Here is a 55,639-nt window from a genome sequence, read left to right as displayed (position 1 = left end):
CGATGCCACTGATCCTGCTGGGCGGCATCAACCGGATGGACACCGTGACCGCGGCGCTCGAGGACGGCTTCGCGTTCGTCGCGATGGCCCGGGCACTGTTGCGAGAACCCGACCTGATCAACAGATTTCGCGAGGGGACGGCCACCGAGGGTCTGTGTGTGCACTGCCAGAAGTGCATGCCGACCGTCTACAGCGGAACTCACTGCGTGGTGCGCAGCGGCGAACCGGTGAACTTGTCCGGGTTGGCGATGTCGTAGACCGCCACCACCCGCCCGTCGCGCACCGTCAACGCCTGGATCCGGGGTGCGATCGCGGGCCCGTGCGCATCCCCGTCGTCACCCCGGGAGAAGACGCCCAGCTCGCCGTTGACCAACCCGAGCTCGCCGCTGGTGAACAGCCGCGCCCCATAGCGGCGCGCCAGCCCGAGCAGGAACCGCGCCACCTTGTCCCTGCCGCGGATGACCTGCGGGGCCGTCGGCGCCCGCCGGTTCGCGTCGCCGGTGAACGTGACGTCGGGATGCAGCAGCGCCACCACCGCCTCCAGATCGCCGGCCGCCATCGCCGCCATCAACGCACCGACCACCTCGTCGTGCTCAGCGGCCGGCGGCGGCGCCGCAGAGACGGCGCGCCGCGCCCGCGACGCGAGCTGCCTCGCCGCGGCGGGCGTCGCACCGAGCACGTCGGCGATCTCGTCGAAGGGCACCGCGAATCCGTCGTGCAGCACGAACGCCACCCGCTGGTCGGGCGTCAGATTCTCCAGCACCACCATCGCCGCGAAGCGGGCGTCCTCCCCGGCCACCACGGCGGCCAGCGGATCGTCGCCGTCGAGCGTCGTCACCACCGGCTCGGGCAGCCAGGTGCCGGCGTACGTCTCACGCCGGCGGGCCGCCGACCGGAGCCGGTCGAGCGCCAACCGGCTGACCACCGTCGTGAGCCAGGCCCGCAGATCGACGATCGCGGTATCAGCCCGGGTGGCACGGTGCGCCGACCAGCGCAGCCACGCGTCCTGCACGACGTCCTCGGCGTCGGCGAACGTGCCGGTGAGGCGATAGCCCACGGCGAGCAGGTAGGGGCGCAGTTCTTCGAACTCCTCGACCCGCGCGGTCATGACATCGAGCGTAGTACCCACCGAACGCAACGAAATCCGAAGCTGTGAGGTTGCTGAATCGACGGAATCAGTCAATAGTGATCGGGTTCACAACCGATTCCGACTGATTTCGACCGAGGAGGGCCCCGTGGTCAAGCACGAAGTGATTCACGGCGAGGGGACCGTGGAGAGCAAGGGACTCAAGGGCGGCGCCCTCGGCCTGGTCTCCAGCATCGTGGTGGGGATGGCCTCGACGGCGCCGGCCTACAGCCTGGCCGCCACGCTCGGCCTGATCATCGCCAGCGGTGGCGCGCTGCTGTCCGGGGTGAAGGCGCCTGCCATCGTGCTGATCTCCTTCATCCCGATGTACCTGATCGCGGTCGCCTACCAGGAACTCAACAAGGCCGAACCGGACTGCGGCACGACCTTCACCTGGGCGTCGCGCGCCTTCGGCCCGGTCGTCGGCTGGCTGGGCGGCTGGGGCATCATCGCCGCCGACGTCATCGTGATGGCCAACCTCGCGCAGATCGCCGGGGCGTACTCCTTCACCTTCGCCGGGGACCTCGGCTGGGACTCGGCGGCCACGCTGTCTGACAGCACGTTCTGGTCCACCGTCGCCGGTGTCATCTGGATCGCGGTGATGACCTACATCTGCTACCGCGGCATCGAGGTGTCGGCGCGCCTGCAATACGCGCTGCTGGGCATCGAGGTGGTCGTGCTGATCGGACTGTCGATCGTCGCGCTGGTCAAGGTGTACACCCGCACCGCCGAGAGCTACTCGCTGATGCCGTCGCTGTCCTGGTTCTGGCCCGGCGGACTGGACTTCAGCACCGTCATCGCGCCGGCGGTCCTGACCACGATCTTCATCTACTGGGGCTGGGACACCGCCGTCGCGTGCAACGAGGAGTCCGACGACCCCGGCCGCACCCCCGGCAGGGCCGCCGTCATCTCGACCTTCCTGCTGCTGGCCACCTACGCGCTGGTGAGCGTCGCGGCCGTCGCGTTCGCCGGTGTCGGCACCGACGGGATCGGGCTGGGCAACCCGGACAACTCGGCCGACGTGTTCGCCGCGATCGGACCGGATCTGTTCGGCGACAGCGCTCTCGGGCACATCGGGATGCTGCTGCTATCGGCGTCCATCCTGACCTCGGCGTCGGCGTCCACGCAGACCACGATCCTGCCGACCGCACGCACCACGCTGTCGATGGGCGTCTACCGCGCCCTGCCCGAATCGTTCGCCAAGATCCACCGGCGCTACCTGACCCCGACCACGTCGACCATCGCGATGGGCGTGGTGTCGGCGATCTTCTACGTGCTGTTCACCGTGATCAGCACCAACCTGCTGACCGCGCTCATCGGCTCGGTCGGCCTGATGATCGCCTTCTACTACGGGCTGACCGGCTTCGCCTGCGTCTGGTTCTACCGAAAGACGTTGACGCGCAACACCCGTGACCTGGTGATGCGCGGGGTGGTGCCGCTGCTGGGCGGCATCGTGCTCCTCGTGGTCTTCGTCTACGGCCTGCTGCAGTACGCCAAGCCGGACTGGCTCACCGACGACGACGGCAACAACGTGACCATCTTCGGCGTCGGCGCCGTCGCGGTGGTGGGCATCGGCGCGCTTGTCCTGGGCCTGGTGCTGATGGTGGTCTGGCGGTTCATGTCGCCCGACTTCTTCAAGGGCGTCACGCTGCCCCGTCGCAGTCACGACCTCGTGCTGGAGACGGTGCCCGACCAGGAGGCGGCGGTGCCCCGCTTCGGTCTGCCCGACGCCGGCGACGTGCCCACGATCATCGCCAAGGATCTGTCCAACCTGCCGCCCGGCGAGAAGGCGATCGACCCGCTGACCGGCCAGGAGTACACCAAGAGCTGACGGCTCACAGGTTTTTCGCACTGCCCTGCCAGGAGGCTCGCAGGACCGTATATTGCGCGCATGGCAATCACCTCCGAACCGTCGACCCCTGCTGTCGGCAGCAAGGGGCTGCAGGCCGGTGCGCTCGGCCTCGTCGGCAACGTCGTCATCGGTCTGGCGGCGGTGGCGCCGGCCTACAGCCTGGCCGCCACGCTCGGCTACGTCGTTCTGGAGGTCGGCGAGAAGGCGCCGTCGATGTTCGTGCTGGCGTTCATCCCGATGCTGCTGGTGGCGTTCGCCTACAAGGAGCTCTCGCAGGAGACCCCGGACTGCGGCACGACGTTCACCTGGGGCACCAAGGCTTTCGGCCCGTGGATCGGCTGGATCGGTGGCTGGGGGCTGGCCGTGTCGGCCATCATCGTGCTGGCCAACGTCGCCGAGATCGCGGCGATCTACCTGTACAACTTCCTCGGCCTCGACGATCTGGCCGACAACACTTTCGCCACAGTCGGATTGGGATGCTTCTTCATCGTCTCGATGACGCTGGTGTCGGCCCGCGGCATCGTCGTCAGCGAGCGGGTGCAGAACATCCTGATCGCCGTGCAGTTCGGCGTGCTGATCATCGTCAGCGTCATCGCGCTGGTTCGGGTGTTCTCCGGAACCGCTGGCGCGCAGGCGATCAGCCCTCAGCTGTCGTGGCTGTGGCCCAGCGGATTGGACACGTCGTCGATCGCCGCGGCGGTGATCCTGTGCATCTTCATCTACTGGGGCTGGGACGCGTGCCTGGCCGTCGGTGAGGAGACCAAGGATCCCGGCCGGACGCCGGGCATCGCCGCGGTCATCACCACGCTGATCCTGGTGTGCACCTATGTGCTGGTGGCTTACGCACTGCAGTCGTTCGCCGGATTCGGTGAGGTCGGTATCGGGCTGAACAACGCGATGAACTCCGACGACGTGCTCACCGTGCTCGGCGAACCGGTGGCGGGCACGATCGCCGCGTCCGCGCTGCTGCTCACCGTCTCGGTGTCGGCGCTGTCGTCGACGCAGACCACCATCCTGCCCACCGCGCGCGGCACGCTGTCGATGGCCGTCTACGAAGCCATCCCGAAGCGGTTCGCCAACGTGCATCCGCGCTACATGACGCCGGCGTTCGGCACGATCGTGATGGGTCTGGCCGCGCTGTTCTTCTACCTGCTGCTGAAAGTGTTGTCGGAGAACGCCCTCGCCGACTCGGTGGCCTCCCTCGGACTCGCGGTCGCGTTCTACTACGGCATCACCGCGTTCGCCTGCGTCTGGTACTTCCGCCGGACGCTGTTCAGCTCGGTGCGAAACCTCTTCTTCCGCGGCATCTTCCCGCTGCTGGGCGGCCTCGCGATGGCGGCGGCGTTCGTGATCAGCGCCAAGGACATGATCGCGCCGGACTACGGCTACACCGCGTTCGGTCCCATCGGCGGGGTGTTCGTGCTGGGGGTCGGCATGCTGGTGCTCGGCATCCCGCTGATGCTGGCGTGCTTCGCGTTCGGCACGAAACGCTTCTTCCGGGGCGAGACGCTCAACGCATCCACCGAAGTCCAAGTACCCGACGTCTACTGAGGAACCGCCATGCATCTGACCGTCGGCTACCTTGCCACCCCGACCGGCGACGACGGCGTCGCGCTGGCCAGTGCGCTCGCGCGGACCTTCGACGCCAGCGTCGACGTCCTGTTGGTGGTGCGCGAAGAACTGCCCGACGGCCATCCCGGGCGCATGGAATACCAGCGTCTGCTCGTGGAGCGGGGCGAGCAGTGGGTGGCCGGCGCGGTGGCCACGCTGGCGCGCGACGGTGTGCGCGCCGGATCGTCGGTGACCGTCGGAGAGTCGTTCGCGCAGACGCTGATCGGGTTCGCCGAGGAGAAGTCGTCGGACCTCATCGTGGTCGGCGGCGCGCGCGACGGATTCTTCGGCAGGCACACCATCGGCCCGGTCACCGGGGCGCTGCTGCACTCCTCGCCGATCCCGGTGGCGCTGGCCCCGCGCGGCTACGCCGAGGATCCGGACGAGGCGTTCGCGGCGGTGACCGCCGCGGTGCCGACCAAGCCGGGCGACGACAACCCGCTGCCGTTCGCGATCACACTCGCCAGCGCGGCCGGTCTGGGCATCCGCATGCTGTCGCTGGTGTCGGCGGAGAACCTCGCCGAGGCGGGCAGCGCGCGGGAGGTGCGCCAGCTGCAGGTCGCCGCGGCCGAGGAGAACCTCGCCGTCGCGGCGCGCGCGCTGCCCGACTCGCCGGAGATCGAGTCACTGGTCGCCGACGGCATGACGCTGGAGTCGGCGCTGAAGAAGCTCAACTGGGACGACGGCGACCTGCTGGTCGTGGGCTCGTCCCGGTTCGCCGCGCCGCGCCGCATCTTCCTGGGGTCGACGGCCGCGCGCATCCTCGCCGGGGTGGACGTGCCGGTGATCGTGGTGCCGCGCGACTGACGTCCACGAACCGCCGCGGAAGCGCATTCCGGGCTGCGATCCGGCGCGGATCACGACCAGGAATGCTATTCCGCGGGACTCAGCGCTTGGTGAAAATCGTTCGGTGCCAGGGCTTGTCGACCACGCCGGTGATATCGCTCATCACGTGCTTGATCGACAGGTACTCCTCGAGCGAGTACTGGCTCATGTCCTTGCCGAAGCCCGACGCACCGAATCCGCCGTGCGGCATCTCCGAGATGATCGGGATGTGGTCGTTGATCCACACACAGCCGGCGTGGATCTCCCGCGACGCGCGCTGCGCGCGATAGACGTCGCGCGTCCACGCCGAGGCCGCGAGCCCGTAGGCGGTGTCGTTGGCCTGCCGGATCGCGTCGTCGTCGTCGGTGAACGACCGCACGGTCAGCACCGGGCCGAAGATCTCGTCGCGGTACACCTCGGACTGCTCGGACACGTCGGCGATCAGCGTCGGCCGGTAGAACGAACCCGGTCCCTCCGGCGCCACGCCGCCGGTCACGATGCGCCCGCCCTCGCCGGGCGCGCCCGCCACCATGTCGGCCACCTTCGCCCGGTGCGCCAGCGTGATCAACGGGCCGAGATCGGTGTCGGGATCCTGCGGGTCGCCGACGACGATCTTGCCCATCACCTCGGCGACCCCGGCGACGAAGTCGTCGTACACCTCGCGGGCCACGATCGCGCGGGTGGCGGCGGTGCAGTCCTGCCCGGTGTTGATGAGCGACCCGGCGACCGCGCCCTGGATCGCCGCGTCGAGATCGGCGTCGTCGAACACGACGAACGGTGCCTTACCGCCCAATTCGAGCTGGGTGCGGTGCCCGTGCACCGCGGCCGCGGCCATCACCTTGCGCCCGACGGCCGTCGACCCGGTGAACGTCACCATGTCGACGTCGCGATGCCCGGCCAGCGCGGTGCCCACGTCGGCGCCCGCGCCGGTCACCACGTTGAGTACACCGGGCGGCAAACCTGCCTCGCCGGCCAGCCGGGCCAGCGTCAGCGTGGTCAGCGGGGTGATCTCGGCGGGCTTGATCACCACGCTGCAGCCGGCGGCCAGCGCGGGCAACACCTTCCACACCGCCATCTGCAGCGGATAGTTCCACGGGGTGATCGTCGCGACCACGCCGACGGCCTCGCGGCGGATCGACGACGTGTGATCGCCGGAGTACTCCCCCGATGCCTTGCCCTCGAGATGGCGGGCGGCGCCGGCGAAGAAGTCGATGTTGTCGACGCTGCCGGGGACGTCGAATTCGGTGGCCAGCCGGACGGGCTTGCCGGTCTGGCTGACCTCCTCGGCCACAAGTGTGTCGGCGGCCTCGTCGGCGAGCGTGGCCAGCTTCGCCAGCACGGCCGAGCGCTCGGCCGGCGTGGCCCCGGCCCAGCCGGGCAGCGCCGCCCGCGCCGAGCCGACCGCGCGGTCGACGTCGCCGGGCGAGGCCAGCGCCATCTCGGCCACCGGCTCGCCGGTCGCCGGGTTGATCACGGTGTGTGTGGCGCCGCCGGTCCGCACCGGTGCGCCGTCGATCCAGCTGCCGGCCAGATCCCTCGAAGACGAAACCACGGTCATGGCCCACACCGTATCGTCTGATACACGGGAAACGCTACGCATTACCTCAGCTTCGGCGACCTACAACGATTGATTTCATGGTCATGGTTGCTTGAAACGACGGATTCCGTGCACAATCGGAGTCATGGTCAACCCGGGGGTCCCGCACGCCGTCGGCCCCGTCTCGTTCCGTGTCAACCAGTCGCGACCCGGTGCCGCCTTCCAGCTCGACGAGCTCTCCAAGGCGATCATCGAGAAGCTGCAGCAGGACGGCCGCCGTTCCTATGCGGGCATCGGCAAGGCCGTGGGCCTGTCCGAGGCCGCGGTGCGCCAGCGCGTGCAGCGCATGGTCGACGCCGGGGTGATGCAGATCGTCGCGGTCACCGACCCGATGCAGCTCGGCTTCGCCCGGCAGGCCATGATCGGCGTCCGCTGCACCGGTGACACCACCAAGATCGCCGAGAAGCTCGCCGCCCTCGAGTCGGTCGACTACGTGGTGCTGACCGCGGGCTCGTTCGACGCCATCGTCGAGGTCGTGTGCGAGGACGACGACCACCTCCTCCAGCTACTCAACACCCAGATCCGTGCGTTACCGGGAGTGATATCCACAGAGACCCTCGTTTACCTGAAACTCGTTAAGCAGCAATACAATTGGGGAACCCGATGACAATCATTTCCGAAACCGAACAGCAGACCTCGAGCCACCTCGCCGCGACGGCCAAGCGCCATCTGTGGGGGCATTTCGCCCGCCACGGTGCGGACATCACCCCGCCGATGATCACCCGCGGCGAGGGCGTACACATCTACGACGACCAGGGCAAGCAGTACATCGACGGGCTCTCGGGCCTGTTCGTGGTGCAGGTCGGGCACGGCCGCAAGGAGCTCGCCGAGGCGGCGGCCAAGCAGGCCGAGCAGCTGGCGTTCTTCCCGCTGTGGTCCTACGCGACGCCCAGCGCGGTCGAGCTGTCGGAGCGCCTGGCCGGCTACGCGCCGGGCGACCTGAACCGCGTCTTCTTCACCACCGGTGGCGGCGAGGCCGTCGAGAGTGCCTGGAAACTGGCCAAGCAGTACTACAAGCTGACTGGCAGGCCCGGCAAGTACAAGGTGATCTCGCGGTCCATCGCCTATCACGGCACGCCGCAGGGTGCGCTGGCCATCACGGGCATCCCGACGTTCAAGGCGCCGTTCGATCCGCCGACGCCCGGCGGTTTCCGGGTGCCCAACACCAACATCTACCGCGCGCCCGAGCAGTTCAGCAACGACCCCAAGGCGTGGGGACGCTACTGCGCGGACCGCATCGCCGAGGCCATCGAGTTCGAGGGCCCCGACACCGTCGCCGCCGTGTTCCTCGAGCCGGTGCAGAACGCCGGCGGCTGCTTCCCGCCGCCGCCCGGATACTTCGAGCGGGTCCGCGAGATCTGCGACGAGTACGACGTGCTGCTGGTCTCCGACGAGGTGATCTGCGCCTATGGCCGCATCGGGTCGATGTTCGCGTGCAACGACTTCAACTACGTGCCGGACATCATCACCTGCGCGAAGGGGCTGACCTCGGGCTACTCCCCGATCGGCGCGATGATCGCCAGCGACCGGCTGTTCGAGCCGTTCAACGACGGCCACACCGTGTTCGGGCACGGCTACACCTTCGGTGGGCACCCTGTGTCCTCGGCGGTCGCACTGGCCAACCTCGATATCTTCGAGCGCGAGGGCATCAACGCCCACGTCAAGGAGATGGCTCCGGCCTTCCGCGCGACGCTGGAGAAGCTGTACGACCTGCCGATCGTCGGTGACGTCCGCGGCGAGGGCTTCTTCTACGGCATCGAGTTGGTCAAGGACAAGGCCACCAAGGAGACGTTCAACGACGAGGAGTCCGAGCGGCTGCTGCGCGGCTTCCTCACTCCCGCGCTGTGGGAGGCCGGCCTGTACTGCCGCGCCGACGACCGCGGCGACCCAGTCGTGCAGCTGGCTCCCCCGCTGATCAGCGGGCAGAAGGAGTTCGACGCGATCTACGACGTGCTGCACAACGTGCTCGGCGAGGCCAGCCGCCGGATGTAGCTCCCCCTTTTCGCCGAAATTGCATTCCGGCAGCGGAATCTCGAGAGCGCGCATGCTGGAATGCAATTTCGGCGAGACTGGGCGGTGATGAAACCGCCGATCGATCCCGTGCGCTGGCAGGCCCCGCCGGTGCGGTCCCTGCCCCCGTTCCCGAGCGCCGACGTCACGCTGGTTCCTGTGCCGGGCGGCGAGCCCGAGGACGTCGTCACCGACGACGACGGCCGGTTGTGGGTCGGCGCGATGGACGGCAGCATCGTGCGGCTGGAACCCGACGGCACAGCGCCCGTCGTGATCGCCAACACCGGGGGTCGGCCACTGGGTCTGGGCTTCGCGCGCGACGGGCGGCTGCTGATCTGCGACAGCCCCCGCGGGCTGCTGGCCCTGGATCCGGGCACCGGCCGCATCGAGACCCTGGTGGACTCGATCGCGGGCCGAAAGTTGCAATTTTGCTCCAATGTCACCGAGACACCGGACGGCACAATCTATTTCACCGAGTCGACGTCGCATTTCACCGTGGCGAACTATCTCGGCGCGATTCTCGAAGCCCGCCCGCGCGGCGCCCTGCACCGCCTCGACCCCGACGGCACCGTGACGACCGTCGTCGACGGGCTGTACTTCGCCAACGGCGTGACGCCCACCGCGGACGGCACGGCGCTGGTGGTCGCCGAAACCCAGGGCCGACGGCTGTCGACGTACTGGCTGAGCGGGCCGCGGGCGGGTGAGTTCACCCCGCTGGCCGAACATCTGCCCGGGATGCCGGACAACCTGTCGACCGGCCCGGACGGGCGGATCTGGTGCGCGATGGTCACGCCGGCCAACCCGGTCGCCGATCGACTGGCCGCCGGGCCGCCGCCGCTGCGCCAAGCGGTGTGGCGGCTGCCCGCGCGCCTGCAGCCCAAGCCCGTCTCCGTCGTGTGGGTGGTCGCGTTCGATGCCGGCACCGGTGCGGTCGTTGCCGGTATGCAGACCACCCACCCGCACTTCAGCATGGTGACCGGCATGGTGGAACGCGACGGCCGGCTCTGGATGGGCAGCATCGGTGCGCCGTACCTCGGCCGGATCGACGTCGCCGCGACCGCGCTCTGACCCGCTGCGCCGGAGCGGTTCCTGCCAGCGGGCAGCCAATCCCTGCCAGCGGAAATGAACGCGCTGACCTGCTGGTTCTTCAGTGCAGATCACCACGATCGTCACAAGAGAAGAGCAGGACCATGAAGAGCTTCACGATCAGCACCGCCGCCACAGCCGCCCTGGCCGCCGCCGTCCTCGGGCTGGCCGCGCCCGCCCTCGCCGCCCCCACCGGAGGCAACGCCGCCGACACCATCAGCGCGCTCGAAGCCCAGGGCAACCGCGTCATCGTCACCCGCCAGTCCAGCACGCCGCTGGATGAGGCCTCGGTCGTGTCCATCCACCGCGGCCCGATCATGCGCCAGAGCATCCCGATCCCCGATTCCATCGGCAACGGCAGCCGCTCGGTCAGCAGTCAGACCGTCTACGTCACCATCAAGTAGCAGTGACGCGGGGCACCTCCGGACCGGCGGTGCCCCGGCATCACAGTTCGACGCCTCCCAACAGACCCATTCCTGCCAGACACCGTCGAGATCCTGCCAGCGGAAATGAAACTCCGCTGCGGCCGGTTATACCCGGCGGATCGGATGCACACCACGAAATCCGGTCCGGCACATATAACTTCACACAGTCAGAACCGCGCGACTCGTTCCACGGCTCCGACCCGACTTCAGGGGAGAGCACCCATGAAAACCTTCACGATCACCACCGCCGCCGCAGCCGCCCTCACCGCGGGCGTACTCGGACTGGCCGCCCCCGCGCTGGCTGCCCCGTCGGGCGCCGGCAGCGCCGCCGACACGATCAGCGCGCTGGAAGCGCAAGGCAACCGCGTCGTCGTCAACCGGCAGAGCAACGCTCCGCTCGACGAAGCCTCCGTTGTCTCCGTCACCCGGGGTCCGGACGTCCGCCAGTCGGTACCGAACGCCACCTCCAACGGTGACAACAACCGCTCGGTGAGCAACCAGACGGTGTACGTCAACGTGCGCTAGCACGACAGACAGCGTGAAGGGGCACCTCTGGATGGAGGTGCCCCTTTTTGTCGCGTGTCTCAGACTGCGCGCAGCGGCGGCGGGGGGACGGCGGTCCGGGACTGGAAGGACGGGTGCCTGCGCATCGCCTCTTCGATGGCCCGGGCCCGTCGGTCGGCGGCACTGCGGGCCGCATGCGACTTCAGATCGATCACCGTGGCGGTATTCGTCATCATCAACGCCCTTCCGCTGAATGCCTTGGATTTCTTCAGCGTGCCCGGCCCACCTGAGCGTCTTCGTCAGTGTTAGCCGTGAACTTGATGAGAGAAATAACCCAACAGGCCGGGCCGTAAACACTCAGGTGCGTAATGTCAGCACGCTGATGTCCGGCCGCGCGCCCACCCGCAGCGGCGGACCCCAGAACCCCGCCCCGCGGGTGACGTAGAGCTGGGTGTCGCGCACCGTCGACAGTCCGGCCAGGGCCGGCTGCGCCAGCTCGACGGCGTAGTGGAACGGCCACATCTGGCCGCCGTGGGTGTGGCCGGACAGCTGCAGATCCACCTGCCGCTGCACGGCTTCGGCCACCTGAACCGGCTGGTGAGCAAGCAGAACGGTCGCAGTCGCGGGATCGACGCCGCGCAGCGCACGGCCGAAGTCGGGCGGATCGGACCGCGACTCCCCCGCGACGTCGTTGACCCCGGCCAGATCGAACGCCGCCGCCCCGCGCCGGATCCGGGTGTTCTCGTTGCGCAGCACGTGCAGCCCGAGTCGCTCGAGTTCACGCAGCCACGATGCGGTGCCGTCGACGAAGTACTCGTGGTTGCCGGTGACGAAAAACGTGCCCTCCCGGGCGACCAGGTCGGCCAGCGGCGCCGCCGCCGGCCCGAGCTGCTCGACGGTGCCGTCGACCAGGTCGCCCACCACGGCGACCAGGTCGGGCTCGGTCTCGTTGATCATCCGCACGATCCGCTCGGTGTGCGCGCGGCCGAGCAGCGGCCCGAGATGGATGTCGGAGACCACCGCGACCCGGAACCCGTCGAACGCCGGGTCCAGACGCGGCAACCGCACCGGGACCCGCAGCACGTCGGGCGCCCCCATCGCGGTGGTGACGCCGACACCGGTGACACCCACCGCGGCGGCCCCCGCGGCCATCGCACCGGCGCGCGCGAGGAACTGCCGCCGGTCCAACCCGGGCGTCGGCTCTGCCGGTGCCCGGCGCCGCCGCAGCCAGGCCACCAGCCGGACCGGCTCGATGACCAGCAGCGCCAGGAACAGGTAGACCAGGAGGCCGAACCAGACGTAGCCGGGCCAGGCGAACCAGCCCGACTGCTCGATTCCGGTCACCCGCGGCAGCACCAGCGTGAGCACCAGCAGCGCGGTCAGGCCCAGCAGAATCAGCGTGGGGATGCGACGCCACCGGCCCGGTCCGGTGGTGTCCCTGATCGTGCGCAACCAGACGTAGAACGTCATCAGCCCGAGGATCGAGCCGAGAACGAGGATGAACATGGGCGTCCTTTTGCGGGCGGCGCGGGCGGCTCGGGGCGGTCTCCCCAGGGTAGTGATCGCCGCGCCGGCGCTACCCGGAGCAGTCACATTCGAAACACTGGCCACACCCGTCACCCGCGTGGCTCCCGGGCCGGACCCGTTCGATCGCCTAATCTGCAACATCGATGGCGACCTTGACGAAGATCTCGACACGCGCGTCTGCGCTGGTCACGGCCATGATGCTGGCGCTGGCCCCGGTCGCCGCCGCCCAACCCGCGCCGGCACCGGAGGCCAACACCTGCCCCTACAAGGAGTCGACGCCGCCGGCGGTGGACGCGTCCGAGGTCCCCGAGTCGGGTGACCCGCCGGGACCGCTGCCGGTGCCGGCCAAGCCGATGGGTGGCGACGCGCTGTCGGGCTGTGGCGTGATCACCGCGCCGGGTACTCCCCCGCTGCCCAACGACGTGTCTGCCGAAGCCTGGCTGGTGGCCGACCTCGACAGCGGCGACGTCATCGCCGCGCGCGACCCGCACGGCCGCCACCGCCCCGCCAGCATCATCAAGGTGCTGATCGCGATGCAGGCCATCCGCGACCTCCCCCTGCACAAGGTGGTGGCGGGCACGCAGGACGACGCCAACGCCGAGGGCACCAGAGTCGGCGTCGGCGAAGGCGGGTTCTACTCGATCAACGACCTGCTGCACGGGCTGCTCATGCACTCCGGCAACGACGCCGCGCACGCGCTGGCGATGCAGCTCGGCGGCATGGACACCACGCTGACCAAGCTCAACACCCTCGCGAACAAGCTCGGCGCCCGGGACACCCGCGTCGCGACGCCGTCAGGGCTGGACGGTCCCGGCATGAGCACGTCGGCCTACGACATCGGGCTGTTCTACCGCTACGCGTGGAACAACCCCGTGTTCGCGAACATCGTGCACACCCAGGAGTTCCAGTTCCCCGGCCGGGGCGACGGCAGCTATCCGATCGAGAACGACAACAAGCTGCTGGCCAACTATCCGGGCGCGCTGGGCGGCAAGACGGGCTACACCGACGACGCCGGGCAGACGTTCGTCGGCGCCGCCGACCACGACGGCCGGCGCCTGGTCGCGGTCCTGATGCGCGGTACCCGCCAGCCGATCGCGCCGTGGGAACAGGCCGCGCACCTGCTGGATTACGGCTTCGCCACCGCGCCGGGCACCAAGGTGGGCGATCTGGTGGAGGCCGACCCGTCGCTGGCAGAACCGAAGGCCGACCCTGCCGCCGCGGCGACGACGAACAAGGCCAGCGCCACACTGCCCGACGTCGACGCGATGCCGGTGCGGGTCGGCGTGGGCGTCGTCGGCAGCGTCATCGTGTTCAGCCTCATCATGGGGGCGCGGGCACTCAACCGCAGGCCCCAGCACTAGCGCTTGCGCCACCGCGAAAGGCTCAGCGCGCCAAGCGCTCCGGCCGCCGCGGCGGCGCCCGCCTGCCACGGCGCGAGGCCGGGCCGGGTGATGATGCGGTTCCGGATGACCGCCGGGCCCGGCGCCGGGATCGGCGCCTCGGCCAGGTTCTCCGCGGTGGTGGCCGCCCATGCGGTGGAGAACAGGATCAGCCGCGCGGTGATGTAGGCGAACACCATCAGACCGAGCACCGGCCCGAACGTCGCACCCGCAGGACCGGTCAGCACCGACTTCAGGTAGAGCGAGGCCACCAGCTTGAAGATCTCGAAGGCCACGGCGGCGATCAGACCGGCGCGCACGCTGCTGCGGAAGCTGGCCGACTCGCGCGGCAGCCGGGCGATCATCCACGTGAACAGCAGCCACGACACGAGGATCGACACCGCGATGGACGCCACCCGCAGCAGCACGGTCAGCACCGTGGAATCCGGGAAGCCCAGCCAGTTCAGCACGTTCTCCAGGATCGAGGAGTTGCCCAGCGCCGACAGCGCGACGGTGACGACGATCGCGGCGAACGTCGACAGCAGCGCCAGCAGATCCGACAGCTTCGTCTTCAGGAACCCGGGCGGCTCGTCCCGGAACAGCCCCCACATCTGACTGAGCGCCTCGCGCAGGTTCGCCATCCAGCCCAGGCCGGCCCAGGCCGCGGTGGCCAGGCCGATGATGCCGACGGTGCCGCGGGAGTCGATCGCCGAGTCCATCAGGGTCACCAGCTGCTGGCCGAGGTCGCCGCTGACCGCCGAGCGGATCTTCGCCTCGAGCTGGTCGAGCAGCTGCGGCTCGCTGGCCAGCACGAACCCACCGATCGAGAAACCGACCATGAGCAGCGGGAACAGCGCGAAGATCGTGAAGTAGGTGATACCGGCGGCGTAGAAGTCGCCCTTGCTGTCGTTGTAGCGCTGTTGGGCCCGCATCACGTGGTCGAACCACGGCATCCGGGCCCGCAACCGGTCGAGGATGCCGGGCTTCTCGTCGGGCGGTGAGCCTTCCGGCGCGGTCATCGGGGCCTCCTCGGGGCTAGCGCGGTGCCAGGAACCCCAGCCGGTCATATACCCGGCGCACCGTGTGTCCAGACACCTCGCGCGCCCGCTGCGCGCCGGCCGCCAGCACACCTTCCAGTTCGGCGGGGTCGTCGAGCAGCTCGTCGACCCGCGCCTTGATGGGCGTGACGAACTCGACGACGGCGTCGGCGGTCTCCTTCTTCAGGTCGCCGTAGCCGCGGCCGGCGTACCCCTCGACGAGTTTGTCGATGTCGGCCCCGGTGACCGCCGACTGGATGGTCAGCAGGTTCGACACCCCCGGTTTGGCTTCGGGATCGAAGCGGATCTCGCGCTCGCTGTCGGTGACCGCGGACCGGATCTTCTTGGCGGTGCGGGCCGGATCGTCGAGCAGGCTGATCAGCCCGGCGTCGGTGGCCGCGGACTTGCTCATCTTGGCGGTGGGATCGGCCAGGTCGTAGATCTTGGCGGTCGCCTTGGGGATCATCGGTTCGGGGATGACGAACGTGTCGGGGAAGCGAGCGTTGAAGCGTTGCGCGACGTCGCGGGCGAGTTCGAGGTGCTGGCGCTGGTCCTCGCCGACCGGCACCAGCTCGGTGTCGTAGAGCAGCACGTCGGCGGCCATCAGGATCGGATAGGTGAACAACCCCACCGTCTGCGCGTCGGCGCCGTGCTTGGCGGACTTGTCCTTGAACTGCGTCATCCGCGACGCCTGCCCGAACCCGGTGAAACATCCCAGTACCCAAGCCAATTCGGAGTGCTCGGGCACATGGCTCTGGACGAACACCGTCGCCCGGGCGGGGTCCACCCCCAGCGCGAGGTACTGCGCGGCGGTGGCCAGCGTGCGCCGCCGCAGCGTCGCGGGGTCCTGCGCCAACGTGATGGCGTGCAGATCCACCACGCAGAAGTACGCGTCGTGACCGTCCTGGAGGCCCACCCACTGTGCGACCGCGCCCAGCGCGTTGCCCAGGTGCAGAGAGTCGGAGGTGGGTTGCGCGCCGGAGAAGACGACGGGCTTGGCTGCGGTGCTCATGGTGAGGTCCAGTTTTTCATGCGGGCCCGTCGTTTCGGTCGGCGGCCATCCGTCGCAGTGCGCGCAGGAACACCCGCCGCTCCTCGGCGTCGAGCAGACCGAGCCAGCGTTCCTCGCCGCGCTGGATCTGCGCCTGCGCCGCGTCCTTGCTCCGGCGGCCCTGCGCGGTGATGCGCAGCAGCCGCGCGCGTCGGTCCTCCGGGTCGGGCACGCGTTCGATGAGCCCGCTGTGCTGCAGGTCGTCGAGGGTGCGGATGATGCGCGTCTTGTCGGCGTTGATGGCCTCGGCCAACGCGGCCTGCGTGCGCACCTCGCCGCGGTCGAGGGCGCAGAGCACGACGTAGCCCCACATGGTCAGGCCGTGGGCGGCCAGCACCGGTTCCTCGGCGGCCACCAACTCCCGCACGAGGGGTGCCAGCAGCGCAGCCAGATCAGGGCGGCGCGACGCGGAACTCACGGGGAAAGCGTAAGCATTGCCATATCGTATGCAGACGCATACCATATGCACATGCCTACATTCTCCGCTCAGCATCGCACCGCCGTGGAGACCTCGATCGAGGTCGTGTCCGCCGTCCACAGCAGTGATCTCGACCGGCCCACCCCGTGCTCAGGGTGGACGCTGGCCGACCTTCTCGCCCACATGACCGCGCAACACCGCGGGTTCGCCGCCGCCGCGCGCGGCCGCGGCGCCGACCCCGACGTCTGGCGCACCGAACCACTGACCGCGGCGATCGCCGCCGATCCGGTCGGCACCTACACCGCCGCCGCGCGCGACGTCCTCGCGGCGTTCGCGACCCCCGGCACCGACGAGGCGCTGTTCGCGCTGCCCGATTTCGGCGCCGACGTCACCGTCGTCGGCGAGACGGCGATGGGGTTCCACTTCGTGGATTACGTGGTGCACGGCTGGGACGTCGCCGCGGCGCTGGGCACACCGTTCACGCTGCCCGACGACGTCATCGCCGCCGTCACGCCGCTGACGCTGGCCGTTCCCGACGGCGACTTCCGCGATACCGATCCCTCCCCGTTCGCGCGGGCATTGCCACAGACCGACGACGACGCCTTCGCCCGCCTGTTGCGCCACCTCGGACGGTCCCCGGACTGGGACCCGATCCCCGGGTAGTCTTCGCGCGCATGCGGGGGTTGATCGTCGTCGTGGTCGCGCTGATGCTCGCGGCCCTTCTGCATGCCGGTCCTGCGCACGCCGCGCCCGGCCGCGCGGTCGTCATCGTCTCCGGCGGTGACGCGGTCAGCCCGTTCACCACCCCCGACGATGCCTGCCGATCCGGCCTGGCGGCCGGGAACACCGACACCGCGCTGCGGGAGAACCTGCTCGCCGCAGGCCACACCGTCTACACCTCCCCGGCGATGGCGGGCCGCGGCCCGGTGGTCGACCAGAGCGGGTTCGGCGCGTTCGGCGACTGCCCGATCACACTGCCCGACACCATGACCGTCGACTCGACGGCATCGATCGACCTGGCCGGCGAACACCTCGCCCGGTTTCTCACATATCTGCACGACACCCGCGGCGTGGACGTCATCGACGTCGTCGGCCACTCGATGGGTGGGCTGTACTCGCGGGCGGCGTTCCGGGTGCTGCAGAGCCTCGGCTCACCGATCCGGATCCGTTCGCTGACCACGCTGGGCACGCCGTGGGAGGGATCGTTCCTGTCCGACTACGCCAACGGCATCACGACACTGGCGGACTGCGCGGGCGACGCCTACTGCGAGAAGGCGTCCCTGGCGATGGCCGCGGAGGTGACCCGGCTGCAGACCGGGTCGGGCCGGGAGGTCAACCAGGGCTACCTGATGGGCCCGCAGGGCTGGAACGAGTTCCAGGCCGGCGTCCTGGACGAGATTCCGGTCGTCGTCATCGGCGGGGCCCGGTTCACCCGTCCGGCCCCAACCAACCCGATGGTGTGGCCCAACGACGGCATCGTGTCGAATCGCAGCGCCCTGGCCACCGATATCAGCGACCGCGTACTGCCGCACCGGCGCTGCGTGTCCTTCGACGACACCCACAGCATCTACGTCTCCGACGCGGTCGGGCTGCCGTGGGAGACCGGGCTGACATGGGATCCGCGGGTGTTCGACGTGGTGCGCGGCGCGATCGACGGCGCCGACGGCGCGCTGCAGACCCCCACGCGCGTCGGCTGCTGAGCGATTTCGGCGTCATTGGTCGCGCTCAGCGTCACCTACGACGCCGAAATCACGCGTAGGTGACCGTGACGGGGCAGTGATCGGACCAGCGCAGCGCGTATGCGGCGGGCCGCTCGGTGTTCACCGCGGCCACCCGCGCGGCCAGCCCCGGCGTCGCGAGCTGGTAGTCGATGCGCCATCCCGCGTCGTTGTCGAACGCCTTGCCGCGCCACGACCACCACGCGTACGGCCCCGCCTCGCCGGGGTGCGCGGCCCGCACGACGTCGACCCAGCCGGTGGCCAGCAACTCGCTGAGCCAGCGGCGCTCGTCGGGCAGGAACCCGGCCTTCTTGACGTTGCCCTTCCAGTTCTTGATGTCGTTCTCGGTGTGGGCGATATTCCAGTCGCCGCCCAGCACCGCATCGCGGCCCGCCGCCCGCAGCACGGCCATCCGATCGGCCACCGCGGCCATGAACCGCTCCTTCTCGCGCTGCCGCTCGGTGTCGGCCTCCCCCGTCGGGAAGTACACGCTGCCCACCGTCACCCCGGCCGTGTCGACCTCGACATAGCGTCCGTGCGAGGCGAATTCTTCTGCACCGCAACCGATCCGAACATCATCGTGCGGCGTGCGGGACAGCACCGCCACACCGTTGCGCCCCTTGACGTGCGGCGCGGCCGACGCGAGGTGCCACCCCTCGGCGAGCACCGGGGCCAGCGCGTCGGCCAACTGCTCGTCGTCGGCGCGGGTCTCCTGAAGGCACACGACGTCGGCGGGAGTCTGCGCCAACCACGGCAACAGGCCGCGGTTGTCCTCGGAGCGCTGCTTCACCGCCGCCCGGATGCCGTTGACGTTGACGGTGCTGACTGTGAGGGGACGCGTCACGGCCGTCGACCCTAGCGGCAGTTCTTGCGGTACCGCCGGTATCACCTTAATGTCGGGCGCTATGAGGCAACGCGATCCGATCCACCTCGGCTCCGGCGAGCCGGTGCTGCTGCTGCACCCCTTCATGATGTCGCAGAACGTGTGGAAGAACGTCGCGCCCGCACTCGCCGAGACCGGCCGCTACGAGGTGTTCGCGCCCACCATGGCGGGCCACAACGGCGGCCGCAAGAACCGGTCCTGGCTGCTCGACAGCTCCACGCTGGCCGACGACGTCGAACGCTGGCTCGACGAGATCGGCTGGGACACCGCCCACATCGTCGGCAACTCGCTGGGCGGCTGGGTGGCCTTCGAGCTGGAGCGACGCAACCGGGCGCGCTCGCTGATGGGCATCGCACCGGCCGGCGGCTGGCACCGCTGGACGCCGGCCAAGTACGAGATCGTGTTCAAGTTCGTGATGGGCTTGCCGGTGTGGCTGACCGCCAAGGCGCTCGGTCCCCGCGCGGCGCGGCTGCCGGGCGCCCGAGCGGCGGCGAGCGTGCCGTGCAGCGCCACCCGCGACGGCATCAGCGACGAGGACATGCTCGACATCATCGACGACGTCACCCACTGCCCGGCCTACTACCAGCTGCTGGTCAAGGCGCTGCTGATGCCGGGGCTGATGGAGCTCGCCGACACCGGGATCCCGACCTCGCTGGTGGTCTGCGAAAAGGACCGGGTGCTTCCGCATCCACGATTCACCAAGCACTTCCGCAAACACCTGCCGCGCGACGTCCAGTTCACCGAACTCGACGGCGTCGGGCACATCCCGATGTTCGAGGCACCGGACCGGATCGCCGGGGTGATCCGCGACTTCCTCGACGAGCAGACGGGCTCGCAGCGCGCCATCGGCTGAACCCGGTGGCACCCGGTCGCCGGGGTGCGTTATTCTTCGTGACGGTTCTGAGTGCCAGCACACAGCCCCGGCTTGCTGGCCGGCAACCCTCCAACCGCGGTGGGGTGCCCCGGGTGACGACCAGGTTGAGTAGCCGATTTCGGCTATAAGGCAAGCGCGGGTCCGCCGTGAAACGGGCCCCCCGTTCATGGAGGAGACATCGAATGAGCCTCGACAACGACTTTGACGACCCCACAAGTCGCTGGGCGTTCGAGACCAAGCAGGTGCACGCGGGGCAGGCGCCCGACGCCGCCACCGGTGCACGGGCCCTGCCGATCTACCAGACCACCAGCTACGCGTTCCGGGACACCGACCACGCCGCGGCGCTGTTCGGGCTGGCCGAGCCGGGCAACATCTACACCCGCATCATGAACCCGACGCAGGACGTCGTCGAGCAGCGCATCGCGGCGCTCGAGGGCGGCGTCGCGGCGCTGCTGCTGGCCTCCGGCCAGGCCGCCGAGACGTTCGCGATCCTCAACCTCGCCAACAGCGGCGACCACATCGTGTCGTCCCCGCGGCTCTACGGCGGCACCTACAACCTGTTCCACTACACGCTGCCCAAGCTGGGCATCGAGGTCAGCTTCGTGGAGAACCCGGACGACCCGGAGTCGTGGCGGGCGGCGGTGCGGCCCAACACCAAGGCGTTCTTCGCCGAGACGATCTCCAACCCGCAGATCGACGTGCTCGACATCCCGTCGGTGTCGGCGGTCGCGCACGACAGCGGTGTCCCGCTGATCGTCGACAACACCATCGCCACCCCGTACCTGATCCAGCCGATCAGCCACGGCGCCGACATCGTCGTGCACTCGGCCACCAAGTACCTGGGCGGGCACGGCACCACGATCGCCGGCGTGATCGTCGACAGCGGCACCTTCGACTGGACCAACGGGCGCTTCCCCGGTTTCACCGAGCCGGATCCCAGCTATCACGGGGTGGTGTTCGCCGAACTCGGCCCGCCCGCCTACGCGCTCAAGGCGCGCGTGCAGCTGCTGCGTGACCTCGGCTCGGCGGCGTCGCCGTTCAACGCGTTCCTGATCGCCCAGGGCCTGGAGACGCTGAGCCTGCGCGTCGAGCGACACGTCGCCAACGCCCAGCGGGTCGCCGAATACCTCGCCGGTCACCAGGACGTCATCTCGGTGAACTACGCAGGGCTGCCCAGCTCACCGTGGTACGAGATCGGGAAGAAGCTGGCGCCCAGGGGAACCGGTGCGGTGCTCGCGTTCGAACTGGCAGGCGGTGTCGCCGCGGGCAAGGCGTTCGTCGACGCGCTGACACTGCACAGCCATGTCGCCAACATCGGTGACGTGCGCTCGCTGGTGATCCACCCCGCCTCGACCACCCATCAGCAGCTCTCGCCCGAGGAGCAGCTCGCCACCGGCGTGACGCCCGGACTGGTGCGGCTGGCGGTCGGCATCGAGGGCATCGACGACATCCTCGCCGACCTCGAGCGGGGCTTCGCGGCCGCCCAGCGGGTCGGTGCCGGCGCCGATGCGCAGGTTCTCGAGGTCCAGACGTGACGATCGTGGATGTGGCGAACGAACGCGTGGCGCTGCCGCCCGAGGGCGAGATCGGCATCGTCGACATCGGACCGCTGACGCTAGAGAACGGCGCCGTCCTCGACGACGTCTCGATCGCGGTGCAGCGGTGGGGCGAGTTGTCGCCCAACCGCGACAACGTCGTGGTCGTCCTGCACGCGCTGACCGGTGATTCGCACATCACCGGACCCGCCGGGCCTGATCATCCGACGCCGGGCTGGTGGGACGGGGTGGCCGGCCCCGGCGCCCCGATCGACACCGACCGGTGGTGCGCGATCTCGACCAACGTGCTGGGCGGGTGCCGCGGTTCGACAGGCCCGAGCAGCGTCGCGCCCGACGGAAAGGCTTGGGGGTCAAGGTTTCCCGTCACCACGGTACGCGACCAGGTGGCCGCCGACGTGGCGGTGCTCGAACGGCTGGGCATCACCGAGGTGGCCGCTGTGATCGGCGGCTCGATGGGCGGCGCCCGCGCGCTCGAGTGGATCGTCACCCATCCCGACAACGTCCGCGCCGCGCTCGTGCTGGCCGTCGGCGCGCGGGCCACGGCCGATCAGATCGGCACGCAGAGCAGCCAGGTCGCGGCGATCACCTCCGACCCGAACTGGTGCGACGGCGACTACCACGACACCGGCCGCTCCCCCGACGCCGGCATGGAGATCGCGCGCCGGTTCGCGCATCTCACCTACCGCGGCGAGGCGGAACTCGACGAGCGGTTCGGCAACGCGGCGCAGCCCGGCGAGGACCCGACCACCGGCGGGCGGTACTCGGTGCAGAGCTACCTGGAGTATCAGGGCCGAAAGCTGGTGTCGCGCTTCGACGCCGGTACCTACGTCGCGCTGACCGACGCGCTGTCCAGCCACGACGTGGGGCGCGGCCGCGGCGGAATCGAGGCGGTACTGCGCGGCTGCCCGGTGCCCACGGTCGTCGGCGGCATCACCTCCGACCGGCTGTATCCGCTTCGGCTCCAACAGGAACTGGCCGATCTGCTGCCCGGTTGTGACGGGCTGGATGTCGTGGACTCGATCTACGGGCACGACGGCTTCCTCGTGGAGACCGACGCGGTGGGCAAGCTGATCCGGCGCACGCTGGAGTTGGCCGCGCGGTGAGCGGTTCGGCCGAACAGCGTTCGCTGTCCTTCGGCGCGGAGGCCGCCGCCTACGAACGCGGTCGCCCGTCGTATCCGCCGGAGGCGATCGACTGGCTGCTGCCTCCCGGCGCGCGCACCGTGCTCGATCTGGGCGCGGGTACGGGCAAGTTGACCACCAGACTGGTCGAGCGCGGCCTCGATGTCGTTGCCGTGGACCCGATTCCGGAGATGCTCGACCTGTTGAGCGGCTCGCTTCCCGACACCCCCGCGCTGCTCGGCACCGCCGAGGAGATTCCGCTGGCCGATGACAGCATGGACGCGGTGCTGGTCGCGCAGGCGTGGCACTGGTTCGATCCCGAGCGCGCACTCAAGGAGGTGGCGCGCGTGCTGCGGCCCGGCGGCCGCCTGGGTCTGGTGTGGAACAACCGCGACGAACGGCTGGGCTGGGTCAAGGATCTCGGCCGGATCATCGGCCACGAGGTGGACCCGTTCAGCCAGACCGTGGACCTGCCCGCGCCGTTCACCGACGTCGCCCGCCACCAGGTCGAGTGGACCAGTTACCTGACGCCGCAGGCGCTCATCGATCTGGTCGCCTCGCGCAGCTACTGCATCACCTCCCCGGAGAGGGTGCGCACCCGCACGCTCGACCGCGTACGCGACCTGCTCACCACCCACCCCGCACTCGCGAACAGCACAGGCCTGGCGCTGCCGTACGTCACGGTGTGCGTGCGCGCCACGCTCTCCTAATCTCGGGCGATGCGCCGAGTGTGCGCTTTCTGACGCATCTCGCGAGTGGCGGCGTCACAAACCGTACACTCGGCGAAAGCGCCGCCGTCAGGCGGCTTTCGTGCGCTCCCGGATCGCGGTGCGCAGACCCCGCTTCGGGGTACCGGGGCTGCGCTCGACGCGGCGGAAGCGTCGCTCGGAGTGCGTCTCGGGCGCATCGTCGCTGTCGGCCTTCAGATACTCGTCGGGCAGCGCGAGCTTGAGGATGGTCCAGAACGACTGCCAGTACTGCCGCAGCAGCGGTCCGGTGGTGTAGGGCAGGTCGTACTTCTCGCACAGCTCCTTGATCCGCACGCTCATCTCGGCGTACCGGTTGCTCGGCAGGTCCGGGAACAGGTGGTGCTCGATCTGGTAGCACAGGTTGCCGCTCATGAAGGCCATGACCGGACCGGCGTGGAAGTTGGCTGAGCCCAGCATCTGTCGCAGATACCACTCCCCGCGCGTCTCGTTCTCGAACTCCTCGACGGTGAACTTCTCGGCCCCGTCGGGGAAGTGTCCGCAGAAGATCACCATGTAGGACCAGTAGTTGCGAATCAGGTTGGCCACCACGTTGCACTTGAGCGTGTGCTTCCAGTTGGTTCCGGTCAGCGCCGGGAACACGATGTAGTCCTTGCCGACCTGCTTCGCGATCTTGCGGCCCATCACGCGCATGTCCTTGCGTGCCTGCGCCCAGGTCTTCTCCTTCTTGCGGATCTTGTCGACCTCGATGTGGTGCGCGGCGACACCCCATTCGAACAGCGTTCCCAGCAGCAGGTTGTAGATCGGATTCCCGATCATCCACCGCTCCCACGGTTCGTCGCGGGTGACCCGCATGATGCCGTAGCCGACGTCGCTGTCGAGGCCGACCACGTTGGTGTACTTGTGGTGCACGAAGTTGTGCGAGTACTTCCACTGTGAGGACGGGCAGGTGGTGTCCCACTCCCATTCGGTGGAGTGGATCTCCGGGTCGTTCATCCAGTCCCACTGACCGTGAATGACGTTGTGCCCCAGCTCCATGTTCTCGATGATCTTGGCCGAGGCCAGCATCGCGGTGCCCGCGATCCGGGCGATCCGGCTGCTGCTCGCGAAAAGTGCGATGCGGCCGCCGGCGGCCAGTGCACGCTGAAGCTGGATGGTGCGCCGGACGTAGCGGGCGTCGCGCTCCCCGCGGGACTCCTCGATGTCGGCCCGGAGCTGGTCGAGTTCGGCCGCGAGCGCCTCGATGTCCTCGTCGGTCAGGTGCGCGTAGGCCTTGATGTCGGTGATCGCCATGGAGGTCTCCTCAGATCTTGATGGTGCAGTCGCCGGATGCGGTGGACACGCATGTCTGGATGCGGTCGCCCGCACCGTGTTCCTGCCCGGAGCGGATGTCCCGGACGTGCCCCTCCTCGAGCGGGAGCACACAGGTCTGGCAGATGCCCATCCGGCAACCGAACGGCATCTGGATTCCGGCGTCCTCGCCGGCTTGCAGGATCGTGGTGGCGCCGTCGATCTCGGCGGAGGTGTCCGAGATCCCGAAGTGCACGGTGCCACCCTCGCCACCCTTGTCGGTTGCGGCGATGGTGAAGCGCTCCATGTTGAGCTGATCAGCCAGACCGTTGTCGTCCCAGACCTTTTCGGCCGCATCGAGCATCGCCGAGGGGCCGCACACCCATGCCGAGCGATCCCGCCAGTCGCCGACGATCTGGTCGAGGTCGTCGAGTTCGACCTTGCCGTCGCGCTGCGTCAGCTGCAGATGGAGACGGTACCCGCGCTGCTGACGTTCCAGTTCCCGCAGTTCGTCGTGGAAGATGACCGAGTCGGCAGACGGCGCGGAGTGCACATGCACGATGTCGGGTTGCTGGCCGCGGGCGTGCAGGGACCGGAGCATCGCCATGATGGGGGTGATGCCGCTTCCCGCGGTGATGAACAGCAGCGATTCCGGTGGCGGGTCGGGCAGGGTGAACTCCCCCTGCGGAGCGGCCAGCCTGATGATCGTGCCCGGTTCGACGCCGCCGACGAGGTGGGTGGACAGAAACCCTTCGGGGGTCGCTTTGACGGTGATCGAGATCTCGCCCTCGGTCTGCTCGGGGACCGAGGTGAGCGAGTACGACCGCCAGTGCCAGCGGCCGTCGACCCGCAGACCGATGCCGACGTACTGGCCCGGCCGGTAGTCCCGGGCGAACCCCCAGCCCGGTCGGATGATCACCGTCGCGGAATCCTCGGTCTCCGCACGGACGTCGACGATCTCGCCGCGCAGCTCCCGCGCCGACCAGAGCGGGTTGAGCAGAGACAGGTAGTCGTCGGGCAGCAGAGGGGTCGTCGCGCGGGCGGCGAGCCCGCGGACCATGTTGACCCAGCTCCCGGTCGGCGCCTCGACGTCGCGGGCCGGCGCCTTGGTCCAGCGCGTCACTGTCTTCACCAGTCCGGCCATGCATCTCCCCGATCACGTCGCTGAAAGTTCGCTGTGACTGCAGTCACAGCGACGAAGGACGGACGGGGAATATCCCTACCTACGGGTAACTAAACATTTGTTCACCCAACGCGCGAGCGCCGCCTCCAGGCCTTCCGCGAGCGTGCTTACACGGTCGCGCCGAGCGCCGACGCGCTACAGGGAATGCACGTTCGCGATCGAGCGGTTCGGTCAGCTGGTGCCGAGCGGGTCGATCGTCCACGCGATGTAGAGCATCGCCGCGCTGACCGACGCGGTCGTCGCGACGTCGACGATCCTGCTGCGCACCGCCAGCAGCCCCACCCGGTCCTCCGGCAACGCCAGCCGCAACGCCGAGGCGACCCCCACGCCGATGGCCATCACCAGCGCGCCGCGGCGCCAGTAGCCGGCCGCGACCAGCAGAAACGCCGCCACCAGGCACAAACCGACAGCCAGGATCGGCCACTGCCCGGCGAACACCCTGCGCGCGAACCTCACGACGCGGCGGCGGCCTCGGCGCGCTCGACGACGTTGGTGAGCAGGAACGCCCTCGTCAGCGGACCCACCCCACCGGGGTTGGGCGACACGTGACCGGCCACCTCCCAGACATCCGGGTGCACGTCGCCGACCAGCTTGCCCGCGTCGTCACGGCTCACCCCGACGTCGACGACCGCGGCGCCGGGCCGCACCATCTCCGCTGTCACCATGTGCGGCACGCCCGCCGCCGCGATGATGACGTCGGCCTCCCGGGTGATCTGCGGCAGGTGCCGGGTTGCGGTGTGGCACAGCGTCACCGTCGCGTTCTCCGATCGCCGGGTGAGCAGCAGACCCAACGGACGGCCGACGGTGACGCCACGCCCGATGACCACGACGTGCGCGCCCGCGATCTCCACCTGGTAGCGCCGCAGCAGATGAACGATGCCGCGCGGGGTGCACGGCAGCGGCGCCGGCTCGTTGAGCACCAGCCGGCCCAGGTTCATCGGGTGCAGCCCGTCGGCGTCCTTGCCGGGGTCGACGCGCTCGAGTGCGGCGTTCTCGTTGAGATGCTTGGGCAGCGGCAGCTGCACGATGTAGCCGGTGCAGTCCGGGTTGGCGTTGAGTTCGTCGAGCGTGTCGAGCAGCTCGGCCTGGCTGATGTCGGCCGGCAGGTCGCGGCGGATCGAGTTGATGCCGACCTTCGCGCAGTCGGCGTGCTTGCCGCGCACATAGGCCTGCGACCCCGGGTCGTCGCCGACGAGCACGGTGCCGAGCCCCGGCGTGCGCCCTGCCTCTGTCAACGCGGCGACGCGCGTGGTGAGGTCGACGAAGATCTCGTCGCGCGTGGCCTTACCGTCCAAAGTGATCGCACCCACGGCGAACATTGTGACAGGCTCACCGACATGACAGCTGTCCGCGATGTGTTCAGTCCCGCAGCGCTCGGTCCGATCACGCTGCGCAACCGCGTCATCAAGGCGGCGACGTTCGAGGCGTCGACCCCGAACGCTCTGGTCACCGACGACCTGATCACCTACCACCGGCTGCCGGCGGCCGGCGGCGTCGGCATGACCACGGTGGCCTACCTCGCCGTGGCACCGGGCGGGCGGACCGAGGGCAATCAGATCTACTGGCGGCCCGAGGCGATGGCGGGGCTGCGCCGGCTCACCGACGCCATCCACGCCGAGGGCGCCAAGATCAGCGCGCAGATCGGCCATGCCGGGCCGGTGGCCAACGCCCGGTCGAACAGGGCGACCGCCTACGCGCCGGTGCGCTTCTTCAATCCGCTGTCGATGCGCTTCGCCAAGCGGGCCACCCGCGACGACATCCTCGACATCACCGAGGCGCACGCCCAGGCCGCGCGGATGGCCATCGAGGCCGGCTTCGACGCGGTCGAGGTGCATCTGGGCCACAACTACTTCGCCAGCTCGTTCCTGTCCCCGCTCATCAACCGGCGCGACGACGAGTTCGGCGGCTCGCTGGCCAACCGAGCCAAGGTCGCGCGCGGCACCGTGCTCGCGGTGCGCCGGGCGGTGGAGAAGGCGGGCACGCCGATCGCCGTGACGGCCAAGCTCAACATGAGCGACGGCGTGCGCGGCGGCATCTCCACCGAGGAGGCGCTGCAGACCGCGAAGTGGCTCGAAGAAGACGGCGGACTGGACGCCATCGAGCTGACTGCGGGCAGTTCCCTGGTCAACCCGATGTATCTCTTCCGCGGCGACGCCCCCATCAAGCAGTTCGCCGGCGCGTTCAAACCGCCGCTGCGCTGGGGCATCCGGATGACGGGGACGAAGTTCCTGCGCGAGTACCCCTACCGCGACGCCTACCTGTTGCGCGACGCCCGGCTGTTCCGCGCCGAACTGTCGCTGCCGCTCATCCTGCTGGGTGGCATCACCAACCGCGAGACGATGGACCTGGCCATGGCCGAGGGCTTCGACTTCGTGGCGATGGGACGCGCGCTGCTCGCCGAGCCGGACCTGCTGCACCGCATCCAGGCCGACAGCAGTGTGAAGTCGCTGTGCACGCACTGCAATCAGTGCATGGCCACCATCTACAGCCACACGCACTGCGTGGTGACGGGCTCGCCGTCGGTGGTCAGCTCGGGCGGATGAGCGCCCGGGCGCAGTCCTCGACGATCGCGTCCGCGCTGGCGGGGATGGCTTGCCGGGCGCGTAGGTGACGGCGCACGATCGCGTACGGCACGTCGATCACGGCGGCACTGACCCGTCCCGCGTCGTCCGGGATGTCTCCTAGCGCTTTTTTCAGCCTGCGCTGCAAGCGTTTCCGGCGGCCGGTCAGCTGTTCGGGCCACTCCCCGATGCCCAGTTCGTCGGGGCCGGCCAGGAGCACCTCGGCCTCGACGGGATGCGCGCGACACCACGCCACGATGCTCAGGGCGCCGGACACGCACCGCTGCTGAGGGTCGTCCTCGGCGACGAGAGCCTCGATCAGTCCGTCCTGGAAGCGCTCCTCTGTGCGCACCCACAGCTCGCCGCACAGCGCCGCCCGCGTCGGGAACCGGTGGTACACCGAGCCACTCGGCGCACCGGTGCTCCGCGCGACCGCCGACATGGTGACCGCAGCCGGGCCGTCGGCGGCCAACAGGTCCGCCGCGGCGTCGAGCAGAGCGTCGACGGTGTATCGGGCGGGCCGGGGCATTGCTCCACCCTAAAATAGAGGATAGTCTCTAATAAAGAAGGAGCCGCCATGCCGACCGCAACAGACGTCGCCCAGAGCTTGTACACCGCCCTCGCCCACCACGACGTCGACGCACTATTCGCCTTGCTCACAGAGGATTTCGAGGCAAGGGTCAGCGCAGGCATGCCCCGCGGCGTAGGAGGTGATCACCATGGGCGTGTCGCGATGATCACCGGCGTGTGGGGCCGCATCGCCGCCGACTACGACATCGCCGTCGAGCCGGTGGAGTTCCTGGAGGTGCCCGACGGAGACGCGCGCCGCGTCGTCGTCCTCGGCACCTACCGGGGACGCGCTCACGACGACGCATCGGCGGTCGACGCCGCCTTCGCCCATGTGCTCACCGTTGAGAACGACCGGATAACAGCGCTGCAACAGATCACCGACACCGTCAGCTGGCACATTCGTCCCTGACGGCCTACCGATAGAGTTGGCCGCGATGTCTAATGTCGCCGCCGGAGCGGCTCCGTGAGCCGACCGACACCCCCCGCGCTGACCGTCCGCTACGACGGATCCACACGCACCTTCGCGGCCGGCAACGACGTCGTCGTCGGCCGCGACCTGCGCGCCGACGTCCGGATCGCCCATCCGCTGATCTCCCGCGCCCACCTGGTGCTGCGCTTCGACCAGGGCCGTTGGCTGGCGATCGACAACGGGTCGCTCAACGGCATGTTCGTCAACGGGCGCCGGGTGCCGGCCGTCGACATCGCCGACGGCGCGCAGATCCACGTCGGCAACCCGGACGGTCCGCTGCTCACCTTCGAGGTGGGCCGGCACCAGGGCTCGGCGGGCAGCCCGCCGCCCACCACGGCGGTTCCGGTGGCGGCGGCCCGGCCCAGTGCGACGTGGCCGAGCCAGTCGCCGACGACGCGCCCTCCGGCGCCGCGGTCCTATCCCACCGGTCCGCGCACCGGGTATCCCCCGCCACCGCCGTCGCGGCCCCTGCCGTCGCCGGCTCCGGCGCATCAGCCGATCTCGTCACCGGCGATGGAGTCGGTCACGCAGATGGGGCCCGCCGCGGCGCCCCGCTCGGGCGGCGACGGCAACCTCGCCACCAGCATGCTCAAGATCCTGCGGCCCGGCCGCGCGCCGGAGGTGCCGCCCGGGTCGATCAAGATCGGCCGCGCGAGCGACAACGACATCGTCATCGCCGACGTGCTGGCCTCGCGCCACCACGCCACGCTGGTCTCGACCCCGACCGGGACCGAGATCCGGGACAACCGCAGCATCAACGGCACGTTCGTCAACGGGTCCCGCGTCGAGACCGCCCGGCTCGACGAGGGCGACACCGTCACGATCGGCAACGTCGACCTGGTGTTCCGGGACGGCACCCTGGTCCGTCGCACCGAGACCGCCGCCGCCACCGCCACCGGCGGCCTCGAGGTGCACGGCGTGACGTGGACGATCGAGAACAACAAGACGCTGCTCGACAACATCTCGATGTCGGCGCGGCCCGGCACGCTGACCGCGGTGATCGGCCCGTCGGGTGCCGGCAAGTCGACGTTCGCCCGCCTGGTCGCCGGCTACACCCATCCGACCGCCGGGCAGGTGTCGTTCGAGGGCCACGACGTGCACGCCGAGTACGCCTCGCTGCGCTCCCGAATCGGCATGGTGCCGCAGGACGACGTCGTGCACGGCGAGCTCACCGTCCGCCAGGCACTCATGTACGCCGCCGAGCTCCGACTGCCCCCCGACACCACCAAGGCGGACCGCGAACAGGTCGTCAACGAGGTGCTCGAGGAACTCGAGATGACCAACCACCTCGACACCCGCGTCGACAAGCTCTCCGGCGGACAGCGCAAACGCGCATCGGTCGCGCTCGAACTGCTCACGGGCCCGTCGCTGCTGATCCTCGACGAACCGACCTCGGGTCTGGATCCCGCCCTGGACCGCCAGGTGATGACGATGCTGCGCCAGCTGGCCGACGCCGGACGCGTGGTGCTCGTCGTCACCCACTCGCTGACCTACCTCGACGTCTGCGATCAGGTGCTGCTGCTCGCCCCGGGAGGCAAGACCGCGTTCTACGGTCCGCCCCACCAGATCGGCCACGAATTGGGCACCACCAACTGGGCCGACATCTTCAGCTCGGTGGCCAGCGATCCGGACAGCGCCAAACGGCGCTACCTCGAACTCCACGGTCCACCGCCACCCCGGCCGGCGACCCAGCAGCCCGCAGACCTCGGCTCGCCGACGCGCACCAGCGTGCGAAAACAGTTCTCCACGATCGCTCGCCGCCAGATGCGGCTCATCATCTCCGACCGCGGTTACTTCATCTTCCTGGCGTTCCTGCCGTTCATCATGGGCGCTCTGTCGCTGTCGGTGCCAGGCAACGTCGGCTTCGGCGTACCCGTACCCGCGATCCAGGGCGGCGAGGCGCCGAACGAACCGGGACAGATTCTGGTGCTGCTCAACGTCGGCGCCATCTTCATGGGCACCGCACTGACGATCCGGGCGCTCATCGGTGAACGGGCGATCTTCCTGCGCGAGCAGGCGGTCGGATTGTCGACGACCGCCTACATGTTCGCCAAGGTCATCGTCTTCGCCGGGTTCGCGCTCCTGCAATCCGGTGTCGTGGTCGCCATCAACATCATCGGCAAGGGTTGGGGCGAGGGCGCGGTCACGAGCGGCGCGGTGATCCCCAACCGGTCCCTCGAGTTGTACGTCGACGTCGCGGCCTGTTGTGTCGGCGCGGCCATGGTCGGCCTGGCCCTGTCGGCGCTGGCGAAGTCCAACGAACAGATCATGCCGCTGCTGGTGATCGCGATCATGTCGCAGCTGGTTTTCCAGGGCGGCATGATCCCGGTGACCGGTCGCATCGTGCTCGACCAGATGTCATGGGTGACGCCTGCCCGGTGGGGTTTCGCCTCGACCGCGTCGACGATCGATCTGCTCAGGCTGGTACCCGGCCCGCTCACGCCGCAGGACTCGCACTGGAAACACACCGCGGGCACGTGGTGGTTCAACATGGCGATGCAAGCCGCGATCTGCGTCGGCTATCTGGGTCTGGTCCGCTGGAAGATCCGGCTCAAAGCCGCGTAGAGACCGCGTAGTCACGCGCCTGAATTGGTGTTCAAGGTCCGTCGCGGGCGCAATTAGGATCTACACGGGGTGGTCTGCGAGGGGGACGTGCCGGTGACTGATACCGATTCAGCGATGCGTGCCATCGCCTTGGACGCGGCTCTCGCGGAATTGCAGCAGTGGGGCATGGACCGCTTCAGCATCGAGGGCGTCGCCCAGCGCTCCCGGCTCGAGCACGACTACATCGAGAGAACGTGGGGCGGTAAGCAGCAACTCATTCTCGACGCGCTACTCAGCTACAGCGAGATGATGACCACCACCCCCGACACCGGCACGCTGCAGGGGGATCTGACCGAGCTGGCGTTGTGGGTGGGCCACTACCTCAATCAGCCGGTGGGCCGCCGGATCGTCCGGATGCTCGTCATCGATTCCAAGTCCTACACCGTGGACATCGAGAGCCGGCTCGCGTTCTGGGCCCTGCGTCGGGACGTCATCCAGACGGTGCTCGAGCGCGCCGCACGCCGCGGCGAGTTGCGCTCCGACGTCCGGCCCACGGTCGCGTTGCAGCTGCTGACCGCGCCGCTGCACACGTTCGCGTTGTTCAGCAACGACGACGTCGACCCCGGCTACTGCCGCGCGATCGCCGAGCTGGTGACACGCGCGGTCAGCGCCGGGGACTGATCAGCCGAGCAGCCAGTCGTTGGGCGCGAACAGCTCGCAGTGCACCTGCGCCCCATCGACGCCCTTGGCCGCCAGCTGCTTCCGGACGGCCTGCACGAAGCCGTTGTTGCCGCACAGGTAGACCTGCACGTCGCCGGCGATCGCGACGCCGTCGAGGTTCAGCAGACCGGGGTGAGCTCCCGCTGTGCCCGCGATCAGCCCGTCCTCGTACCAGACGTCGAACGTCGCGTGGGGCAGCGCGGCGATCAGCTCGTGCTGACGCTCGCGCAACGGGTGCGCCTGGTCGCTGCGGTCGGCGTGCAGAACGTGCACGGGGGTGTGCGGCGCCGCCGAGGCGAGGTGCGCGAGGATGCCCACCATCGGGGTCACCCCGATGCCTGCGGAGATCAGCATCAGCGGTTCGCGGCCGGTCGGGGCCGGCAGATCGCCGAACGGCACCGTCACGTCGAGCAGATCACCGACGCAGACGTGGGCCGCGATCCAGCTGGACACCTCGCCGGCGGGCCGTCCGTCGACGGCGGCGACGGGCTTCACCGCGAACGTCAGCTCCCCCTCGCCTGCCGCGTCGACGAGGCTGTACTGCCGCAGCTGCCGCGCCCCGTCGGGCATCGTCACACCGACCGAGACATATTGTCCCGGAATGCAATCGGCGAAGGGCCGGCCGGCGCAGCGCACCGTGATGAGCACCGCACCCGACGGATCGTCCACCCGGGACACCACGCGTGCGCGGCGGAACACGTCGCCCTCGGCCACGCCGGCACTGCGGTAGAGATCGCGCTCCATGTCGATCAGCGTCTCGGCCATGATCCAGAACACGCGGTCCCACGCTTCGGCGACGTCGGGGGTGACGGTGTCGGCCCCGAGCACCTCGACGATCGCGGCGAAGAGGTTGTCGTGCACGATCGGGTACTGGTCGGCGGTGACGCCGAGAGACGCGTGCTTGTGCCCGATGCGGGACAGCAGCTCCACCGGGTGCGGCAGTTCCGGGTCGACGAGATGGGTGGCGAACGTGGCGATCGACGCGGCGAGCGCGCGCTGCTGCGCACCCTGCGCCTGGTTTCCGCGGTTGAACAGATTGCGCAGCAACTCGGGGTGCGCGGCGAACATCCGGCGGTAGAACTCCGTGGTGATCTCGTCGATGTGGGCGCCGATCAGCGGGAGCGTCGCGGACACGATCTGCGCGTGCGCGGGTTCCAGTGCGACCGGAGCGGCGGTGAGGGTCATCGGGGGTTCCTTTCGGGGATCGTCTGCGGGGAGCCCAGCAGCACAGTCAGATTCGGCGACCTCGCCAGGTCGGCGACGGTGTAGCGGTCGAGTTCGGCGTAGAACGCCTCCTTGGCCTCGGCGAGCGCGCGCCGCAGGCGGCAGGCGGGCACCAGCGGGCAGGGGTTGTCGCCGCCGCATTCGATGACCTCGCGGTCGCCCTCGAGGCTGCGGACGAGCCAACCGATCGAGGCGACGCGGCCCTGTTCGGTCAACTCCAGCCCGCCGACGCGGCCGCGCCGCGCCGACACCATGCCGAGGTCTGCCAGCCGGGACACCGCCTTGGCGATGTGATGCTCGGAGGCGTTGGCGCTGGCGGCGATGGACCGGGTGGTCACCCGCCGCCCCTCGGCCTCCCCGGCCGCGAGCAGCATCATGGCCCGAAGTCCGAGATCGGTGAACCGGGTGAGCTGCATGTCGCTGACGCTAGTTAAATGCGCACCTGATATGCGACTTTTCGGCTGTGGGGTCAAACACCCCGTCACGTGCGGTTTTTTGACCTGCCGATTTCAGCCGCCGCGGATGTCCAGACCGTGCGCCGCTGCGAAGGCCAGCGCCTGCTCGATGTCGATCCGGGCGCCGCGCAGCGCGGCCGTCGTCCAGAACGTCGGATCGGCGCGGGCGCCGCGCAGGTCGGCCTTCTCCAACCGCGCTCCCTGCACCCGCGCCCCGGTCAGGTCCGCGCGGGCCAGCACCGCCTCCCGCAGGTCGGCGCCGACCAGGCCGGCTTCGCGCAATCGACAGTCGGACAGGTCGACCTTGCGCAGGTCGGCCCCGCCCAGCACCGCCAGCGTGAAGTCCGCCTCGACCACGGTCAGTGGCCGCATGCGACATTCGACGAACGTCGACCCGAGAAAGCTGCAATGGCGAAACGTGCTGTGCCACAGGGTAGTCCGTCGGAACGTGCAGTTGCGGAACGCCGAGCCGATGTGCTCGGACTCCGCCATGTCGACTCCGGAGAAGTCGCAGCCGTCGAACACCACCCGTTCGGTGCGGATCCGGCTGAAGTCCTCGTCGCGGAAATCGTGGCCGTCGAACTCCCTGTCGGTCTGATCGTCCATCCCGGTCAGCCGGTCGGCGCCAGCCGGCTCAGTGCGTATTCGGTGACGGCGATCAGTGCGTCCTTGGCCGATTCGCGGCTACGGGCATCGACGCTGATGAGCGGCACGTGGTCGGGCAGGGCGAGAGCGGTCCGCACCGCCTGCAGCGAATGCCGTGGGGCGCCGTCGAACTCGTTGACCGCGACCAGGAACGGCAGGTTGCGGGCTTCGAAGAAGTCGACCGCGGCGAAGCTGTCGGCCAGGCGGCGGACGTCGACGAGGATGATCGCGCCGATCGCGCCGCGCACCAGGTCGTCCCACATGAACCAGAATCGGCGCTGCCCCGGCGTACCGAACAGGTAGAGCACCAGGTCGTCGGCCAGGCTGATGCGGCCGAAGTCCATCGCGACGGTCGTCGTCGACTTGTCCGGGGTGGCGGCGAGCTCGTCGAGTCCCTCCGAGGCGTCGGTGACCAGTGCCTCGGTGCGCAGCGGCACGATCTCCGACACCGCGCCGACGAACGTCGTCTTGCCGGCGCCGAAGCCGCCGGAGACGACGATCTTGGTCGAGGCGGTCCTAGAGTGCCTTGAGGCCACGCAGTGTCCTTCCGATCAGTTCGCGTCGTTCGTCGGCCGTCGTCGCGTCGGCCAGGGTGTCGTGCACGGTCACATAACCCTGCATCACCAGGTCGCCCACCAGCACGCGCGCCACGCCGAGCGGCAGACCCAGATGCGCGGCGATCTCGGCGACCGAGGGCCGTCGCGCACACAGCGCCACGATCCGGGCGCGCACGTCGGTGCCCGGCCAGTCGGGGGGCTGCGGCGGCGTCGCCGCTCCGACGGGGGCCTCCCACGGTAACTCGACACGTGAGTCGGTCCGGCCCGCCGTCAGGGTGTACGGGCGGACCAGTCGCGGCGCCGGATCCGCGCCCTCGGTCACAGCGTGCTTCGCCGCGCCGATGCGACCACCGCGCCCACCCGTTCCACCAGGATCGCCATCTCGTAACCGATCTGGCCGATGTCGGCGGTCCGCGCCGCCAGTGTCGCCAGGTTCGAGCCGTCGCCCACCCGCATCAGCAGCAGGTAGCCGTTCTCCATCTCGACCACCGACTGCAGCACGTAGCCGCCGTCGAACAGTTGCGCGGCGCCGGTCGACAGGCTGGCGAGCCCCGACGCGACGGCGGCCAGCTGATCGGCCCGCTCCCCCGGCATGTGCTCGCTCGCCGCCACCAGCAGGCCGTCGGCCGACACCAGGATCGCGTGCGACACCCCCGGCGTCTCCCGGGCGAACCGGGCCACCAACCAGTCGAGTGACTCACTCACCGGGGGTCCCCCGCTCCTGTTGGGCCCGCAGGCGTCCGGCGTGCACGCCGCCGAAGTGGTTGACGATTCCGGCGCGTACGGCGTCGGGATCCCGGGCGGCATGGGCGCCGGAACCGTTGCCGGCATCGTCGGGGGCACCGGGCACCAGCCGCGCGCCGGGTCGGCGCACCGGCAGTCCCTCGACGGTGTGGTCGAGCACCGGTGCGTTGTCCGCGGCGGCGGCCGCCGACCATCCGTGGTCCCAGACCGTCTGCCAGTTCAGATCGGTGCTGTGGGACAGCTCGTGCGGGTCGACCAACCACTCGGAGAGCATCTTCTGATAGATCGCGTCGTCGTCGGTGCTGTCTTCTTTCGCGTGCCGCGCATGGCGGGCCTGCCCGTTGCCTTCGGATGGACGCGGCGCGAAGAACGCGGCGACGTCGGACCGTGCCGGCTCGGGGCCGGGCTGCGGCTCCGGCTCGTGGCGCGGCTGGGGCGGCGCCGGCTCGGCGATGCCGCTGGCCCCCGGCCGGCGCTGGGGCAGCAGACCGGCCGGAGCGGGCTCGGGGGGCGCCTCGATCACCGGCGCGGCGACGACGACGGGTTCCACGGGTGCCGGCGCAGGCTCGGGAGACGGTGTGGGTTGGGCCGCCGCGACCAGCAGTTCAGCCGGGACGTAGACGCCGACCGTGGTTCCCGAGTCGCGCTGACCGGAGACGGTGGTGCGCAGCCGGACCACCAGCCCGTGCTGGGCGGCGAGCCGGCCCACCACGAACAGTCCCATGTGCCGCGCGGTGTACGGATTCACCTCACCGCCGGACTGCAGCCGCGTGTTGGCGACCCGCAGGTCCGATTCGGTCATGCCCAGACCGGTGTCGGCGATCTCGAGGACGAGGCCGCCGTTGCCGGTGTACACGGCCGACACCCGCACCTGCGTCGCCGGCGGCGAATAGCGCAGCGCGTTGTCGAACAGTTCGGCGAGCAGGTGCATCAGGTCGCCGGCGGCCGCACCGGTGACCGCGCTGTCGGGCAGGCTCTCGGCGACGATCCGGGTGTAGTCCTCCACCTCGGAGGCCGCGGCGTTGACCAGCTCCACAATCGGCACCGGCTCGGCCTGGTCGCGGGCTATGCGCGCCCCGGCGAGCACCATCAGGTTGGCGCCGTTGCGCCGCATCCGCGCCGCGAGGTGATCCAGGCGGAACAGGCTGTCGAGCCGGTCGGGATCCTGCTCGTTGCTCTCGAGTCGGTCGATGAGCGCGAGCTGCTGGTCGACCAGGGATCGGTTGCGCCGCGACAGCGTCTCGAACATGTCGGTGACCTGCATCTGCAGCCGGGCCTGTTCGCCGGCGAGCAGGACGGCCTGTTCGTGCAGTTCGTCGACGGCGTGGGCCACCTGGCCGATCTCCTCGGAGGTGTGCACCCCGATGGGCTGCACCGGCGGGGTCTTGCCGTCGGCGCGGACCTGTTCCACTTCGCGGGCGAGGTCTTCGTGGGCCACCTTCAGCGCGCTGGTGCGCAGCGTGCGCAGCGGCCGGATCAGCGAGCGCGCCACCAGGGTGACGACCAGCAACGCCACCACGATGGCGGCGCCGACGAGCACGGCGTCCCGCAGCGCGGCGGTGCGGGCGGCGGCGGCCTGGTCCTCGACAGTGGCCGGGATCGTGCGGGAGGTCTCGGCGATGACGCCGTCGGCGATGCCGCGGGTGATCCGCTGCGAGGACAGCAGGTCGGGGTTGCCGGCGAGCACGACGCCGGGGTCGGACAGCAGCGACATGCGCTTGACCATCTCCGACCGCAGCGAGGCGGCGGGGTCGGACGAGCCGCCGAGGTAGGCGCCCATCGCCGAGACGTTCGACGGCTCGGTGCCGGCGAGTGTGATCATCGACGACCGCAGGTCGGGTTCGGGCAGATCGCCGCCGCGGTCGACGAGCATCTGCTGCATCGTCATCTGGCCGCGGGCGCCGACCGCGCGCGCGAGCGCATCCCCCGCCGAGCGCACCGTGTCGTCGTCGCCGGACACCAGGCCGGTGATCGCGGTCTCGGCGGTGATGAGCAACGGCGCGTAGGTCATCACGCGGGTGCGCAGATCGATCGCGTTCGCGACGGTCTTGTCGGCCAGATCCTTGCCGTAGTCGAGCAGCGTGTTGGTGGCCAGCCGCACCGCGTCGTCGACCTCGGTGCCGTCGAGTCTGCTGCGCAGCGCCGACGTGCGGTCATCGAACGTCGTCACCGCAGCCGGGACGTCGCCGCCGTCGGTGGCCGTCAACAGCACGCCTTCCAGCGCGGCCATGTAGTCGGCGACCGGAGGGACCATGTCCGCGCGGGTGGCGGCGACGCGCAGGTCCCGGGCGGCAGTGGCTGATGCGGAGATGCGCAGGCCGCCGAAGGCGCACGCCAGCAGTAGCGGTACCAGCACGATGGCGAGGACCTTCGCGCGGACCGGCCAGTTGGACAGCGCCAACCGCGGCGGCCGCTTGATCGGGGATCGAGCGTCGTTCATAAAGCTTCCTGCTGAGGGCGCCCTCGTCGGGCGGGCGTGAAGCGCCTGGCAATTCGATGAGTATGCCAGCCCGATCACCGTGTTTCCACAGTTCGACATCCGAACGTGATTTCAGCAAAGGCCCTGAACAGAACGCCCTTGTGGGCGTTGCCGTTTCGTTTCCGACCCGTTGCGTGTCACCGATCCGGGCGGGCCCGCGAGCAGGCACAATCGAGGGAGACGAACTGAAGGAGTGCAATGACCCACAACGGCGTGGAGATGGCTCTGCTGGCCGATGCCTCGGAAATCGGCGATTCACCCCTGATGCGAGCGATGAGCAGTGAGATGGTCGACGTCGACACTCTCGCCGGGCTGATCTCGATCGCGACCTACGAGACCTGTCTGGACTGACGCCGAACGGGGCGTCGTCCCGCCAGCTAGAGACCCTTGCCGTTCAGCCAGGTCTGGATTCGTTCGGCGACGGCGGACCATCCGGGCTCGAGCATCATGGCGTGCCCCATGTCCGGAAACGCTTCGAAGTCAGCCCGATAGGTGGCGGCCACTTCAGACGCGTCTCCCTCCACCCGTGATGCGTCGCCGCCGGCGCCGAGGACGAGCATCGGCGCTGTCACGCGGCGAGGGTCGGGAAGCGGTTTCACCGTGTCCCGTGCAGCCCGGGCGCTTTCGGGCGTCAGACGGTTCACACACGACGCCACGACTGACTCGGGCGTGCCAGGACCGAACAGGAATTCACGAGCCAGTTCACGACTGTCGAACAGGTCGACGGGGTTACCGAACGTGTTGCTGCGAACCATGAGCCACGGGTGGCGAAGGACCGCGCGCAGAGCCCACCGCCGCAGTCCCCGCGGCGTCCCGGGCGCCAGTAGTACGGCGGCGGGCGCACCGCGACTCTCCAGACACTTAAGCACGACCCAGCAGCCCATCGAATGACCGATGAGCACCGGCGGTGAAGACAGCTGGGCGGCGACGATGCTGACATCTTCGGCGTAGTCATCGAGCGAGCAGGATCCGAGCGGCTGCGCGAGGCTGCTCGCGCCATGACCGCGAAGACTCAGCGCGAGGGCATGGTGACCCTGCTCCGCGAAAAAATCCAGAAAGTGGTCATCCCAGATCCATGCCGCAGAGCACGCCCCGTGAACGAAAAGCAGAGGCGTCGGATGCGCGGCGGTTGACGCGCCCTTTGCGATCACTTCATGCAACAGTCGACCCCCTCGATCCGCCGACGTCTGGGAAGAATCGTCGCAGATATCCCGGGAAGGAAACCACGTCTTTGTTCAAGGTGATGTTCTACTCCCCGCGCATCGCGCCCAACACCGGCAACGCGATCCGCATGGTGGCGGGCACCGGGTGCGAACTGCACCTCGTCGAGCCACTGGGCTTCGACCTGTCCGAGCCGAAGCTGCGCCGCGCCGGGCTCGACTACCACGACCTCGCGTCGGTCACCGTGCATCCCGATCTGACCGCGGCGTGGGCGGCCGTGATGCCGGCCCGGGTCTTCGCGTTCACCGCTCATGCGACCACGTCGTTCGCCGAGATCGACTACCAACCGGGTGATGTGCTGCTGTTCGGGCCGGAACCGACGGGCCTCGACGAGGCGACGCTGGCGGATCCGCACCTCACCGCGCGGGTGCGGATCCCCATGCTGTCGGGGCGGCGCTCACTGAACCTGTCGAACGCGGCCGCGGTGGCCGTCTACGAGGCGTGGCGCCAGCACGGTTTCGCTGGCGCCACGTGAGTCACCAGGTGTCCCAGTGCGTGACCTGCTCGGCGGGCAGCCGCTTGGCCTTCTTGAAGTCGGTGCCCTTGGTGTAGGCGATCGGGAACAGCCCGGCCTGGCTGTAGGACTCGAACGGGATGCCCAGCAACTCGGCGGCCTGGCGCTCGCCGTCGCCGAGCAGATGCAGTGACGTCCACGCCGAGCCGAGTCCGCGCGAACGCAACGCCAGCATGAAGCTCCACACCGCGGGCATCAGCGAACCCCAGAATCCGGCGCTCGCGCCCGACACCGCGTCCTGCGGCTTGCCCTCCAGGCACGGGATCAACATGACCGGCACCTTCTCCAGGTGGTCGTTGAGGTAGCGCGCCGAATCCTCTACCCGCGGGCGCTGCTCGTCGCGAATGTCGCCCATCTGCGGCTTGGCCTGGTTCAGGTACGGCGTGGCGTTGGTGCGGTAGATCTCCGCGAGCGCGAGCTTCTTGTCGGGGTCGGTGACGAACACCCACTGCCAGCCCTGGCTGTTCGACCCGGTCGGCGCCTGCAACGCGATGTCGAGACATTCCATCAGCACCTCGCGGGGTACCGGCTTGTCGAAATCGAGGCGCTTGCGCACCGAGCGTGTGGTCGTCAGAACGTCATCGGCGGAGAGGTTGAGCGTCATTGTGCCGAGACTACATTCGGTCGCATGGCAGCTGAATTCCCCGACGAAGTCGTTGACCGTCTCACCTCCGATCAGTTCGGATGGCTCACCACCGTGGCGAAATCCGGCCAACCGGTACCGCGATTGGTGTGGTTCCACTTCGACGGTGCCGGCATCACCGTCTACACCGAACCGTCCGCGGCGAAGGTGCGTCACATCCAGGCACACCCGCGGGTCAGCCTCAACCTCGACTCCGACGGGCAGGGCTCGGGCATCATCGTCGTCGGCGGCACCGCCACGGTGGAGGCGCAGAACGTCGACCCGCGCGAGGACGGCCCGTACTGGGAGAAGTACCGCGCACAGGCCGAGGAGATCGGCTTGGCCGACGCGATGGCGGGTTACGGCACCCGCCTGCGGATCGACGTCGACAAGGTGTGGACGACGCCGATCCCGGGCTGACAGTCACCCGTCAACGGAAGTCGCGGGACTTCGAGGCCACCCGCAGGCTCAGCGGACCCATCCGGTCGGCGACGACGGTCACCGCGCCGGTGGCGTTCTGCACGATGCCGCGGATCAGCAGCGCCGAGGCCGTCTGCGCCAGCCTTCGGTGCCGCGCCCACACCGCGGGCATACACAGCACATTGACCATCCCGGTCTCGTCCTCGAGGTTGACGAACGTCACCCCCTGCGCGGTCGCGGGCCGCTGCCGGTGCGTCACCGCCCCCGCGACCAGCACCCGGGTGCCGTCGGGTACCGACAGCAGTTGATCGGCCGGCACCACCCCCATCGCATCGAGGTCCTCCCGCAGGAACTGGGTCGGGTAGCGGTCGGGCGACACCCCGGTGGCCCACACGTCGGCGGCGGTCAGCTCCAGTTCGGTCATCCCCGGCAGCGACGGAACGTGCGAGGACGACCCGACCCCGGGCAGCCGGTCCGGACGCTCGGCGGCCGCGGCGCCCGCCGCCCACAGCCCCTCACGCCGGGTGATCCCGAAACATCCCAGCGCGCCGGCGGTGGCCAGCGCCTCGGTCTGCGGCACCGACAGCTGCACCCGCCCGGTCAGGTCCAGCAGAGAGGTGAACGGGCCGTGGGCTTTCCGTTCCTCGACCAGCCGCTCGGCCAGCTCGTCGCCGATGTGCCGGACACTGCCGAGGCCGAGCCGCACCTCCATACCCGCGTTCTCCAGCGTGGCGTGCGCAAGGCTGGCGTTGACGTCGGGACCGTGCACGGTGACCCCGTGCCGGCGCGCGTCGGCCACCAGGGACTGCGGCGAGTAGAACCCCATCGGCTGCGCACGCAACAGCGCCGCGCAGAACGCCGCGGGGTGGTGCAGCTTGAACCACGACGAGTAGAACACCAGTGACGCGAAGCTCAGCGAATGACTCTCGGGGAAGCCGAAATTGGCGAACGCCTCCAGCTTCTCGTAGATCCGCTGGGCCACCTCTCCGGTGATGCCGTGCACCTCGGCCATCCCGTCGAAGAACCGGCCGCGCAGCCGGCGCATCTTCTCCGTCGAGCGTTTGGAGCCCATCGCGCGGCGCAGCTGGTCGGCCTCGGCCGCCGAGAACCCGGCGCAGTCCACCGCCAGCTGCATGAGCTGCTCCTGGAACAGCGGCACGCCCAGTGTCTTTCTCAGCGCCGACTCCATCGACGGATGGTCGTAGGTGACCGGCTCCTCCCCGTTGCGGCGCTTGATGTACGGGTGCACCGACCCGCCCTGGATCGGCCCGGGCCGGATCAGCGCCACCTCCACCACCAGGTCGTAGAACACCCGCGGTTTGAGCCGGGGCAGGGTGGCCATCTGCGCGCGCGATTCCACCTGGAACACCCCGACGGAATCGGCGCGCTGCAGCATCTCGTACACGGCGGCCTCGGACAGGTCCAGCGTGGCCAGATCCACCTCGATGCCCTTGTGTTCGGCGACCAGGTCGATGCAGTAGTGCAGCGCCGAGAGCATGCCCAGCCCCAGCATGTCGAATTTCACCAAACCGATGGCCGCACAGTCGTCTTTGTCCCACTGCAGGACACTGCGGTTCTCCATGCGGGCCCATTCGACCGGGCACACGTCGGCGATCGGGCGGTCGCAGATCACCATGCCCCCGGAGTGGATGCCCATGTGGCGCGGCAGATTGGAGATCTGCGTGGCCAGCTCGATGACCTGGTCGGGAATGCCTTCCACATGGGTGTCGTCGGTCAGATTCCCCCACTGGCTGAGCTGTTTGCTCCATGCGTCCTGCTGGCCCTGGGAGAACCCGAGTGCGCGCGCCATGTCCCGGACCGCACTGCGGCCGCGGTAGGTGATCACGTTGGCCACCTGGGCGGCGTATTCGCGGCCGTATCGCTGGTAGACGTACTGGATCGCCTGCTCGCGCAGGTCGGATTCGATGTCGATGTCGATATCGGGCGGGCCGTCGCGGGCCGGGGACAGGAACCGTTCGAACAGCAGGTCGTTGGCCACCGGGTCGACGTTGGTGACCTTCAGCGCGTAGCAGACCGCCGAGTTGGCCGCCGACCCCCGGCCCTGCGAGAGGATGTCGTTCTCCCGGCAGAACCGCGTGATGTCATGTACCACAAGGAAATAACCCGGGAAGTTCAGCGCCTCGATCACCCGCAGCTCGTGTTCGATCTGGGCGTACGCGCGGGGCGCCCGCTCGGGAGGCCCGTACCGTTCCCGGGCGCCCTGCATCACCAGGTGCCGCAGCCAGCTGTTCTCGGTGTGGCCGGGCGGTACGTCGAACGGCGGCAGCTGCGGCGCGATGAGCGCGAGACCGAATGCGCACTGCTCCCCGAGTTCGGCGGCGGCGCTGACCACCTCGGGGCAGTGGGCGAACACCCGGGCCATCTCCTCCCCTGAGCGCAGATGCGAACCTCCCAGCGGGGCAAGGTGACCCGCGGCCTCGTCCATCGAGTTCCTGGCCCGGATCGCGCCCATCGCCATGGCCAGCCTGCCGCGGGCGGGCTCGGCGAAATGCGCCGCGGTGGTGGCCACGACGTCCAGACCGAACCGCGGCGCGAGCACGGCCAGCGCGGCATTGCGTTCGTCGTCGTGCGGATGGCCGTGATGGGTGAGCTCCACGGTGACGCGGTCCCGGCCGAACCGGTCGACCAGGTCGGCGAGCGCGGCCTCCGCCGCCTCCGGGCCACCGGCCGACAGTGCCTGCCGGACATGACCTTTGCGGCACCCGGTGAGAATCTGCCAGTGGCCTCCCGCGGCCTCGGTCAGCGCGTCGTAGTCGTAGCGCAGCACGCCTTTCGCGCCGCCGGCCAGGTGCGCGGCGGCCAGCTGCCGCGACAGCCGCCGGTACCCCTCCGGGCCCCGCGCGAGCACCAGGAGGTGCGGCCCGGGCGGGTCGGGATCGTCGGTCCGGCTGCCCCCGCCCAGCGACAGCTCCGCGCCGAACACCGTCGCGATGTCGAGTTCCCGGGCAGCCTCGGCGAACCGGACCACCCCGTAGAGGCCGTCGTGGTCGGTCAGCGCGAGAGCACGCAGACCGAGCCGCGCCGCCTCCTCCACCAGTTCTTCGGGCGTGCTGGCCCCGTCGAGGAAGCTGTAGGCGGAATGGGTGTGCAGTTCGGCGTACGGCGTCGACGACCCCGCACCGGTGGGCGGGTCCGGCGGTTGGTACCGCCCCCGCTTACGCGACCAGGCCGGACTGTCACCGCCGTCACCGATCTGGCCGTCGATCGGCCAGCCGGCGCGGCGCGGCTTGCTGTTGAGGACGCGCTCCATCTCGCCCCAGCCCGGCGGACCGTTGTGCCAACCCACCCCGCCAGTGTATCGAACAGACGTTCGACAGTCAGGCGCTCTTTCCGGTGCCGGGCCGGGGATCGTCGCCGTCGCCGTCGGGGTCCTCGTCGAGCGTGGGCCGCAGCACGTAGCGGACCTGGTTGCCGCCCGCCATCCGGGCCTGCTCGATGGCCTGCGTGGCGATCGCGATGAGCTTGTCGAGCACCTCGTCGGGCGGCTCGGCGGCCAGCGGCGGCAGCGGCGTGCACACCACCCCGATGCTCGCCGTGAGCCGCTGAGGCGTCGCGGCGATCGCCCCGCGGATCCGCTCGACCAGCGGTGAGGCGTCGGCGGTGGTGAAGCTGTCGGCGATGAGGAAGTCGTCGTCGGAGACGTGCGCGACGATCGCGTTGTGCCGGACGGTCTCGCGCAGCGCCTGGCCGACCGTCACCCGCGCGCGGTTGCCCCCGCTCGGTCCGGACAACCCGAGCAGCAGCGAGAAGCTGTCGATGTTCACCGCGACCACCACGAGGTACTTGTCCGCGCTGCGGCTCCGCGAGGCGAGCAGCGTGGCGACCGACTGATAGAACGCGTCCCGGTGCAGCAGGCCGGTGAGCTGCTCGATGTCGCCGTGATGGGTGTCGGGCTGGATCAGCAGGATCATCGCCCGACAGGCGAACGCGACGAAGACGTTGAGCAGGATGATCATGCCGGCCGCGCAGATCGCCAGTGCCAGATCCGTCGCCGCCAGCCGCACGATCAGCACGCCGAGTGCGAAGACGGCGACCGTCCACACCAGTGCCAGCAACCGCGCGGTGTGAAAGCACACCACGAACGCGGTCAGTACGGCATAGCTTGCGGCCCCCGTCAGCCCGACCACCGGATTGGCCTGGATCAGCGCCGACACCCCGATGCTGATCGACCCGATCAGCACGCACAGCAGCGACTGCGCGCGCGTCGGCCAGTGGTCCCGCAGCCACACCGTCGCCAGCCCGAAGCAGGCCACCGCGATCACCACGGCAGCGGTCCGTCCGAACGTTCCCCGGGGACCCACGGGGCTCGCCAGCAGCCCCACGGGGATCAACCCGAGTGCCGCGATGCAGACCGCGACCAATCGGCATGTCGCCGTCTGCATCCCACGAGCGGCCAGCACAGCAGTAAACCAGTAGTACTGATCGGAGCCCCACAGTGCAGGGCCGATCGAACGGGCGGAGGAACTCCGCAAACCGTCAAACATTGGCCCACCCCTGCCGGACGCATCCGCGGTCCAGATCAATACCCCCGCCCACAGGCGAAGGCTACCAGTCCAGCAAACCGTTTCCCAGGGCAACCAGCGTCTTCGCCGGGATCCTGATCATTCGGCGAACTCGGCGGTGCCGTCCTCCAGCACCAGGCGGGCATCGGATCCGTCGGGGCCCGCAGCCTCGGTCCGGAACACCGCGGCGCCGGCATCCAGCCGCCAGATCGACGTCGATAGGGTGTCGCCGGGGAACACCGGGGACGTGAAGCGGGCCGAGATCGCGGTGATCCTGGTGGCGTCACCGCCTCCCAGAGCCGCCACCAACGCGCGGCCGGCAACGCCGTAGGTGCACAGCCCGTGCAGGATCGGCTTCGGGAACCCGGCCAGCGCAGCGAACCACGGGTCGCTGTGCAGGGGGTTGCGATCGCCGGACAGCCGGTAGATCAGCGCCTGGTCCTCCCGGGTGGGCAGGGTGACCGTCGCGTCGGGTTCCCGCTCGGGGATCTGCGGCGCGACCGGCCGCTGGCCGGGTTGGCCGCCGAACCCGCCTTCGCCGCGGATCACCAGGGTGGTGAGCGTCTCGGCCACCGCGGCTCCGGTTTCGGGATCGCTGCCGGTCGCCTTGAGCATCACGATCGCGTTCTTGCCCTCGCCCTTGTCCTGGATGTCGGCGACTTCGCTGATGACGCTCAGCGCGCCCGCGGCCGGCAGCGGCGCGAACAGCCGGATGCTCTGCGAGCCGTGCAGCAGCCGACTGAAGTCGAAGGAGCCGATGCTCCCGGCTGCGGCGAACGGGGAACAGGCGATCACGGCGTAGGTCGGCAGCACCTGCTGGGAGATGTCGTGACTGTTCTCGGTGGTGAACGCGAGGTCGGCGGTGCCCGCACCGACGCCGAGCGCGTAGAGCAGCGTGTCGCGGTCCTTCCAGCGGAAGGTCTGCGGCGGGGTGGTGACGCCTACGGCGTTCGGATCGATCGGCATGTGTCTCTCCTATGCCATGCCGCTGTCGGTTGGCAAGCCTCCCGCCGCGGCGGCTCTCGGCGCGCCGAACCGCCGGCCTTCTGTGACGATGGGCGGATGGCCGAGCCGGAACCGGACTTCACCTGGTTGCCCGACCTCGCTCTGCGCCCCGTGGGTGGCGCGGTGATCTGGGCGAACGACGAGACGTTCGCCGAGAAGGAGAATCTGATCAGGCCGGGCCCGGCGACCTACCGGCCCGCCTCGTTCGGCCACAAGGGCCAGATCTACGACGGCTGGGAGACCCGACGCCGACGCGATCCCGGTCACGACGAGGCGATCGTGCGGCTGGGCGTGCCCGGCGTCATCCGCGGCGTGATGGTGGACACCGCGTTCTTCACGGGCAACTACCCACCCGAGATCTCGGTCGAGGCGATCGAGATGGACGACTACCGGCGCCCCGAGCTGCTGGCCCGGGACCCAGGGTGGACGACCATCGTGGAGCGTGCCCCGGTGTGCGGCGATACCCGCAACCCGTTCATCGTGACGTCCGAAAAGCGGTGGACGCACGTGAGATTGAGCATCTTTCCCGACGGAGGCGTGGCTCGCTTGCGGGTACACGGCGAGGGCCGACCCGACCGCCGGTTCACCGACGTGACCGGTCTCGATCTGGCGGCGCTGGACAACGGCGGCCTCGTCCTCGACTGTTCGAACCGGTTCTACAGCTCCCCGCAGAACCTCATCTTCCCCGGCGTCGCGAACGTCATGGGCGACGGCTGGGAGACCGCGCGGCGGCGCGACGACGGCAACGACTGGGTGCACCTGCGCCTGGCCGGCCCCGGTGTGATCCGCATGGTCGAACTCGACACCAGCTACTTCCTCGGCAACAGCCCCGGCGCGGCGCGGCTGTCCGGGCTCACCCGGGACGGCGACTGGATCGAAATCCTGCCGCGCACCGACCTTCTCGCCGACACCCGGCACCGCTTCCCCGTCCAGTCGGACGCCGTCGTCTCCGAGGCCCGGCTGGACATCTATCCCGACGGCGGCATGGCCCGGCTGCGGCTCTTCGGCGAGTTGGCATGAGCACTGCCCGCGACATGGTCGGCTACGGCCGCACCCCGCCCGACCCCCAGTGGCCCGGCGGCGCGGCGATCGCCGTACAGTTCGTCCTCAATTACGAAGAGGGAGCCGAGAACTCGGTCCTCGACGGCGATCCGGCGTCGGAGACGTTTCTCTCGGAGATCACCCCGGCGCAGGCCTTCCCCAACCGGCACATGAGCATGGAGTCGTTGTACGAGTACGGTTCTCGCGCCGGACTGTGGCGGCTGCTCAGGGTGTTCGAACGGCGCGGCATCCCGCTGACCGTCTTCGCGGTCGCACGGGCCCTGCAGCGCAACCCCGAGGCGGTCGCCGCGTTCGGTGAACTCGGCCACGAGATCGCCTGTCACGGACTGGTGTGGACGTCCTACCAACTGATCGACCGGGACACCGAGCGCGCGCACATGGCCGAGGCGGTGCAGATCCTGCGCGATCTCACCGGCGCCGCACCGCGCGGCTGGTACACGGGCCGGGATTCGCCGAACACCCGCGAGCTCGTCGTCGAACACGGCGGCTTCACCTACGACTCGGACTCCTACGCCGACGACCTGCCGTACTGGGTCACGGTGCGCGACACCGATCATCTGGTCGTGCCGTACACCCTCGACACCAACGACATGCGGTTCGCCTCAGCAGCCGGATTCGCCAACGGCGACGAGTTCTACGCGCATCTGCGCGACGCCTTCGACGTGCTCTACGCCGAGGGGCTGGACGGGGCGCCCAAGATGCTCTCGGTCGGCCTGCACTGCCGGCTCGCGGGCAGGCCGGCGCGCACCAGGGCGCTGGAGAGATTCCTGGACCACGTGCAGACCCACGACGGCGTGTGGCTGGCCCGGCGTCTCGAGATCGCCGAGCACTGGCGCCGCGTTCACCCGCCGACGGCGTAGACCTTCTCCGGCGGCGGTGCGTATTCGCCGCGCGTCGACGTCTTCAGGCCCATCGCCACCAGCGATTGGACGGTGAGCGTCGCCGCGCTCACCCCGTCGACCACCGGCACGCCCACGTCCGCGGAGATCACCGCGCACATGTCGGCCATGCCGGCGCACCCCAGCACCACGACGTCGGACCCGTCGGCGTCGACCGCCTGCCGGCACGCCTCGGTGACGATCTTGACCGCGTCGGGATCGGTGTCCAGATCGAGAACCGGCAGCTCGCAGGCGTGGATGCCGCGGCAGAACCGTTGCATCCCATAGCGTTCGGCGAGTTCCGCGGCCCGGCCGATCGTGCGGCCGAGGGTGGTCACCACGCTGAATCCACGGCCGAGGTGGCTGGCGGTGTGCATGGCGGCTTCGGCGATGCCGATCACCGGCCCGCGAGCCACCTCGCGGGCGGCGTCGAGTCCCGGGTCGCCGAAGCAGGCGATCACGTACCCGTCCACGCCCTGTTCCTCGCCGCGCCGGATCGCCGTGAGCACCCCGGGCACGCTCATCGCCTCGTCGTAGTGGCTCTCGATGGACGGCGGACCGGACTCCGGCGTGATGCCGGCGACGGTGGTTCCGGGTGCGACGACCGCGAGGGCGCTGCGCGTGATCGCGGCCGTCATCGCCTCGGTGGTGTTCGGGTTGACGACCCAGATCAGCGTCACGGCAGTGGCGCGACGGCGAACCTGCTGGTCCTGGTGGCCAGCAGGTAGTAGAGGCCGAAACCGATACCGCAACCGATGAACCAGCTGTACTGCGCGGCGGTGTGCATGCCGGTCACGGATCCGCCGAGCAGGACGGGGATCATCGCCGCCACCGCAGCGACGATCGTGGTGATGACCGCGGCAGGGTTGTAACCCTTGGAGTACCAGTAGGTTCCGTTCTCGTCGAGGGTGAACATGTCGTCGACGATCACCTTCTGCCGGTGCACCAGGTAGTAGTGCGCGATGAGCACGCCGAAGAGCGGTCCGATGAACGCGCCGAGCGTCTCCAGCGTGTAATGGATGACCTCGGGGTTGTTGTAGAGATTCCACGGGGTGATGAGCACGGAGCCGACGGCGGCGATCATGCCGCCTGCGCGCCAACTGATCCGCTGCGGGCTGACGTTGGAGAAGTCGAAGGCCGGGGAGATGAAGTTGGCGACGATGTTAATGCCGATGGTCGCGATCGTGAAGGTCAAGGCGCCCAACACGATCGCGAACGTGGAGTCGATGCGCGCGACGGTCTCGACCGGATCGGTGAGCAGCTCGCCGAACACCGGCACCGTCAGCGACGCCGTGACGACCACCAGCAGCGAGAAAACCAGGAAGTTCACCGGTAGACCGAGGAAGTTCCCCCGTTTGACCGCGTCGAAGGACTTGCCGTACCGGGAGAAGTCGCCGAAGTTCAGCATCGGCCCGGAGAAGTAGGACACCACCAGGGCGATGGCGCCGAGCATGACGGGAACGGAGTCCAGCCCGGTGTAGGTGACGTCGCCGAGGTTCAGGTCGATCGCGCCCCATCCGGCCTTGTAGATCAGATAGCCGCACAGCAGGAACATCACGACATACACTGCCGGGCCGCAGAAGTCGATGAACCGGCGGATCGCCTCCATGCCGCGCCAGAACACGCACGCCTGGAGCACCCACAGCAGGATGAAGCTGCCCCAGCCCAGCAGCGGCAACCCGAGGAAACCGTGAGTGTCGACGTCTGCGTAGGGGGCCAGGCCCGGAAAGAGTTTGAGCAGCACCACATCCAGGGCAGCCGAGGCCAGGTAGGTCTGGATGCCGTACCAGGCCACGGCGATCAGCCCGCGGATGATCGCCGGGATGTTGGCTCCGAGCACGCCGAACACGCTGCGGCAGATCACCGGATAGGGCACACCGGTGGCCTGACTGGGCTTGGCCACCAGGTTGCAGAAGACGTAGACGATGACGATGCCGATCAGGAGCGCGACGAGCACCTGCCAGCTGGCGAGTCCGAGCGCGAACAGGCTGCCGGCCGTCACGTAGCCGCCGACGCTGTGCACGTCGGACATCCAGAACGCGAAGATGTTGTAGGAGGACCAGGTCTGCTTTCCCAGCGGCGCCAGATCCTCGTTGGTCAGCCTCGGGTCGTAGCCGGGTTTGATGACGCCGCCGCCGATCGGGTGACCGGACGCTTCGACGAGGTCACCGGCGCCGACGACCGCGCCGGGCGGGAGTTCCTTGGTGGGCTGCGGGGTGTCGATCTCCGTCATGCGCGGACCGTAGCCACGCCGTATTGCATCGGCGTTTCCGCTGAGACACCTGGCTATTGCGCCGAAGATATATCCGTCGACAGCAGGCCGGTGTCGGTGGGCAGCGTCGCGATCACGGCATTGAGCCGCTGCGCATGCAGTTCCGACGCGGAGAGCAGGCCCTCGACATCGCCGGCGAGGAACGCCGACACCATCTGGCAGTGGTCGGCATGCAGCGCGGCGCGGTCTGCGGGTCCCACGTGCACCATCGACTGCACCGGTTCGGTGACGTTCCATGCGGACTCGAGCATGTGCAGCAGCCGGTGCATCCGCGACGGACGCGCCAGCGCCAGGTGGAACGTGCGGCTCTGCCGGTGGTAGGCCGCCGGGTCGTCGTCGCGAACCGCCTGCTGTAGAACGTCATTCGCCGCCACGATGGCGGCCCGGTCCTCGTCGGTGGCGTTGGCGATCGCCACGGACAACGACGCGGACTCCAGCGTCTCCCGCACGATGTACATCTCGCGCAGCTCCTGGGGCGTCAGCTGGGCGACGGCGTACCCGGCGTTACTGCGGTGCGACACCAGCCCCTCGCCGATCAGCGTCTTGAGGGACTCGCGGACCGGGATCTGGCTGACACCGAAGAGCTCGGCGACCTCGGCCAGCGGGATGAGGGTGCCCGGGGGCACGGCGCCGTCGAGGATCACCCGCCGCAACTCGTCGAGGATCGCCTGCTGTGGCCGGCCGGGCTGGTCGACGACGAGCCTGCCCACCAGGGCGGAGCGTCGGCGAGACGGCATGGCGACACGGTAGGCCCGGATTGTTTCCGCCGTGCTACCGCGGCCGAACTGGGTGTTGACCTTTTCCCATCGGCAGGTGACCATGTCCCGCATGCGCTATGTCGTTACCGGCGGTACCGGGTTCTTGGGCCGTCATATCGTGACCCGCCTGCTGGCCCGGCCCGGCACCGAGGCGGTGCACGTGCTCGTGCGCCGCGAATCCCTCGGCCGCTTCGAGCGTCTGGCCCAGCGCTGGGACGGGCGGGTGACGCCGCTGGTCGGCGACCTGACCGCGCCCGATCTCGGGCTGACCGACGACGACGACGCGATGCTGGGAACCGTCGACCATGTCGTGCACTGCGCGGCGATCTACGACATCACCGCTCCCGAGCAGCGGCAGCGGGAGGCCAACGTCGACGGCACGCGCGCGGTCATCGCGCTGACCCGCCGCCTCGGCGCGACGTTGCATCACGTGTCGTCGATCGCGGTCGCCGGCAGCTTTCGCGGTGAGTTCACCGAGGACGACGTCGACGTCGGACAGGAACTGCCCACGCCCTATCACCGGACGAAGTTCGAGGCCGAACTGCTGGTGCGGGCGGCCCCCGGATTACGGTTCCGCGTCTACCGGCCCGCGGTCGTCGTGGGCGATTCGCGCACCGGGGAGATGGACAAGATCGACGGTCCCTACTACTTCTTCCCGATCCTGTCCGCGCTCGCCGCGCTGCCCCGTTTCACGCCGATGCTGCTGCCCGACACCGGACGCACCAACATCGTGCCCGTGGACTTCGTGGTCGACGGGCTGAGCGCGTTGATGCACCTCGACGGCCGCGACGGTGAGACGTTCCACCTGACCGCGCCGACCACGATCGGCCTGCGCGGCATCTACCGCGGCGTCGCCTCCGAGGCGGGGCTGCCGCCTCTGGTCGGATCGCTGCCCCGCGCGACCGCGGCACCACTGCTCGGGGTGACCGGGCGCGCAAAGGTGTTGCGCAACATGGCCGCCACTCAGCTGGGCATCCCGGGCGAGGTCCTCGATGTCGTCGAACTCGCCCCGACCTTCATCCGCGACCACACCGACGAGGCACTGCGGGGCACCGGAATCGTGGTGCCGGAGTTCGCGAGCTACGCACCACGGCTGTGGCGGTACTGGGCCGAGCACCTCGATCCCGAACGGGCGCGGCGCGAGGATCCGGCGGGACCGCTGGTCGGCAAGCACGTCATCATCACCGGGGCGTCGAGCGGGATCGGGCGTGCCTCGGCGATCGCGGTGGCCGCCCGCGGGGCGACGGTCTTCGCGTTGGCGCGCAACGGCGACGCCCTCGACGACCTGATCGCCGAGATCCGCGCGGCCGGCGGCGACGCGCACGCCTTCACGTGCGACGTCACCGACTCGGCCGCCGTGGAACACACCGTCAAGGACATCCTCGGCCGCTTCGACCACGTCGACTATCTGGTCAACAACGCCGGCCGGTCGATCCGGCGGTCGGTGGTCGCTTCGACCGATCGGCTGCACGACTACGAGCGGGTGATGGCGGTCAACTACTTCGGGCCCGTGCGGCTGGTGCTGGCGCTGCTGCCGCACTGGCGCGAGCGACGGTACGGCCACGTGGTCAACGTCTCCAGCGCCGGCGTGCAGGCTGCCAGCCCGAAATACAGCGCCTACGTCGCCAGCAAGGCCGCACTGGACGCGTTCACCGAAGTCGTTGGGACCGAGACACTCTCGGACCACATCACGTTCACCACCATCCACATGCCGCTGGTCGCGACGCCGATGATCGCGCCGTCGCGTAGGCTCAACCCGATGCCTCCGATCTCCGCCGAACACGCGGCCGCGATGGTGGTCCGCGGCCTGATCGACAAGCCGCCGCGCATCGACACCCCGGTCGGCACGCTGTCTGATCTCGGCACGTACTTCACGCCGCGGCTGACGCGGCGGATCCTGCACCAGCTGTACCTGGGCTATCCCGACTCGGCGGCCGCGCGCGGCGTGGCCGAGAGCCGTCCCGCGGTGGTGCGGCGCCCGCGGCGGCCCGCCCGGCCGGTGCCCTCGGTGCGGGTGCCCCGCCAGGTCAAGCGGGCGGTGCGGTTGGTGCCCGGCGTGCACTGGTGAGCGCCGAACGCCTGCCGGTGTTCCTCGACGTGGACACCGGCGTCGATGACGCGATGGCCCTGGTGTACCTGTTCGGCAGCCCGGAGGCCGACGTGGTCGGCATCGCCTCCACCGCGGGAAACGTCGGTGTGCATCAGGTCTGCGAGAACAACCTCGGTCTGCTCGAGCTGTGCGGCATCACCGGTGTGCCGGTGTCCATGGGATCGGAGTCGCCGTTGACGGCACCGCTGCGCACCGCGGAGGACACCCATGGACCTCAGGGCCTCGGGTATGCCCGGCTGCCGGCCACCTCGGCGCGGCTCACCGAGCACGACGCCGCGCAGGCCTGGATCCGGGCGGCACACGCCCATCCCGGCACGCTGATCGGGATCGCCACCGGACCGCTGACCAACCTGGCGCTCGCGCTGCGCGCCGAGCCGGAGCTGCCCCGGCTGATCCGGCGGCTCGTGATCATGGGCGGCGCGTTCGACTACCGCGGCAACACCACCCCCGTCGCCGAGTGGAACACCAGCGTGGATCCGGAATCGGCGGCCGAGGTGTTCGCCGGATGGGCGGGCGCGCCGAGCCTGCCGATCGTGTTGGGCCTCAACGTCACCGAGAACATCACGATGACCCCGGAGTTGCTGAGCCGGCTCGCCGACGCCGCGGGGGCGCCGTCTCCCCCGATGTCGGTCCACGACACCCACGGGACGGCCTCCGCAGCCGGCAACGCGCTGATCCGGGTGCTCGAAGACGCGATGCGGTTCTACTTCGAGTTCCACCACGACCAGGGCGAGGGCTATCTGGCCCACCTGCACGACCCGCTGGCCGCCGCGGTCGCGCTGGACCCGGAGCTGGTGGCGTGCCGCGCCGCCCCGGTCGACGTCGAGCTGACCGGCACGCTGACGCGCGGGATGACGATCGCCGACTGGAGCGGGCACTGGGGACGGGAACCCAACGCGCTCATCGGTGTCGGGGTCGATCCTGCGGCGTTCTTCGACCGGTTCATCGACCGGGTCGGCGCGTTCGCGCAGACGCTCAGTCGTCGGTGACGTTGAGCGTGACGTCGATGTTGCCGCGGGTGGCGTTGGAGTACGGGCACACCTGGTGGGCCTTCTCGGTCACCTGACGGGCCGTCTCGGCGTCGACGTTGGGCAGCGTGACCTCCAGCTCGACCGCCAGACCGAAGCCGCCGTTGTCGAGCTGGCCGATCGAGACCCGTGCTCCGACAGACGAATCGGAGACATCGACCTTGTCCTGCCGGGCGACCAGTCGCAGCGCGGAGTGGAAGCAGGCGGCGTAGCCGACGGCGAAGAGCTGCTCGGGGTTGGTGCCGTTGCCGCTGCCGCCCATCTCCTTGGGGATGGCCAGGTCGAAGTCGAGCCGGCCGTCGGAGGACCGGCCGTGGCCGTCGCGTCCCTCGCCGGTGGCCAGGGCCTCTGCGGTGTAGAGCGTCTTCATGGGTGTTCCTTAAGTTCGTAGTTGCAGTTACTTCGTGTTGTTACGTTGGGCTGTGACCCGGGTGGGTCGGGTGAGGCTGCATGGTCGTAGCCGGCCCTGGTGGTGCGG

At 69.4% G+C, this 55,639-nt stretch carries 56 protein-coding genes and 1 riboswitch (1 of these 57 cut by a window edge); of the genes, 27 read left to right on the top strand and 29 right to left on the bottom strand.

All coding sequences use genetic code 11. The features are described from left to right. Positions 1-257, top strand: partial view of an NADH:flavin oxidoreductase gene (locus MCHLDSM_RS19125; protein WP_048471535.1) — the 3' portion only. 946 nt of this gene lie to the left of the window's left edge; the window shows 257 of its 1,203 coding nt (coding positions 947-1,203); the start codon falls outside the window, past its left edge; its stop codon occupies positions 255-257. Here the strand turns inward: MCHLDSM_RS19125 and MCHLDSM_RS19120 are convergent. Next, positions 200-1,108 (bottom strand): sigma-70 family RNA polymerase sigma factor, encoded by a 909-nt coding sequence (locus MCHLDSM_RS19120; RefSeq protein ID WP_048471534.1) that lies wholly within the window; start codon positions 1,106-1,108, stop codon positions 200-202. The two genes, MCHLDSM_RS19125 and MCHLDSM_RS19120, sit on opposite strands and share 58 nt — an antisense overlap. A gap of 142 nt (positions 1,109-1,250) precedes the next feature. On the opposite strand from MCHLDSM_RS19120, the gene MCHLDSM_RS19115 reads away from it, so the two are divergent. From MCHLDSM_RS19115 to MCHLDSM_RS19105, 3 genes are read left to right on the top strand one after another with little or no spacing between them, the layout of a single operon-like run. Then, a complete protein-coding gene (locus tag MCHLDSM_RS19115; protein ID WP_407661928.1) occupies positions 1,251-2,957 on the top strand; it encodes an APC family permease in 1,707 nt (568 codons plus the stop codon). Positions 2,958-3,017: 60 nt separating this feature from the next. Beyond that, positions 3,018-4,529 (top strand): APC family permease, encoded by a 1,512-nt coding sequence (locus tag MCHLDSM_RS19110; RefSeq protein WP_048419358.1) that lies wholly within the window; start codon positions 3,018-3,020, stop codon positions 4,527-4,529. 9 nt (positions 4,530-4,538) lie between these two features. Beyond that, positions 4,539-5,396 carry a universal stress protein gene (locus MCHLDSM_RS19105; protein ID WP_048471532.1) on the top strand — a complete coding sequence of 286 codons (858 nt, stop codon included), beginning with the start codon at positions 4,539-4,541 and terminating at the stop codon, positions 5,394-5,396. A 79-nt stretch (positions 5,397-5,475) separates the two neighbouring features. Here MCHLDSM_RS19105 and MCHLDSM_RS19100 read toward each other — a convergent pair whose 3' ends face one another. Continuing rightward, positions 5,476-6,972, bottom strand: coding sequence for a gamma-aminobutyraldehyde dehydrogenase (locus MCHLDSM_RS19100; RefSeq protein ID WP_048471531.1), 1,497 nt, complete (start codon positions 6,970-6,972; stop codon positions 5,476-5,478). Between the two features lie 124 nt (positions 6,973-7,096). Here MCHLDSM_RS19100 and MCHLDSM_RS19095 point away from each other — a divergent pair, with 124 nt between their 5' ends. The 5 genes from MCHLDSM_RS19095 (at position 7,097) to MCHLDSM_RS19075 (ending at position 11,057) form a co-directional block, all read left to right on the top strand. After that, on the top strand, positions 7,097-7,618 hold the full coding sequence (locus MCHLDSM_RS19095) for an Lrp/AsnC family transcriptional regulator (protein ID WP_043406241.1): 522 nt from the start codon (positions 7,097-7,099) through the stop codon (positions 7,616-7,618). Further along, entirely contained in the window at positions 7,615-9,003 is a 1,389-nt protein-coding gene (locus tag MCHLDSM_RS19090; RefSeq protein WP_048471530.1) for an aspartate aminotransferase family protein, read from the top strand. Before MCHLDSM_RS19095 ends, MCHLDSM_RS19090 begins: the two co-directional genes overlap by 4 nt. 87 nt (positions 9,004-9,090) lie before the next feature. After that, positions 9,091-10,089 carry an SMP-30/gluconolactonase/LRE family protein gene (locus MCHLDSM_RS19085; protein WP_109788883.1) on the top strand — a complete coding sequence of 333 codons (999 nt, stop codon included), beginning with the start codon at positions 9,091-9,093 and terminating at the stop codon, positions 10,087-10,089. Positions 10,090-10,211: 122 nt separating this feature from the next. Then, positions 10,212-10,511, top strand: a complete 300-nt coding sequence (locus tag MCHLDSM_RS19080) for a hypothetical protein (RefSeq protein WP_048471528.1) — start codon at positions 10,212-10,214, stop codon at positions 10,509-10,511. Positions 10,512-10,754: 243 nt separating this feature from the next. Beyond that, positions 10,755-11,057 carry a hypothetical protein gene (locus MCHLDSM_RS19075; protein ID WP_048471527.1) on the top strand — a complete coding sequence of 101 codons (303 nt, stop codon included), beginning with the start codon at positions 10,755-10,757 and terminating at the stop codon, positions 11,055-11,057. Positions 11,058-11,116: 59 nt separating this feature from the next. Here the strand turns inward: MCHLDSM_RS19075 and MCHLDSM_RS38165 are convergent, their stop codons facing one another. Beyond that, entirely contained in the window at positions 11,117-11,269 is a 153-nt protein-coding gene (locus MCHLDSM_RS38165; protein WP_156455048.1) for a hypothetical protein, read from the bottom strand. 124 nt (positions 11,270-11,393) lie between these two features. Continuing rightward, positions 11,394-12,542: a metallophosphoesterase gene (locus MCHLDSM_RS19070; RefSeq protein WP_048471526.1), complete on the bottom strand. Its 1,149-nt coding sequence runs from the start codon at positions 12,540-12,542 to the stop codon at positions 11,394-11,396. 164 nt (positions 12,543-12,706) lie between these two features. Here MCHLDSM_RS19070 and MCHLDSM_RS19065 point away from each other — a divergent pair, with 164 nt between their 5' ends. Continuing rightward, the gene (locus MCHLDSM_RS19065) at positions 12,707-13,924 is read left to right on the top strand and encodes a D-alanyl-D-alanine carboxypeptidase family protein (protein ID WP_048471525.1); all 1,218 of its coding nucleotides are present in this window, start codon (positions 12,707-12,709) and stop codon (positions 13,922-13,924) included. Here MCHLDSM_RS19065 and yhjD read toward each other — a convergent pair. From yhjD to MCHLDSM_RS19050, 3 genes are read right to left on the bottom strand one after another with little or no spacing between them, the layout of a single operon-like run. Beyond that, the gene (yhjD, locus tag MCHLDSM_RS19060; protein WP_048471594.1) at positions 13,921-14,961 is read right to left on the bottom strand and encodes an inner membrane protein YhjD; all 1,041 of its coding nucleotides are present in this window, start codon (positions 14,959-14,961) and stop codon (positions 13,921-13,923) included. The two genes, MCHLDSM_RS19065 and yhjD, sit on opposite strands and share 4 nt — an antisense overlap. A 16-nt stretch (positions 14,962-14,977) precedes the next feature. After that, positions 14,978-15,991, bottom strand: a complete 1,014-nt coding sequence (trpS, locus tag MCHLDSM_RS19055; RefSeq protein ID WP_048419368.1) for a tryptophan--tRNA ligase — start codon at positions 15,989-15,991, stop codon at positions 14,978-14,980. Between the two features lie 16 nt (positions 15,992-16,007). After that, positions 16,008-16,448 carry a MarR family winged helix-turn-helix transcriptional regulator gene (locus MCHLDSM_RS19050; protein WP_048471524.1) on the bottom strand — a complete coding sequence of 147 codons (441 nt, stop codon included), beginning with the start codon at positions 16,446-16,448 and terminating at the stop codon, positions 16,008-16,010. Between the two features lie 45 nt (positions 16,449-16,493). On the opposite strand from MCHLDSM_RS19050, the gene MCHLDSM_RS19045 reads away from it, so the two are divergent. Continuing rightward, the gene (locus tag MCHLDSM_RS19045; RefSeq protein ID WP_048471523.1) at positions 16,494-17,111 is read left to right on the top strand and encodes a TIGR03086 family metal-binding protein; all 618 of its coding nucleotides are present in this window, start codon (positions 16,494-16,496) and stop codon (positions 17,109-17,111) included. An 11-nt stretch (positions 17,112-17,122) separates the two neighbouring features. Further along, positions 17,123-18,148 (top strand): alpha/beta hydrolase, encoded by a 1,026-nt coding sequence (locus tag MCHLDSM_RS19040; protein WP_048471522.1) that lies wholly within the window; start codon positions 17,123-17,125, stop codon positions 18,146-18,148. 49 nt (positions 18,149-18,197) lie between these two features. Here the strand turns inward: MCHLDSM_RS19040 and MCHLDSM_RS19035 are convergent, their stop codons facing one another. Beyond that, on the bottom strand, positions 18,198-19,010 hold the full coding sequence (locus MCHLDSM_RS19035; RefSeq protein ID WP_048471521.1) for an exodeoxyribonuclease III: 813 nt from the start codon (positions 19,008-19,010) through the stop codon (positions 18,198-18,200). Between the two features lie 61 nt (positions 19,011-19,071). Between MCHLDSM_RS19035 and MCHLDSM_RS19030 the strand changes: the two genes are divergently transcribed. The 4 genes from MCHLDSM_RS19030 (at position 19,072) to MCHLDSM_RS19015 (ending at position 23,310) form a co-directional block, all read left to right on the top strand. Next, positions 19,072-19,902: an epoxide hydrolase EphH gene (locus tag MCHLDSM_RS19030; protein WP_174545900.1), complete on the top strand. Its 831-nt coding sequence runs from the start codon at positions 19,072-19,074 to the stop codon at positions 19,900-19,902. 43 nt (positions 19,903-19,945) lie between these two features. After that, positions 19,946-20,065: riboswitch (SAM riboswitch) on the top strand. A gap of 40 nt (positions 20,066-20,105) precedes the next feature. After that, entirely contained in the window at positions 20,106-21,458 is a 1,353-nt protein-coding gene (locus MCHLDSM_RS19025) for a bifunctional o-acetylhomoserine/o-acetylserine sulfhydrylase (RefSeq protein WP_048471519.1), read from the top strand. Then, positions 21,455-22,582, top strand: coding sequence for a homoserine O-acetyltransferase MetX (metX, locus tag MCHLDSM_RS19020; RefSeq protein WP_048471518.1), 1,128 nt, complete (start codon positions 21,455-21,457; stop codon positions 22,580-22,582). Before MCHLDSM_RS19025 ends, metX begins: the two co-directional genes overlap by 4 nt. Further along, positions 22,579-23,310: a class I SAM-dependent methyltransferase gene (locus MCHLDSM_RS19015; RefSeq protein ID WP_048471517.1), complete on the top strand. Its 732-nt coding sequence runs from the start codon at positions 22,579-22,581 to the stop codon at positions 23,308-23,310. The genes metX and MCHLDSM_RS19015 overlap by 4 nt, the downstream gene beginning before the upstream one ends. An 87-nt stretch (positions 23,311-23,397) precedes the next feature. Here the strand turns inward: MCHLDSM_RS19015 and MCHLDSM_RS19010 are convergent, their stop codons facing one another. From MCHLDSM_RS19010 to MCHLDSM_RS18995, 4 genes are all read right to left on the bottom strand, one after another. After that, positions 23,398-24,600, bottom strand: coding sequence for a fatty acid desaturase family protein (locus MCHLDSM_RS19010; protein ID WP_048471516.1), 1,203 nt, complete (start codon positions 24,598-24,600; stop codon positions 23,398-23,400). 10 nt (positions 24,601-24,610) lie between these two features. Continuing rightward, positions 24,611-25,741 carry a ferredoxin reductase gene (locus tag MCHLDSM_RS19005; protein ID WP_048471515.1) on the bottom strand — a complete coding sequence of 377 codons (1,131 nt, stop codon included), beginning with the start codon at positions 25,739-25,741 and terminating at the stop codon, positions 24,611-24,613. Between the two features lie 210 nt (positions 25,742-25,951). Continuing rightward, entirely contained in the window at positions 25,952-26,236 is a 285-nt protein-coding gene (locus tag MCHLDSM_RS19000; protein ID WP_048471514.1) for a DUF3017 domain-containing protein, read from the bottom strand. Beyond that, the gene (locus MCHLDSM_RS18995) at positions 26,233-27,090 is read right to left on the bottom strand and encodes a bifunctional methylenetetrahydrofolate dehydrogenase/methenyltetrahydrofolate cyclohydrolase (protein ID WP_201780390.1); all 858 of its coding nucleotides are present in this window, start codon (positions 27,088-27,090) and stop codon (positions 26,233-26,235) included. Before MCHLDSM_RS18995 ends, MCHLDSM_RS19000 begins: the two co-directional genes overlap by 4 nt. A 27-nt stretch (positions 27,091-27,117) precedes the next feature. Between MCHLDSM_RS18995 and MCHLDSM_RS18990 the strand changes: the two genes are divergently transcribed. Continuing rightward, complete coding sequence (locus MCHLDSM_RS18990) at positions 27,118-28,323, top strand: NADH:flavin oxidoreductase (RefSeq protein WP_048471512.1); 1,206 nt, start codon at positions 27,118-27,120, stop codon at positions 28,321-28,323. Here MCHLDSM_RS18990 and MCHLDSM_RS18985 read toward each other — a convergent pair. Next, positions 28,307-28,870 (bottom strand): TetR/AcrR family transcriptional regulator, encoded by a 564-nt coding sequence (locus MCHLDSM_RS18985; RefSeq protein ID WP_048471511.1) that lies wholly within the window; start codon positions 28,868-28,870, stop codon positions 28,307-28,309. The genes MCHLDSM_RS18990 and MCHLDSM_RS18985 overlap by 17 nt on opposite strands. Positions 28,871-28,918: 48 nt before the next feature. Between MCHLDSM_RS18985 and MCHLDSM_RS18980 the strand changes: the two genes are divergently transcribed. From MCHLDSM_RS18980 to MCHLDSM_RS18970, 3 genes are all read left to right on the top strand, one after another. Continuing rightward, positions 28,919-29,320: a nuclear transport factor 2 family protein gene (locus MCHLDSM_RS18980; RefSeq protein WP_048471510.1), complete on the top strand. Its 402-nt coding sequence runs from the start codon at positions 28,919-28,921 to the stop codon at positions 29,318-29,320. A gap of 54 nt (positions 29,321-29,374) precedes the next feature. Beyond that, the gene (locus MCHLDSM_RS18975) at positions 29,375-31,945 is read left to right on the top strand and encodes an FHA domain-containing protein (protein WP_048471509.1); all 2,571 of its coding nucleotides are present in this window, start codon (positions 29,375-29,377) and stop codon (positions 31,943-31,945) included. A gap of 93 nt (positions 31,946-32,038) precedes the next feature. Continuing rightward, positions 32,039-32,605: a TetR-like C-terminal domain-containing protein gene (locus MCHLDSM_RS18970; protein WP_048471593.1), complete on the top strand. Its 567-nt coding sequence runs from the start codon at positions 32,039-32,041 to the stop codon at positions 32,603-32,605. On the opposite strand, the gene MCHLDSM_RS18965 is transcribed toward MCHLDSM_RS18970, so the two are convergent. The 7 genes from MCHLDSM_RS18965 to MCHLDSM_RS18935 all read right to left on the bottom strand — a co-directional run bounded on the left by MCHLDSM_RS18965 (position 32,606) and on the right by MCHLDSM_RS18935 (position 38,709). Continuing rightward, positions 32,606-33,829, bottom strand: coding sequence for a globin domain-containing protein (locus MCHLDSM_RS18965; protein ID WP_048471508.1), 1,224 nt, complete (start codon positions 33,827-33,829; stop codon positions 32,606-32,608). Next, the gene (locus tag MCHLDSM_RS18960; protein ID WP_048471507.1) at positions 33,826-34,284 is read right to left on the bottom strand and encodes an RrF2 family transcriptional regulator; all 459 of its coding nucleotides are present in this window, start codon (positions 34,282-34,284) and stop codon (positions 33,826-33,828) included. Before MCHLDSM_RS18960 ends, MCHLDSM_RS18965 begins: the two co-directional genes overlap by 4 nt. A 93-nt stretch (positions 34,285-34,377) precedes the next feature. Next, on the bottom strand, positions 34,378-34,929 hold the full coding sequence (locus tag MCHLDSM_RS18955; protein WP_048419390.1) for a pentapeptide repeat-containing protein: 552 nt from the start codon (positions 34,927-34,929) through the stop codon (positions 34,378-34,380). A gap of 5 nt (positions 34,930-34,934) precedes the next feature. After that, positions 34,935-35,504, bottom strand: a complete 570-nt coding sequence (locus MCHLDSM_RS18950; protein WP_048471506.1) for a GTP-binding protein — start codon at positions 35,502-35,504, stop codon at positions 34,935-34,937. Then, complete coding sequence (locus tag MCHLDSM_RS18945) at positions 35,485-35,847, bottom strand: DUF742 domain-containing protein (RefSeq protein ID WP_048471505.1); 363 nt, start codon at positions 35,845-35,847, stop codon at positions 35,485-35,487. Before MCHLDSM_RS18945 ends, MCHLDSM_RS18950 begins: the two co-directional genes overlap by 20 nt. After that, entirely contained in the window at positions 35,844-36,230 is a 387-nt protein-coding gene (locus MCHLDSM_RS18940; protein WP_048471504.1) for a serine protease inhibitor, read from the bottom strand. Before MCHLDSM_RS18940 ends, MCHLDSM_RS18945 begins: the two co-directional genes overlap by 4 nt. Beyond that, positions 36,223-38,709, bottom strand: a complete 2,487-nt coding sequence (locus MCHLDSM_RS18935; RefSeq protein WP_048471503.1) for a sensor histidine kinase — start codon at positions 38,707-38,709, stop codon at positions 36,223-36,225. The genes MCHLDSM_RS18940 and MCHLDSM_RS18935 overlap by 8 nt, the downstream gene beginning before the upstream one ends. A 237-nt stretch (positions 38,710-38,946) precedes the next feature. On the opposite strand from MCHLDSM_RS18935, the gene MCHLDSM_RS38540 reads away from it, so the two are divergent. Next, on the top strand, positions 38,947-39,099 hold the full coding sequence (locus tag MCHLDSM_RS38540) for a hypothetical protein (protein WP_168440056.1): 153 nt from the start codon (positions 38,947-38,949) through the stop codon (positions 39,097-39,099). A 26-nt stretch (positions 39,100-39,125) separates the two neighbouring features. On the opposite strand, the gene MCHLDSM_RS18930 is transcribed toward MCHLDSM_RS38540, so the two are convergent. Continuing rightward, the gene (locus MCHLDSM_RS18930; RefSeq protein ID WP_048471502.1) at positions 39,126-39,908 is read right to left on the bottom strand and encodes an alpha/beta hydrolase; all 783 of its coding nucleotides are present in this window, start codon (positions 39,906-39,908) and stop codon (positions 39,126-39,128) included. A 71-nt stretch (positions 39,909-39,979) separates the two neighbouring features. Here MCHLDSM_RS18930 and MCHLDSM_RS18925 point away from each other — a divergent pair, with 71 nt between their 5' ends. Then, a complete protein-coding gene (locus tag MCHLDSM_RS18925) occupies positions 39,980-40,444 on the top strand; it encodes a tRNA (cytidine(34)-2'-O)-methyltransferase (protein WP_048471501.1) in 465 nt (154 codons plus the stop codon). A 1-nt stretch (position 40,445) separates the two neighbouring features. Here MCHLDSM_RS18925 and MCHLDSM_RS18920 read toward each other — a convergent pair whose 3' ends face one another. Next, a complete protein-coding gene (locus MCHLDSM_RS18920) occupies positions 40,446-41,087 on the bottom strand; it encodes a nitroreductase family protein (RefSeq protein ID WP_048471500.1) in 642 nt (213 codons plus the stop codon). A 24-nt stretch (positions 41,088-41,111) separates the two neighbouring features. On the opposite strand from MCHLDSM_RS18920, the gene MCHLDSM_RS18915 reads away from it, so the two are divergent. Beyond that, complete coding sequence (locus tag MCHLDSM_RS18915) at positions 41,112-41,525, top strand: TIGR03667 family PPOX class F420-dependent oxidoreductase (RefSeq protein ID WP_048471499.1); 414 nt, start codon at positions 41,112-41,114, stop codon at positions 41,523-41,525. Between the two features lie 10 nt (positions 41,526-41,535). Here MCHLDSM_RS18915 and MCHLDSM_RS18910 read toward each other — a convergent pair whose 3' ends face one another. From MCHLDSM_RS18910 to MCHLDSM_RS18900, 3 genes are all read right to left on the bottom strand, one after another. Then, entirely contained in the window at positions 41,536-44,832 is a 3,297-nt protein-coding gene (locus MCHLDSM_RS18910) for an error-prone DNA polymerase (RefSeq protein WP_048471498.1), read from the bottom strand. Positions 44,833-44,863: 31 nt separating this feature from the next. Further along, complete coding sequence (locus tag MCHLDSM_RS18905; protein ID WP_048471497.1) at positions 44,864-46,030, bottom strand: GGDEF domain-containing protein; 1,167 nt, start codon at positions 46,028-46,030, stop codon at positions 44,864-44,866. A gap of 117 nt (positions 46,031-46,147) precedes the next feature. Then, positions 46,148-47,014, bottom strand: coding sequence for a MaoC/PaaZ C-terminal domain-containing protein (locus tag MCHLDSM_RS18900; protein ID WP_048471496.1), 867 nt, complete (start codon positions 47,012-47,014; stop codon positions 46,148-46,150). Between the two features lie 96 nt (positions 47,015-47,110). Between MCHLDSM_RS18900 and alc the strand changes: the two genes are divergently transcribed. After that, entirely contained in the window at positions 47,111-48,073 is a 963-nt protein-coding gene (gene alc / locus MCHLDSM_RS18895) for an allantoicase (RefSeq protein ID WP_048471495.1), read from the top strand. Beyond that, positions 48,070-48,975 carry an allantoinase PuuE gene (gene puuE / locus MCHLDSM_RS18890; protein WP_048471494.1) on the top strand — a complete coding sequence of 302 codons (906 nt, stop codon included), beginning with the start codon at positions 48,070-48,072 and terminating at the stop codon, positions 48,973-48,975. The genes alc and puuE overlap by 4 nt, the downstream gene beginning before the upstream one ends. Here puuE and MCHLDSM_RS18885 read toward each other — a convergent pair. From MCHLDSM_RS18885 to MCHLDSM_RS18875, 3 genes are read right to left on the bottom strand one after another with little or no spacing between them, the layout of a single operon-like run. Further along, positions 48,957-49,673, bottom strand: coding sequence for an aspartate/glutamate racemase family protein (locus tag MCHLDSM_RS18885; RefSeq protein WP_109788882.1), 717 nt, complete (start codon positions 49,671-49,673; stop codon positions 48,957-48,959). The genes puuE and MCHLDSM_RS18885 overlap by 19 nt on opposite strands. Continuing rightward, on the bottom strand, positions 49,670-51,226 hold the full coding sequence (locus MCHLDSM_RS18880; protein ID WP_048471493.1) for an NCS1 family nucleobase:cation symporter-1: 1,557 nt from the start codon (positions 51,224-51,226) through the stop codon (positions 49,670-49,672). The genes MCHLDSM_RS18885 and MCHLDSM_RS18880 overlap by 4 nt, the downstream gene beginning before the upstream one ends. 53 nt (positions 51,227-51,279) lie before the next feature. Further along, entirely contained in the window at positions 51,280-52,002 is a 723-nt protein-coding gene (locus MCHLDSM_RS18875) for a GntR family transcriptional regulator (RefSeq protein WP_048471591.1), read from the bottom strand. Positions 52,003-52,093: 91 nt separating this feature from the next. On the opposite strand from MCHLDSM_RS18875, the gene MCHLDSM_RS18870 reads away from it, so the two are divergent. Next, on the top strand, positions 52,094-54,091 hold the full coding sequence (locus MCHLDSM_RS18870; protein WP_201780389.1) for an SDR family oxidoreductase: 1,998 nt from the start codon (positions 52,094-52,096) through the stop codon (positions 54,089-54,091). Beyond that, positions 54,088-55,122 (top strand): nucleoside hydrolase, encoded by a 1,035-nt coding sequence (locus tag MCHLDSM_RS18865; RefSeq protein ID WP_048471491.1) that lies wholly within the window; start codon positions 54,088-54,090, stop codon positions 55,120-55,122. Before MCHLDSM_RS18870 ends, MCHLDSM_RS18865 begins: the two co-directional genes overlap by 4 nt. Here the strand turns inward: MCHLDSM_RS18865 and MCHLDSM_RS18860 are convergent. Then, the gene (locus tag MCHLDSM_RS18860) at positions 55,109-55,531 is read right to left on the bottom strand and encodes an organic hydroperoxide resistance protein (protein WP_048419402.1); all 423 of its coding nucleotides are present in this window, start codon (positions 55,529-55,531) and stop codon (positions 55,109-55,111) included. The two genes, MCHLDSM_RS18865 and MCHLDSM_RS18860, sit on opposite strands and share 14 nt — an antisense overlap. Positions 55,532-55,639: the final 108 nt, after the last annotated feature.

Origin of the sequence: Mycolicibacterium chlorophenolicum (assembly GCF_001044235.1) — a bacterium.
Taxonomy (GTDB): Bacteria; Actinomycetota; Actinomycetes; order Mycobacteriales; family Mycobacteriaceae; genus Mycobacterium; species Mycobacterium chlorophenolicum.
The sequence above is the reverse complement of the archived record's forward strand: the minus strand, read 5'-3'. Positions and strand labels throughout refer to the sequence as shown.

Bases quoted from the DNA above. Each gene is read 5' to 3' on its own strand.
- MCHLDSM_RS18880 (WP_048471493.1), bottom strand. From the start codon at position 51,226: ATGACGGAGATCGACACCCCGCAGCCCACCAAGGAACTCCCGCCCGGC.
- MCHLDSM_RS18900 (WP_048471496.1), bottom strand. From the start codon at position 47,014: ATGCCGATCGATCCGAACGCCGTAGGCGTCACCACCCCGCCGCAGACC.
- MCHLDSM_RS18985 (WP_048471511.1), bottom strand. From the start codon at position 28,870: ATGCCCCGGCCCGCCCGATACACCGTCGACGCTCTGCTCGACGCCGCG.
- yhjD (WP_048471594.1), bottom strand. From the start codon at position 14,961: ATGACCGCGCCGGAAGGCTCACCGCCCGACGAGAAGCCCGGCATCCTC.
- MCHLDSM_RS18965 (WP_048471508.1), bottom strand. From the start codon at position 33,829: ATGACCCTCACCGCCGCTCCGGTCGCACTGGAACCCGCGCACGCGCAG.
- MCHLDSM_RS19105 (WP_048471532.1), top strand. From the start codon at position 4,539: ATGCATCTGACCGTCGGCTACCTTGCCACCCCGACCGGCGACGACGGC.
- MCHLDSM_RS18860 (WP_048419402.1), bottom strand. From the start codon at position 55,531: ATGAAGACGCTCTACACCGCAGAGGCCCTGGCCACCGGCGAGGGACGC.
- puuE (WP_048471494.1), top strand. From the start codon at position 48,070: ATGAGCACTGCCCGCGACATGGTCGGCTACGGCCGCACCCCGCCCGAC.
- MCHLDSM_RS18960 (WP_048471507.1), bottom strand. From the start codon at position 34,284: ATGCAGCTCACCCGGTTCACCGATCTCGGACTTCGGGCCATGATGCTG.
- MCHLDSM_RS18915 (WP_048471499.1), top strand. From the start codon at position 41,112: ATGGCAGCTGAATTCCCCGACGAAGTCGTTGACCGTCTCACCTCCGAT.
- MCHLDSM_RS19100 (WP_048471531.1), bottom strand. From the start codon at position 6,972: ATGACCGTGGTTTCGTCTTCGAGGGATCTGGCCGGCAGCTGGATCGAC.
- MCHLDSM_RS18935 (WP_048471503.1), bottom strand. From the start codon at position 38,709: ATGAACGACGCTCGATCCCCGATCAAGCGGCCGCCGCGGTTGGCGCTG.
- MCHLDSM_RS19110 (WP_048419358.1), top strand. From the start codon at position 3,018: ATGGCAATCACCTCCGAACCGTCGACCCCTGCTGTCGGCAGCAAGGGG.
- MCHLDSM_RS19045 (WP_048471523.1), top strand. From the start codon at position 16,494: ATGCACATGCCTACATTCTCCGCTCAGCATCGCACCGCCGTGGAGACC.
- MCHLDSM_RS19095 (WP_043406241.1), top strand. From the start codon at position 7,097: ATGGTCAACCCGGGGGTCCCGCACGCCGTCGGCCCCGTCTCGTTCCGT.
- MCHLDSM_RS19070 (WP_048471526.1), bottom strand. From the start codon at position 12,542: ATGTTCATCCTCGTTCTCGGCTCGATCCTCGGGCTGATGACGTTCTAC.
- MCHLDSM_RS18875 (WP_048471591.1), bottom strand. From the start codon at position 52,002: ATGCCGTCTCGCCGACGCTCCGCCCTGGTGGGCAGGCTCGTCGTCGAC.
- MCHLDSM_RS19075 (WP_048471527.1), top strand. From the start codon at position 10,755: ATGAAAACCTTCACGATCACCACCGCCGCCGCAGCCGCCCTCACCGCG.
- MCHLDSM_RS38540 (WP_168440056.1), top strand. From the start codon at position 38,947: ATGACCCACAACGGCGTGGAGATGGCTCTGCTGGCCGATGCCTCGGAA.
- MCHLDSM_RS19040 (WP_048471522.1), top strand. From the start codon at position 17,123: ATGCGGGGGTTGATCGTCGTCGTGGTCGCGCTGATGCTCGCGGCCCTT.
- MCHLDSM_RS19025 (WP_048471519.1), top strand. From the start codon at position 20,106: ATGAGCCTCGACAACGACTTTGACGACCCCACAAGTCGCTGGGCGTTC.
- MCHLDSM_RS19080 (WP_048471528.1), top strand. From the start codon at position 10,212: ATGAAGAGCTTCACGATCAGCACCGCCGCCACAGCCGCCCTGGCCGCC.
- MCHLDSM_RS18905 (WP_048471497.1), bottom strand. From the start codon at position 46,030: ATGTTTGACGGTTTGCGGAGTTCCTCCGCCCGTTCGATCGGCCCTGCA.
- MCHLDSM_RS19085 (WP_109788883.1), top strand. From the start codon at position 9,091: ATGAAACCGCCGATCGATCCCGTGCGCTGGCAGGCCCCGCCGGTGCGG.
- MCHLDSM_RS38165 (WP_156455048.1), bottom strand. From the start codon at position 11,269: ATGACGAATACCGCCACGGTGATCGATCTGAAGTCGCATGCGGCCCGC.
- MCHLDSM_RS18990 (WP_048471512.1), top strand. From the start codon at position 27,118: ATGACAGCTGTCCGCGATGTGTTCAGTCCCGCAGCGCTCGGTCCGATC.
- MCHLDSM_RS18980 (WP_048471510.1), top strand. From the start codon at position 28,919: ATGCCGACCGCAACAGACGTCGCCCAGAGCTTGTACACCGCCCTCGCC.
- MCHLDSM_RS19010 (WP_048471516.1), bottom strand. From the start codon at position 24,600: ATGGCGATCACCGACATCAAGGCCTACGCGCACCTGACCGACGAGGAC.
- MCHLDSM_RS19030 (WP_174545900.1), top strand. From the start codon at position 19,072: ATGAGGCAACGCGATCCGATCCACCTCGGCTCCGGCGAGCCGGTGCTG.
- alc (WP_048471495.1), top strand. From the start codon at position 47,111: ATGGCCGAGCCGGAACCGGACTTCACCTGGTTGCCCGACCTCGCTCTG.
- MCHLDSM_RS18955 (WP_048419390.1), bottom strand. From the start codon at position 34,929: ATGGACGATCAGACCGACAGGGAGTTCGACGGCCACGATTTCCGCGAC.
- MCHLDSM_RS18920 (WP_048471500.1), bottom strand. From the start codon at position 41,087: ATGACGCTCAACCTCTCCGCCGATGACGTTCTGACGACCACACGCTCG.
- MCHLDSM_RS19005 (WP_048471515.1), bottom strand. From the start codon at position 25,741: ATGGCCGGACTGGTGAAGACAGTGACGCGCTGGACCAAGGCGCCGGCC.
- MCHLDSM_RS18870 (WP_201780389.1), top strand. From the start codon at position 52,094: ATGCGCTATGTCGTTACCGGCGGTACCGGGTTCTTGGGCCGTCATATC.
- MCHLDSM_RS19065 (WP_048471525.1), top strand. From the start codon at position 12,707: ATGGCGACCTTGACGAAGATCTCGACACGCGCGTCTGCGCTGGTCACG.
- MCHLDSM_RS19120 (WP_048471534.1), bottom strand. From the start codon at position 1,108: ATGACCGCGCGGGTCGAGGAGTTCGAAGAACTGCGCCCCTACCTGCTC.
- trpS (WP_048419368.1), bottom strand. From the start codon at position 15,991: ATGAGCACCGCAGCCAAGCCCGTCGTCTTCTCCGGCGCGCAACCCACC.
- MCHLDSM_RS19090 (WP_048471530.1), top strand. From the start codon at position 7,615: ATGACAATCATTTCCGAAACCGAACAGCAGACCTCGAGCCACCTCGCC.